We start from the raw sequence: 57671 nt of genomic DNA on the forward strand, positions 1-57671 counted from the left end.
CCCCCTCCCCCACGACACCGCACATCCCGCCGACCACGGCCGGCACCCGACACGCTGTGAAAGGAATCCTGATGAGCACCACCTCGACCGTCCGGCCCGTGCTCGACGTCGTCATCCCCGTGTACAACGAGCAGGCGGGGGTGGGCGCCTGCGTGCGGCGCCTCACCGAGCACCTGCAGACGACCTTCCCCTACCCCTGGCGCGTGACGATCGCCGACAACGCGAGCACCGACGCCACCCTCGAGGTCGCGCGCCGCATCGCCGCCACCGACGAGCGGGTGCGGGTCGTGCACCTGGCCGCCAAGGGCCGCGGGCGGGCGCTCAAGCAGGTGTGGACCGCCTCCGACGCGCACATCCTCGCGTACATGGACGTCGACCTGTCGACGGACCTCGACGCGCTGTGGCCGCTGGTCGCACCCCTGATGTCGGGCCACTCCGACCTGGCGATCGGCAGCCGGCTGGCCCCCGGAGCCCGGGTCGTGCGCGGCGCCAAGCGCGAATTCATCTCCCGCTGCTACAACCTGCTGCTGCGCACCGGGCTCGACGCGGGCTTCACCGACGCGCAATGCGGCTTCAAGGCGATCCGCGCGGACGTCGCCGCGCAGCTGCTGCCGCATGTGCAGGACACAGCGTGGTTCTTCGACACCGAGCTGCTCGTCATCGCCCAGCGCTGCGGCCTGCGCATCGCGGAGGTGCCGGTCGACTGGTACGACGACCCCGACAGCCGGGTCGACGTCACCCGGACCGCCCTCGACGACCTCGCCGGCATGCGCCTCCTGCGCCGCCGGCTGGCCACCGGCGACATCCCGGTCGAGCGCATCGCCGCGGCGATGGGGCGCGGCCGGTTGCGCGGCGGGCTGGGTCGCGAGATCGGCCGGTTCGCCGGAGTCGGGGTGGCCAGCACCGTGCTGCACCTCGGGCTCTTCGCGCTGCTCGGCGCCGGCGGCATGGCGCTGCAGCTGGCGAACACCCTCGCGCTGCTCATCGCGACGATCTTCAACACCGGCGCCAACCGCCGCTTCACGTTCGGCGCCCGCGGCCGTGCGGGCGCGCTCGGGCTACAGGCCCAGGGCCTGGCGATCTTCGCACTGACGTGGGCGTTCAGCTCCGCGGCCATCTGGGCCCTCGGCGCGCTCGCCCCGCAGGCGCCGACCGCGATCGCCACGGCCGTCGTCGGCCTCGCCAACGTCGCCGCGACCGTCGTGAAGTTCGTCGTCTTCCGTTCTCGGCTGCGCCCGGCCGGCGACGGCAACTTCGAGCCGGAGCCGGCGCAGCTGGCCACAGAGCCGGGCAATGAGCCGGCCGCGGGGCGGCCCACGGAGCCGGGCCGCCCGCTGGACACCGAGCCCCACGCAGGATCCCGGGCGCCGGTCCAGCGCGGACTGGCACAGGCGTGGCGGCAGCTCGGTGAACGACCCACCGCGGGATCGTCAGACTCGATCCAGCCGGTGGCCGCAGGATAGGAGCGTGTGGAGCGCGAACCCCCTCGACGGAATCGACCTGAGCGTCCTGGAGTTTCTCGCCTCCCACCGCAATCCGGTTGTCGACCTGGTGCCCGTGACGCTCGGCGTCGCGGGCACCGACGTCGTCACGATGGCGGTGCTCCAGACGCTCGCACTGGTCATCGCGCTGTTCGCGCGCGCCTGGCGACAGCTGGCCGCGGTGGTGCTCGCGGTCGGGATCGCCGGGGTGGGCGTCAGCGCCCTCAAGGACGTCATCGCGCGCCCGCGCCCGCCCGCCGACCTGACGATGCTGGCCGGCGAGGGGTTCGCTTTCCCGTCCACGCACGCCGCGTTCACGTCGGCCGCCGCGACCGCGTTCGTCGCCGTCACCGCCTGGCGTTCGCGCCGCGCCCGGGCGGTGGTCACCGCGCTGCTCGGCGCGGGCGTCGCGCTCGTCGGGTTCTCGATGGTCTACCTCGGGTCGCACTGGGCCAGCGACGTGCTCGTCGGCTGGCTCATCGGGGTACCGCTCGGAGCCGGTCTCGGCCGCCTGCTGCGCCGCCGCACCCGCGCCGACGGCGAGGCGAGGGGGTCGACAGACGAAGACGCTCCCGTGAGCAATCACGGGAGCGTCTGACGGCGGAGGCGGAGGGATTTGAACCCTCGATGGGGTTTAACCCCCAAACCCGCTTAGCAGGCGGGCGCCATAGACCGGACTAGGCGACGCCTCCACGCTGTCGAATCGCCAGAACCCCAGGGGCGACGACAGCAGACGCCAGGCTACCGGAGCGCCCAGCGCGACCCCAAATCAACTCCGGCGCAGTTGACGCAGGCCGTCTCACCACCCCTAACAGCGGCCGTTCAGGCCCGACGCCGATACTGGAGGGAGGTTTCACCGAAGACATCCGCCGGTCGATCAGCCTGCCGGCCCACGTTCCCGACGGCGCTCGTGACGCGCCACGCCGAAAGTTCTCCACACATCTGCCCGAGTCACGCCGTATGGGCATCATGGAGAAGGCCTGACCTGCATTGAAGCTGCACGGGGGTGGTCGAGGCCGGCGAGACGAGGATTGATGAGTCACCTTCCGCACGATCGCTACGTGACGCCGACGACGATTCCCACGGTCGACGCCGGCGTTCGTCGCGCGCCCGCGCACGCGGCGCCCACACCGGCTCCGGCGCACGGATACCGTCGTTTCCTCGGTCTGACCGCGCTGGGCACGCTGCTGCCGGGGTCGGGTCTGCTCCTGACGGGTCGCCGCAAGAGCGGTGGCGCACTGCTCGCAGCCGTCGTCGTCATCGTCGTGGGCGCGGCGATCTACCTGACGGTCCGCGGCCCCGAGGGGGCACTCGCGCTCGCGCTCGACCCGACGTTCCTGACCACGCTGGCGATCGGCGCCGTCGTGGCGCTCGTCGTGGTCGTCGCCTCCGTCGTGTGGACCGGCGTCATCACCTGGCCGCGGCCGGCCGGGCGGTGGATGCACGCGCTGGCCACGCTCACCGTCGGCCTGCTGTGCGCGGTGCTCGTGGCGCCCGCCGCCGTCGGGGTCCGCGACGTCGCCGCCCACCGCGACCTGCTGACCTCGCTGTTCAACCAGTCCGGATCGCAGCTCGCCGGCGGGCCCAACCCGTGGGCCAACACGCCGCGCGTCAACGTCATGCTCGTCGGCGCCGACTCCGAGGACGACCGTCAGGGCGTGCGGACCGACTCCATGATGCTGGCGAGCATCGACACCGCCACCGGCGACACGATCCTGTTCGGCCTGCCGCGCAACCTCGAGCGGGTGCCGTTTCCCGACACGAGCCCGCTGAAGACGGTCTGGCCCAACGGCTTTCGGTGCGCTCAGGACTGCCTGCTCAACGACGTGTGGATGGAGGGCGAGAAGAACAGCCACCTCTACCCCGGCAACCCGAAGCCGGGCCTGACCGCCCTCAACGAGGCAGTGACGGGGGTGACGGGCCTGACCCCCGACTACGACATCGTCGTCAACATGTCGAGCTTCACCGCGCTCGTCGACGCGATGGGCGGAGTCGACATCACCGTGCGTGAACGCGTGCCGATCGGCGGCAAGGTGGAGAACGGGCGGATCGTGCCGGGCAGCATCCGGGGCTGGATCGAACCCGGCCCGCGGCACCTCGACGGCTACCACGCGATGTGGTTCGCGCGGGGCCGCGCCACGACCGACGACTTCGACCGCATGCGCCGGCAGCGCTGCATGGTGGGCGCGCTCGTGCGCCAGGTCAACCCGACGATGATGCTGGAGCGCTACCCGGCGATCGCGCAGGTGGCCAAGAACAACATCTACACCAACATCCCGCAGCAGCACCTCGGGGCGTTCGCGCAGCTGGCGGTGCGCATGCAGCAGGGCACGATCCGCAGCCTGCCGTTCAGCAACCAGGTGGTGCGCGTCGGCAATCCCGACTACGACCTCATCCACCAGATGGTCCAGCAGGCCATCAGCGGCGGCCCGATGCCCGGCGAGTCGCCGACGACCGGGGCGACGGGCGACGCGACCGGCACCTCGACGCGCACCTCGAGCCCGACCCGCACCGCCACCGCGACGCGCACCCCCCCCGGCGCCACGCCCACGAGCACGACGACCACCGACGGACTCGTCGACGTCGCCCAAGCCTGCTGACCTACTGACCTGTTGATCTGGTGCCCTACCCGGAGCCGGTCTCGGCCCCTTCGTCGTGGCGGCGGGCGGCGGCGCTGCCGCGCCACCCGCGCCACCACGTGACGATCATGGCGGCGAGCACGCCGAGCGAGATCAGCCCGGCCCACACCGCGTACTGGCGCAGCAGCGGCACGGCGCGCTCGCCGATGGCGAGTCCCACGGCGACGCAGGCGAGCTGGCTCACGATGGCGATGGCGAGGTCGACGAGCAGAAAGGTCCGCAACCGCACCCCGGCGGAGCCGATGCCGGCGAGCACGACCTCGCGGGCCACCGGTACGGGCACGTACGTCGCAGCGATGGCGAGCACCTGGTAGCGGCGCACGAGGGCTTCGGCGCGGGCGATCCGGCGACGGGCGCGTTTCGTCGTGCCGCCGAATCGTTCGAGCACCTGGCGGCCCCACAGCCGCCCGGCCCACCAGTAGACCCAGTGGAACTTCATGATCGAGACGATCGCCACCGGAACCGGCCACCACAGGGTGGCCTCGCCCGTGCGGGCCAGCACGCCGAGGGCGATGAGCGCCAGCCGGGAGCCAGTGATGGCCGCCAGCGCCTCCGGAGACAGCGCCAGCAGCAGGGGCCGCAGCGGCAGGAAGATCAGGCCGTAGGCGATCGTCACGCTGATCGCCAGGGAGCACCACACCCGCGGGTCGCGCGCGCGGCGGGGGTCGCCGGTGGCGGGGCCCGGCTCCGGTTCGTTCATCGGCTCCGCCCGCGGTCGGCTCGTGCGGTACTGCGGTCGATGCTCCAGTCGTCGCCAAGACCGCGGAGTTGAGCGGGGGCGGGTGCCCGCACGCAGCCAGCGGCCCCCGGCGTGGTGCCGGGGGCCGCTGGGAAGCGTTGGTCTGAACGCCTGGTCAGAGCGTCAGAGAGGACGAACAGCGTCGGCCTGCGGGCCCTTGGGGCCCTGCGTCACCTCGAACTCGACGCGCTGCGCCTCGTCCAGGGAACGGTACCCGCTGGTCTGGATCGCGGAGTAGTGGACGAAAACGTCGGGGCCGCCGCCGTCCTGAGCAATGAAACCGAAGCCCTTTTCGGCGTTGAACCACTTGACGGTGCCCTGTGCCATGGGGAAAACAACTCTCTATCTTTGTTCGGCCAATGGACCCCACACTTCGTGGTGTCCAGGCTGCCGCATTACCCCACACGAGCGGGCCGGCGTCGGGGGTCTGTCCGCCGTCGACCGGGTTTTTCGCGAACTGCGAGGAACTGCACATGCAACCGTCGCCCACGCTAGCACGCGTCGGCGCGCGCGCCGCGGCGCCGGGGGCCAGGTGGACCCGCCTCACAGCGGATGTCGTCGCGGCAGGTCAGCGCCTCACGGGGCGATGAGCGGCGAGGAGCGGCGCCGGATCCGGAAGCGTCATCGATCTGCAACACACCTCACGGCCGGGTGGGCTGCGTACCGACCGGGTCGGGCGTGCTCGTGCGCCGCGAGGTGGAGACGACGACGCGGTCGTCGAAGGAGTCGACCCGGGGGCCGCGGCCCTGGCAGCCGCAGGATTCGCGGTGAGCGACGTCGCCGGCCAGCCGTAGCGTCTGGGCTGGGGCCTGCGGGTCGCTGAGGCGGCGGACGAGCAGCTGCACGGCGCGGGCCCCGATGGCGAAGCTCGGTTGGGCGATGGTGGTCAGGCGGGGATGGAAGACGTCGGCCCACGGGAAGTCGTCGAAGCAGACGAGCGCCATCTGCCCGGGCACGTCGACGCCGGCCTCACGCAGGGCACGCAGGGCGCCGATCGTCATCGAGTCGTTGCCGATGAACACGCCGGTCGGGGCCGGCCGTTGCGCCAGGAGCTGCGCCATCGCGCGGCGGCCGCCCTGCTCGGTGGAGTTGCCGTCGACGATGTACCGCTCGTCGATGCGCACCCCGCGGCGGCGGTGGGCGAGCCGGTAGCCCTCGAGCCGCTCCCGCGTGGTGCCCAACCCGGGGCGCCCGGCGATGATCCCGACTCTCCGGTGTCCGACCTGCAGCAGGTGCTCGACGACCGCGGCCGACCCGCTCTCGTTCTCCACGCCGACCTGGTCGACGCGCATGTCCTGGAGGCGGTCGATGACGACGAACGGCACCGAGTGCTCGTGCAGGAGGCGCAGCGCGGAACCCTGCCAGTTCGCGGTGGGGGCGATGATCATGCCGCCGACGTGATGGGCGAGCAGGTTGGCGACGACGCGCTCCTCGCGGTCCTCGTCGTCGCGGGTGTCGGACAACAACAGTTGCATGCCTTGCCGACGGGATTCCTCCTCGATGCCGGCGACGAGCTCCTGGCCGTACATGCTGGAGACCCACGACATCGACAGACCGATGGTGACGGTCGAACCGGCCGCGAGCGAGCGGGCGACGGGCTTGTGCGTGAATCCGAGTTCGGCCATGACGTCGAGCACGCGTTGTCGCGTGGCCGAGGCGACCGGGCGTGTGCCGTTGATGACGTGGGACACGGTGCTCACTGAGACACCGGATGCCTTGGCCACCATGGTCATTGTCACACCCGCCATGCGCCCCATCGTTGCGCAAGCACGGGGCCCTAAATCGATCGTTTCACTGTGGCCGAAATCACATATTTGCGCAAAGAGCCGGTGACCTGGGGTTTCGCGGAGCGGCTCTTGCGGCTTTTCGTGCCTCGCACCCCCGGCAGTCTCGCCGGCCGGACTCCGCAAGTCTCCGCGATGCCAAACGCATTCGCCGCGCCCGGCCGCCCCACCTCCTATCGCACGTGAGCCCGCGCCATCCGACTGGACCCCCGGGGTGTCGCGAAACCGTCTCCGCGGAGCCGGTCTCGCGGCAGCCGGGCGGTCCCGTCTCGGCACCTGAGACGCCATCCCGCAGGCCGATACGAGGGCCGCAGCGACCCGAGGGTCTCAGGCGTCATGGGCCTCAGTCGCAGGCAGGCCCGGCGGGCGTCTTCAATGTTGGTCGATACCCCAGGGGGTATTATCTCGCCACCGCTTCCGAACGGCGGAGGCGAGAGAAGGAGGCGTTCACATGTGCCAGCGGGTCACGTGCTCACGGTGCGGCAAAACGAGCTGGCGAGGCTGCGGGCAGCACGTGGAACAGGTCTTGCGTGGAGTACCGCCCGAGTCGCGGTGCACGTGCACCCGCTCCGCCCCGGGCAGCGCTGGCAGTACTGCTGTCTCGGGCCTGATCGCGCGCCTGCTCGGGCGCTGACCAGCGGGCCGACATCCGGCCGACACCCCTGAGCGCGCGAGGCGCGCGGCGCGTGCTCCGGCGGCACGTGGCGGAGGGCGTGGGATTCGAACCCACGATGCCGTCACCGACATAGCGGTTTTCAAGACCGCCGCACTAGGCCACTATGCGAGCCCTCCATGATGCTTCTCACTACGTTAACGCCGGATCCGAAGGGGTCTCGGCTCGCGTCGAACGGACGCTGCACATAGAGTCCGGTGCAAGCGACTTCTACGAAAGGAAGCACTGATGAAGAGGCTGATGCTCATCGCCGGTATCGCCATCGGCTACGTCCTGGGCGCTCGCGACGGTCGCGGCCGCTACGAGCAGATCAAGTCCCAGGCCGACTCGCTGTGGCACGACCCGCGGGTGCAGGAGAAGGTCAACACCGCGAGCGCCACCGTCAAGGAGAAGGCGCCCGAGGTGCAGGCCAAGCTCACCGGCGCGGCCAACCAGGCCAAGGACAACGCCAAGGCCAAGGTCGACGAGAAGCGGGCCGAGAAGAAGGCCGACGACGTCACCGTCGTCGAGACCACGACCTACCCGCCGGCTCCGCCGCCCACCATCTGAGACAGCTGATCTTGAACTCCGCCGGCCCGACGGTCGGCGGAGTTCAAGTCATGGATGCCAGGAGGGCGCCCCATCCGTGGGGCGCCCTCCTGGCCGTGTGTCGGGGCTGCGTAAGCGCGCAGCGGCGTGACGCCCGCAGCGCCGTGCCGAGGCCCGTCGTCCAGCCTCTCAGCGGTCCCCGCGAGTCACCCGGGCGCGGCGGCGAACGCCAGCGGCTAGCCGGTCGGCACGGGCGTCAAAGCGCGAGCGCTCACGCGCCGTCGCCGGTGGCCGCGCCCGGAGGCGTCGACCGCCCGACGCGGTCGTGGTGGCCCAGGCTCTTGTCGGGGGCGATGACGTCGCGCACCCGCCGCTTCAGCTCGCCGATCTCGGGAAAACCGCCGTCGCGCTTGCGGTTCCACACCGGCTCCAGGCTGTCGTCGGCGCCGGCGTCGATGCGGAAGATCCCGCCGCGCCCGGGGGCCAGGGTCACCTCTTCGAGGTCGTCGGCGAAGGTGGTCAGCAGCTCTTGTGCCATCCAGGTGGCACGCAGCATCCAGCGGCACTGCGTGCAGTAGGAGATGACGACGCGCCGCCGCCCCCGGTGCGGGGACGGCGGCGCAGCCGTGTGTTCGGAGTCGGTGTGCGGGCTCAGATCCACAGCTCGGGCTCGGCGAACATCGCCTCGTAGGGGTCTTCGCGGCGGCCCAGCGGGCGGTGCTTGGCGGGGATGCCAGTGGCCACGGAGTGAGCCGGGACCGGCTTGACGACGACGGAGTTGGCCCCGATCTGCGCGTGCTCACCGATCTCGATGTTGCCCAGCACCTTGGCGCCGGCACCGATGGTGACCCCGTTACCGATCGTCGGGTGGCGCTTGCCCTTCTCCAGGGTGCGCCCGCCGAGGTTGATGCCGTTGTAGAGCATCACGTCGTCACCGATCTCGCTCGTTTCGCCGATGACCACACCCATGCCGTGGTCGATGAAGAAGCGACGACCGATCGTGGCACCGGGGTGGATCTCCACACCGGTGGTGGCGCGCATGACGTTCGACAGCACGCGAGCCGGCAGCCTCAGCCGCTCGTGCTCCCACATCTTGTGCGCCACGCGGTGCCCCCAGATCGCGTGCAGGCCGGGGCTGACGATCGCCATCTGCGTCCGCGACGTCGAGGCGGGATCGCGAGCCACGGCCGCGTCGAGGTCCTCGACGACGGTGTCTCGCACGCGCCGCCACAGCCGTCGCGGTCCGGACACCTCTTCGCTGGCACAGCGGTGCGACAGTTCGGCGCCGTCGACGCCGACGGTGCGCTCTTCGAGCGAGCCGTTCGCGGAGTCCCGGCCACTCGTACTGGTCGGGATCACGCTGCGGGCCTGGCGAACCAGCCGCAGCGCGGGGCCCGTGCGGGGGGCACTTGTATCGGTGGTCTGCAACTGCTGAGCCTGGGACACGTGGTCATCTCCTTAGACGAGAACGGCTCGCGGGGTGCGCAATTCGAGACATGTGGGAGGGGTTCGAGCGCCGCGGCTCCCGGCGGACGAAGGGTCCGCCGGGAGCGCGGGGTACTCGACGTACGTCAGTCGACGATGCCCTCGAACAGGATCGTGGACAGGTAACGCTCGCCGAACGACGGGATGATGACGACGATGAGCTTGCCCGCGTTCTCGGGGCGGGCGGCCACCTGCGCGGCGGCGGCGAGGGCGGCCCCGGAGGAGATGCCGACGAGCAGGCCCTCCTGCGTGGCGGCGTTGCGGGCCCACTCCACGGAGGTGCCGGCGTCGATGTCGATGACCTCGTCGACGACGTTCGCGTCGTAGTTCTCGGGCACGAAGTTCGCGCCGATGCCCTGGATCTTGTGCGGTCCGGGCTGGCCGCCGTTGAGGATCGGGCTCTCCGCAGGCTCGACCGCCACGATCTTGACCTCGGGCTTGCGCTCCTTGAGCACCTGGCCGACGCCGGCGATCGTGCCGCCGGTGCCGATGCCACCGACGACGATGTCGACCTTGCCGTCGGTGTCGCTCCAGATCTCCTCCGCGGTGGTCTCACGGTGGATCTTGGGGTTGGCCGCGTTGCTGAACTGGCGCGCGAGCACCGCGTTGTCCGAAGCGCCGATCTCCTCGGCCTTGTTCACCGCGCCCTTCATGCCCTCGGAGCCGGGGGTGAGGACGAGCTCGGCGCCGTAGGCCTTGAGCAGCGCCCGACGCTCCTTGCTCATCGTGTCGGGCATGGTCAGCACGACCTTGTAGCCACGGGCCGCGCCGACCATGGCGAGCGCGATACCGGTGTTACCGCTCGTGGCCTCCACGACCGTGCCACCCGGCTTGAGCTTGCCGCCGGCCTCGGCGGCGTCGATGATCGCGACGCCGATGCGGTCCTTGACCGAGTTCGCGGGGTTGTAGAACTCGAGCTTCGCCGCGACCGTGGCGTCGGACTCGATGATCCGGTTGATCCGCACGAGCGGGGTGCGTCCGATGAGAGCGGTCACATCGTCGTAGATGGGCACTGCCAGAACCTTTCGATGTAGTGGACGGTCCGCCGGGTGTCCGGCTCGCCGGTCGTGACCCTCTGTAGCCCCGCCGCCGATCGACCGTGTCGATGCGTTGTCCTCACGGACAACCCACCAGCGCGTTATGAATATTCCAAGATCAACTTATGCCACCTCGGTGCGGAACGGTGCCGCGGTCTCAGGTGTCGAACGTCGCTGTCGCAGGTGAGCGGGGCCACGCGGGATTCGGACAGGCTCCCTTCGGCCTCAGTTCGGGCGAATTCGGCAGCGCGTCAATGGAATCGACTCCGGAGCCGGTTTCCGGGCCGGGGCTCGCTGCGAGGTTCGGCCGGAGCCCGATCGACGCGGGCCGTCGAGGGCGTGCGAGGGGGCCGCGAGGGTGGCGCGGGCGGGGGCGTGTCTCGGATGACTGCAGGGACCGCCTCCGCTCGTCGAAACGTCGCCTCACCAGCGAATCACCGATCCGCGAGCGTCTTGTCCTACCCCATCCGTATGCTTCACCCATGTCGGCCTTGCAGCTGGTTGCGATCCTCCTGAGCTTCACCATCGGAACCGTCGGATGGGTGCTCTTCTTCCGCGCGATCTTCCGGTACGTGCGGGTGTTCCGTCTGGGCGCAGTCGATGCGTCGCGCACGGATCAACCCACTACCCGCACGGTCACGTTGTTGCGGGAGTTCCTCGGTCACACCCGCATGGCTCGACTACCCGCGGTCGCGGTGGCGCACTGGATCACGGCCATCGCCTTCATCGTGCTGTTCGCCACGCTGGTCAACGCCTTCCTCCAGCTGTTCCAGGCCGAGGCGGTGCTGCCGATCATCGGGCACTTCCCGCCCTTCGAGTGGATCGTCGAGTTGCTCGCGTGGACCACGGTCTTCGCCATCGGCTACCTCGTCGTCGTGCGCCAGCAGCGGCACCCGCGCAACACCATGCCGCCTCGGCGCAGCCGCTTCTTCGGGTCGACCTGGTGGCAGGCCTACTACGTCGAGTTCACGATCGCCGCGGTCGGTTTCTGCATCCTCGTGCTGCGCAGTCTCGAAGCGGCGCTCATGCGGATCGTCGAGCCGCAGCTGAACATCGCGCTGCACTTCCCGCTCACCGGTTGGCTGTCGGGGCTGTGGATGGGCCTGGGCGAGCAGGGCATCCGCGAGGCGATCTACCTGTTCGCCATGTTGAAGATCATCGTGTCCTTCGCGTGGATGATCACGGTGGCCCTGACCCCGACGATGGGTGTCGCCTGGCACCGTTTCCTCGCATTCTTCAACATCTGGTTCAAGCGGCACGCCGACGGGCGCACCTCGCTCGGCGAGCTGCAGCCGATGGTCGTCGATGGCCAGAAGGTCACCGCCGAGAACCTCGAAGAGGTCATGGACAAGATGGCCGAAGACGAGGACGCCGACGTCGCCATGGGCGTGGGCCGGGTCGAGCAGTTCACCTGGAAGGGCCTGCTCGACTTCACGACCTGCACCGAATGCGGCCGCTGCCAGAGCCAGTGCCCGGCCTGGAACACCGACAAGCCGCTCTCCCCCAAGCTCCTCGTCATGACGCTGCGCGACCACGCGCACGCCAAGGCGCCGTACCTGCAGGCGACCGAGGAGGAGCGGGCCGCCCTCCCGGAGCACACCCGCGCCCTGGCGGGCGCCCAGCTGGTCGGCTCCACCGGTTACAGCGGCGACCACCCGCTCACGGCCTACGACGCGTACGGGCCGGACGCGATCATCGACGACGACGTGCTGTGGTCGTGCACCTCGTGCGGCGCGTGTGTCGAGCAGTGCCCCGTCGACATCGAGCACGTCGACGCGATCGTCGACATGCGTCGCCACAAGGTGCTCATCGACTCGGCGTTCCCGGCCGAACTCGGCGGCCTGTTCAAGAACATGGAGTCGCGTCAGAACCCGTGGGGCATGGCGAGCAAGCTGCGCTTGGACTGGGCCAAGGGCCTCGACTTCGACGTGCCGATCGTCGGCTCCGACGTCGAGTCGCTGTCCGAGGTCGACTACCTCTTCTGGGTGGGGTGTGCCGGCGCGTACGAAGACCGGGCGAAGAAGACGACGCGGGCGGTGGCGGAGTTGCTGCACACCGCCGGCGTCTCGTTCGCGGTGCTCGGTGAGGGTGAGGCCTGCACCGGCGACTCGGCCCGGCGAGCCGGCAACGAGATCCTCTTCCAGATGCTCGCCGCCCAGAACGTCGAGACCCTCAAGGAGGCGGGTGCGACGAAGATCGTCGTCACCTGCGCCCACTGCTTCAACACGATCCGCAACGAGTACCCGCAGGTGGGCGGCAACTTCGAGGTCGTGCACCACACCCAGCTGCTGAACCGGCTCGTGCGCGACAAGAAGCTCGTGCCGGTGTCGCGGCCGTGGAACGCCTCCGCCAAAGACGTCGCGTCCACCGCGGAGACGGTCACCTACCACGACCCGTGCTACCTCGGTCGGCACAACAACGTCTACGCTCCGCCGCGCGAGCTGCTCGGCGCGCTCCCGGGCGTCGAGCTGCGTGAGATGCCGCGTTCGGGCATGAAGTCGTTCTGCTGCGGCGCCGGCGGCGCGCGCATGTGGATGGAGGAGAAGCTCGGCACCCGCATCAACAACAACCGCACCGCGGAGGCGGTGGCCACGGGCGCCGAGCGCATCGCGATCGGCTGCCCGTTCTGCCGGGTGATGCTCTCCGACGGGCTGACCGCGGCCCAGGCCGACGGGTCCGCACCCGGCAACGTCGAGGTCGTCGACGTCGCGCAGATGCTGCTCGCCGCGGTGCGGGCACCGGAGAAGACCGAAGAGCCCGCACCGGCCGCGGGCGGATCGTCGGGCGCGACCGCGCTGACCGATGGCGCCGGCGAAACGGCAGAGGTGCCCGGTGCCCGTCTCGACGAGAACGCCGAGGTCGAGCGCGAGGCGCAGCCCGCCGCGCCGGCCGGAGGGGAGCGGCTGTCGGCGGCCACACGCACCGAGGAGCGTTCGGCGGCTGCCGCGGCGGCCGGCACGTCCGCGGCCGCTGGAGACGTCGACGACCGTACTCCCACCGAGGCCGACGAGGCGCTCGGCGCCGACGGCGCCGGTGTCGCCGAGGCGAACACCGACGCACAGCCCGAGCCTCAGGTGGAGCAGCCGGCGCCGAAGGCCCCGTCGCAAGCCGCGGAGTCGACGCAGGCCCCCAAGGCCGCGGCTGCCGGCGGTGGTGGCAAGGCCATGTCCGCTTCCGACGCGCTCGCCATGATGCGAGCGAAGTCTGCCGATGCGCAGCCAGAGGCGGAGCAAGCCCCAGCGGCTGAGCCCGAGCCGGAAGCGCAGGCGGCACCCGCGGCCGACACGAAGGCTGAGCCCGAGCCGGACGCGCAGGCGGCACCCGCGGCCGAGAAGACCGCTGAGCCCGCGGCTCCGGCGGCACCTGTTGCGCCGCGAGGCGACGGCAAGCCCATGTCGGCTACCGATGCGTTGGCGATGCTGCGCGCCCAGTCGGGCGCTCCGGCGGGGCAGGCGCCTGCGGAGGCCGAGAAGCCCGCGCAGGCCGAAGAGCCGGTCACGGCTGAGACGCAGGCAGAGACTGAGGAGTCTGCGCAGGCCGCCGAGGCGGAGAAGGCTGCGGAGCCGACGCCGGACGAGGCCGGGGAGCCGGAAGCCTCCGTTGCCGAACCGGTCGCTAGTGAGTCTGCGCCTGCTGAGGCCGCGGCTGAGGCGCCGACCGACGCCCCGGCTACCTCGGATGCCCCGTCGGCACCCGCGGCACCGTCGGCACCCGCGGCGAGCGCACCCGCTGCGTCGGCGACGTCGACCAGACGGGCTCCGTTCCCCAGCGGCGACGGTCGGATCATCCCCGCGTCGGAGGCCCTCGTGATGCTGCGGGAGTACGCCGCCGGCGGCGGCGCGGCAGCGCCCGAAGAGCCCCAGCAGCCGGAAGCCGTGCAGCCCGCCGAGACGGCGGAGGCTGTCGAGACGCCCGAGGAGCCGCAGGCACGCGACGCCGAAGCGCTCGAGGCGCCCCAGGCGGAAGAGACGACCGAGTCGACGGAGGCTGAGCCGTCGGAGCCGGAGGCAGTTGCGACAAAGCAACCCGATCCGCAGGAAGCGTCCGCAGCCGAAGCGCCCGAGCCGGAGGCTGCGCAGGAGCGCCGTCCGCAGGCGCCCGCACCGGAGCCTCCGGCCGACGCCCTGCCGAAGCCCGAGGGTGTGCCCACCGCCCGAGAGGCCCTCGCAGGCTTCCTCGGCACGACGGGTGATCAGCCCTCGGACGCCCCCGACGCCGCCCAGTCGTCCGACGGAGCCCAGGTCCCCGACGCCGCTGAGGCCGCTGAGGCCGCTGAGGCCGCTGAGGCCGCGGAGCCCGCAGAGGCCCGTACGGACACCGCCGAGGCCGAGGAATCTGCGCCGGCCGAACCGGCTCCGGAGCCGGCGTCCGAATCGCCCTCTGAGCCGGCGGCCGCAGTGGAGCCGGAGGCTGCAGCACAAGCGTCGGATCCCGAAGCCGAGTCCGAGTCCGACGCCCAGGCTGAGCCTGAGGCGCCTGCGGTTGCCGAACCTGCGCGCGACGGGGTCGAGGCGGCTCCGGCGGCGCAGGAGGCGCAGCAGGCCGGATCGCCAGGCAAGGCAGGCAACGCAGGCAACGCGGCGTGGCAGCGCCTCCTCGAGGCGGCGGACGGAAAGACGATCGCCGCGTCGGAGGCGTTGAAGATCCTCAAGGGCGACTGAGCGCGCGAACGCGGACGGGGCCGGGCACATCGAGCATGTGTCCGGCCCCTGCTGCGTGAGACCACCAATTCGCAAGAGACTCGTGTGCGACCGCCGCGAACCGGCTCCGCACCGCGTGGTATACCTCTCGCTTGCCAGTGGGATCACGTGGGGCGTCACACGTTTCGCCGCCACCCGCCGGCGCTGTGAACCCACGCGACGAAGCACGAGGCAGCAATGACGCACGACGCCCACGCCCCCGCGGCGCGACAGGAACCGATGGGCCGCGTCGCGGTCGCCAGCCTCATCGGCACGACGATCGAGTTCTTCGACTTCTACGCCTACGGCATCGCCGCCGCCCTCGTGCTCAACACCGTGTTCTTCCCGGAGCTGTCCGAGACGGCCGGCACCCTCGCGGCGTTCTCGACGTTCGCCGTCGCCTTCCTCGCCCGCCCCATCGGCTCCATGCTGTTCGGGCACTTCGGCGACCGCATCGGCCGCAAGTCGGTGCTCATCGTCTCGCTGCTGCTCATGGGCCTGTCGACGGTCGCGATCGGCCTGGTGCCCGACTACGGCAGCATCGGGCTGGCGGCCGCCGTCATCCTCGTCGTGCTCCGTGTGCTGCAGGGCATCGGCCTCGGCGGCGAATGGGGCGGCGCCGCGCTCCTGGCCACCGAGCACGCCCCGGAGGGCAAGCGCGGCTTCTACGGCATGTTCCCCCAGCTCGGCCCGGCGGTCGGATTCATCGCCGCCAACGCGGTCTTCCTCGTCGTGCGCCTCAACCAGGACGCGGCGACGTTCGCCGCCTGGGGCTGGCGCGTGCCGTTCGTCAGCAGCATCGTGCTCGTGCTCATCGGCCTGTGGATCCGCGTGAAGATCTCCGAGACCCCCGTCTTCCAGCGGGTCATGGACGCCCAGGACCAGGCCCGCATCCCCGTTCTCGACGTCTTCCGGCACGAATGGCGCCACCTGCTCCTCGGAGCCGGTGTCATGACGATCCAGTACACGCTCTTCTACACGGCCACGACCTACTGCCTGGCCTACGGCACCCGCACCCTGCGCATCCCGCAGACGACGATGCTCACCCTCACCATGCTCGCCGTGCTCGCGCTCGCCGCCGGCACCATCGTCAGTTCACCGCTGAGCGACCGCGTCGGACGCAAGAAGGTCATCGTCACCGCGTGCGCGGCCTCGATCGTCTGGGGCCCGGCGATGTTCCCGCTGATGAACACCGGCAACCTCGCCCTCATCTGGCTCGCGCTGGCCGGGGCGCTCGGCATCATGGGCCTGTGCTTCGGCCCCATGGCCGCGTTCCTGCCCGAGCTGTTCCCCACCCGATTCCGGTACAGCGGAGCCGGCATGGCGTACTCCATCGGCGGCATCCTCGGTGGCTCGTTGCCGCCGCTGGTCGCCACCGCCCTGCAGGCCGCCTACGGTTCCACCGCCGTCGGGCTGTACGTCGCGGCCGTCGGCGTCATCTCGCTGGCCTGCGCGCTCGCCGTCCGGGAGACCGTGCACCGCGGCCTCGACCACTGAGCCCCGCGAACCAGCGGCCGGGATCCGTCCGCAGCACCAGCCATGGTGAGGTCATCGAACCCGCCAGGCAAGGAGTTCCCGATGGCTCTCATGGTCACCCCCACCGTCCGCACCGAGATCGACGAGCTCGTCGCCTACGTCGCCCACGAGATACAGGCGATCCGCAACAGCGCGCACGGACTCACCGAACAGCAGGCCCGCGCGACCCCGTGCGCGAGCGCCCTGTCGATCGGCGGAATCCTCAAACACTGCGCTTACGTGGCCGGCGGCTGGAGTCGGCGGTCTCGGGCCGCGACCCAGGGCCCGCCGAGCCCGGAGGCCTTCGCCGAGCACGCGAAGGCCTTCAACGCCAGCTTCGCGCTCACCGACGATGAAACCCTCGCAGGCGCGCTCGCCGACTTCGACGCGGCCACCTCCCGGCTCCTGGAGGAGCTGGGCCGCCTCGACCCCAACGACACCCTGTACGAGCCGGCCGCCCCCTGGGACGACCGCCCCCAGCCCACGCCCACCCGGGTGCGGTACGCCCTGCTCCACCAGGTCGAGGAGTTCGCCCGGCACGCCGGCCACGCCGACATCATCCGCGAGCAGCTCGACGGGGCGAGCGCCGGAGGCCTCGACCTCGCCGTCACCGGCCGGCCCGGCAACCCCTTCATCCAGCCCTGGCAGCCCGCCTGATCGATCGACCGAGCCGGGCGAGGAGGCCGGGCTCCGGGCGAGGAGACCGGCCTCCGGCGAGGCGAGACCAGCCCCGGCGAGGTGACCGGCCTCCGGCGAGGAGACCGGCACCCGCCGAGCTGACCGGCTCCGGCCGAGGTCGCTCGGTCAGCTCGCGGACCCCTCCTCGTCGACCATCGCCCCGGCGAACTGCGCGTTGTACAGCCGGGCGTAGGCACCGTCGCGGGCGAGCAGCTCCTCGTGGCTGCCCTGCTCGACGATGTGGCCGGCCTGCATGACGAGGATGAGGTCGGCGTCGCGGATCGTCGAGAGCCGGTGGGCGATGACGAAACTCGTCCGGTCGCTGCGCAGGGCCGCCATCGCCTGCTGCAGCAGCAGTTCGGTGCGGGTGTCGACCGAGCTCGTCGCCTCGTCGAGGATGAGCAGCGAGGGCTGCGACAGGAACGCCCGCGCGATCGTGATGAGCTGCCGCTCGCCGGCCGAGACGTTCGTGCCGTCGTCGTCGATGACCGTGTCGTAGCCGTCGGGCAGGTGCGCGACGAACCGGTCCACGTAGGTGGCGCGGGCCGCCTCCAGGATCTCCTCCTGGGTGGCGCCCGGCCGCCCGTAGGCGATGTTGTCGCGGATCGTGCCCTTGAACAGCCACGCGTCCTGCAGCACCATGCCGATCTCGTCGCGCAGCTCGTGCCGGGACAGGTCGGTGATGTCGACCCCGTCGAGGGTGATCCGCCCGGCGTCGAGCTCGTAGAACCGCATGATGAGGTTGACCAGCGTCGTCTTACCGGCTCCGGTCGGGCCGACGATCGCGACGGTCTGGCCCGGCTCCGCCACCAGCGACAGGTCTTCGATGAGCGGCTTGGCCGGGTCGTAGGCGAAGCTCACGTGCTCGAACGCGATGCGCCCGCGCGAGCCCTCGACCGCGGGCCCGGCGACGTCGGGCACCTGCTCGTCGGCGTCGAGCAGCTCGAACACCCGCTCCGCCGACGCCACGCCCGACTGCAGCAGGTTGGCCATCGAGGCCACCTGCGTCAGCGGCTGCGTGAACTGGCGGGAGTACTGGATGAAGGCCTGCACGTCGCCGAGCGTCAGAGCACCGGCCGTGATGCGCAGCCCGCCGACGACCGCGACGAGCACGTACGAGAGGTTGCCGACGAAGAACATGATCGGCATGATCATGCCGCTGACCGCCTGCGCCCCGAAGGCCGCCTTCTGCAGCTCCCGGTTGGTGCTCTCGACCTGCGCGATGACCTCCTCGCGCCGCCCGAAGACCGTGACGAGCTCGTGCCCGGTGAACGCCTCCTCGACCTGGCCGCCGAGTTCGCCGGTGCGGTCCCACTGCCGGATGAACAGCTTCTGGCTGCGGCGCGCGACGAGCGCGGTGACCCCGACCGACAGCGGGATCGAGATCAGCGCGATGAGCGTGAGCAGCGGCGAGATCCACAGCATGAGCACGAGGATCGCGACGACCTGCACGAGCGAGTTCAGCAGCTGCCCGAAGGTCTGCTGCAGGCTCTGCCCGAGATTGTCGATGTCGTTGGTGACCCGGCTCAGCAGCTCGCCGCGCGGCCGCGTGTCGAAGTAGCTCAGCGGGAGCCGGTGCAGCTTGTCCTCGACGTCGGCGCGCAGCCGGCGCATCGCGCTCATCGCCACGTAGTTGAAGGCGCGCCCCGCGGCCCACATGAGCAGCGACGCGACGACGTACAGGGCGATGACGATGAGCAGGATGCGCCCCAGGGCCGCGAAGTCGATGCCCTGCCCGGGCACGACGTTCATGCCCGAGATCATGTCGGCCATCGTCGTCTCGCCGGAGGCCCGCAGCTGCGTGACGACCTGCTCCTTGCTCACGCCCGCGGGCAGCCGGGAGCCGATGAACCCGGCGAAGATGAGGTCGGTGCCCCACCCGAGCACCCGCGGTCCGAGCGTCGAGAGGATCACCGAGACGATCGTCAGCGCGAGGCCGCCGATGAGCGAGGTGCGCAGCGGCGCGAGCCGGCGCAGCAGCCGGGCGCTGGAACCCCAGAAGTTCAGCGACTTCTCCACGGGCATCGCCATGCCCGGGCCGCCGCCGGGGCCGCGACGCTGACCGGGCGCGGGCCGGCGCGAACGGGTGTCGGTGCTCATGCGGTCACCGCCAGCTGCGACTTGACGATCTCGACGTACGTCGGGCACGACTCCAGCAGCTCCTCGTGCCTGCCGAGGCCGACGATGCGGCCGGCGTCGAGCACGACGATCTGGTCGGCATCGACGATCGTCGACACCCGCTGGGCGACGATGACGACCGTCGACTCCCGCGTGTACGGGCGCATCGCGGCCCGCAGCCGGGAGTCGGTGGCGAGGTCGAGCGCGGAGAACGAGTCGTCGAAGAGGTACAGCTCGGGCCGGGCCACGAGCGCCCGGGCGATGCACAGCCGCTGCCGCTGCCCGCCGGAGACGTTCGTGCCGCCCTGCGCGATGTGGGCCTCCAGACCGCCCTCCATGGCCCGCACGAACGGCGCGGCCTGGGCGACCTCGAGGGCCTCCCACAGCTGCTCGTCGGTGGCGTCGGGGTTGCCGTAGCGCAGGTTGCTGCCCACCGTGCCGCTGAACAGGTACGGGCGCTGCGGCACGAGACCGACCCGGCTCCACAGCTGTTCGGGCTCGATGTCACGCACGTCCACGCCGTCCAGGCGCACCGCGCCGCCGGTGGCGTCGAACAGCCTCGGCAGCAGGTTGATCAGGGTCGTCTTGCCGGAACCGGTGGAGCCGATGATCGCGGTGACCGTGCCGGGCCGGGCCGTGAACGAGATGTCGCACAGCACCGGCGACTGCGCGCCGGGGTAGGTGAACGACACGTCGTCGAGCTCGAGCAGCCCCCGGGCGGCGCCGATCGGCGTCGGATGTTCCGGCGGCACGACGGTGGTGCGGGTGTCGAGCACCTCCATGATGCGTTCCGCGGAGACCGAGGCGCGCGGGATCATCGTGGCGACCATCGTCGCCATCATCACGCTCATGAGGATCTGGATGAGGTAGCTGATGTAGGCGAACAGCGCCCCGACCTGCATCTGCGCGGCGTCGACGCGCTGCGCGCCGAACCACAGCACGGCGACCGTCGAGGCGTTCATGACGAACATGACGATCGGGAACATCAGCACCATGAGCCGCCCGACCCCCAGCTGGGTGTCGGTCAGTTCGTCGTTGGCCACCGCGAACCGCTCGCGCTCGTGCTGCTCGCGCACGAAAGCCCGCACCACGCGGATGCCCGTGATCTGTTCGCGCAGCACGCGGTTGACGGCGTCGAGGCGGCGCTGGGCGAGCCGGAACAGCGGCACCATGCGCCGGATGATGAGCAGCACCGCGACGAGCAGCACCGGCACGGAGACGGCGACGAGCCACGACAGCCCGACGTCCTCGCGCAGCGCCATGACGACGCCGCCGACCATGGTGATCGGTGCGGCGACGAGCATGATGCAGCCCATGACGACCAGCTGCTGGAGCTGCTGCACGTCGTTGGTGTTGCGGGTGATCAGCGACGGCGCCCCGAAGTAGGCAACCTCGCGCGCGGAGAAGCTCATGACCCGCCGGAACAGCGCCGAGCGCACGTCGGCGCCCAGGCCCATCGCGGCGTGGGCCCCGGCGCGCACCGCGCCGATCTGGGTGATCACCTGCAGCAGGCTGAAGCCGAGCATCCACACGGAGACCGACCAGATGTGCGCGGTGTCGCCGACGGCCACGCCGTTGTCGATGATGTCGGCGTTCAGGCTCGGCAGGAACAGGCCGGCGATGCCGGCGATGAGTTGCAGGACGAGCACCGCCATGAGCGCCCCCCGATAGCGCGCCAGGTAGGTGCGCAACAGTCGGCTCAGCACGGGTTCTCCTTCGGGTGGGACGGGGATGTCGTCGGCGCCGGGCCGGCGCAGCAGGTGGGGGCGATCGCGGCGCCCAGCGGGGGTGCGCCCTCGCGCAGCAGCGCCCCGTCGAGCAGCAGATCGCGGACCGACTCCGGGGTCAGCGCCGCCTCGGCGACGTGCCGGGAGCCGCCCGCGAACGCGAGCAGCCTCAGCGCGTGCGCGAACTCGCTCGGCGGCAGCCGGAGCCGGTCGGCGTCGGCGGCGAACAGCCGCGCCAGAGCGGTCTCGCTCGGCGCCGCGGCCGGGATGCGCGCCTCGGGTTCGGGGCAGTCGGGATGCGGGTGGTGCGGCGGCGGCCCCATGACGCCGAGCGGGCCGAGCAGGTCGAACAGCTCGGCGAACCGGCGCATGAGCAGCCGCGCCGCGAGCTCGGTGCGCTCGCGCAGCGGCAGCTGCGGATCGACGCCCTCGAGCGCGCGACGCAACGGCACCGGGCAGGCGACGGCGCCGACGACCGCCGCGAGCAGCGCGTCCTTGGTGTCGAACGCGCGGAAGATCGTGCCCTCGGCGATGCCGGCGGCCGCGGCGATGTCTCGGGTGCTCGGCACCTCGTGCCGCTCACGCACGAGCTGAACGGTGACGTCGACGAGCTCGCGGCGGCGGTCGTGCGGGCTCAGCGGCGCCGAACGTCGGGATTTCACGCCGACCAGAATAGGTTGAGTGAGCGCTCACTCAAAAATCGTTGTCGGTCGCTCCCGGGGTCTGATCGAGGAGCGTGCGCACGAGGTGCTCGGCGGCCAGCTCGTGCCACAGGCGGGCGTGCCGCACCATGAGGTGCCCGACCCCGGCGAGGCGCTCGAGCCGCACGTCGATGCCCGCCGCGGTCGCGGCGGCGACGAACTGTTCGGTCTCGGCGGGGTCGCAGACCAGGTCGCGGGTGCCGTGCACGAGCAGCGTCTCCCGGCCGCGCAACGGGGTGGGGTCCTCGCCCGGCGGCAGCCACGGCGCGAGGCCGACGACGCTACGCACGCACGGGTGCCCGGCGACGCGCACCGCAGTGCGACCGCCCAGGGAGTGCCCCAGGAGACCGACCGGCACGCCCGGGGCCTGCGCGGCGATGCGGTCGAGCACGTGCGTCGCCTCGACGGCGGTGGTCTCCCGCCGACCGTTCCAGCCGTTGTGCCGGTGCCGCACCCGCACCACGGCGATCCGGTCACCGGAGCGTTCCCGCACGACGCGGCCGAACGGCAGCATCCGCAGGTAAGGGGCGCCCCAGCGGGGCGCCTGCCGGAAACCGCGCTCGGGCCCGCCGTGGAGCAGCACGACCACGGCGTCCGAAGGCGTGTCGGAGGGTTCGAGCCACACGTGCGGCCGGTCGGTCGCGGGTGGCGGATCGCCGGTGGGCCGCACGGGCTCAGCGTAGACCCGACGGGCCGGCCCCCGGCTCCGGAGCAGGCCACGGCGCCGCGGCGATGCTCGGGGGCGTGAGTCAGACGCGGCTGCGGTGGAAGCCGGCGTGCGAGCGGCTGGCCGTCGGGCCCCGCTGCCCCTGGTAGTGCGACCCGCGCGCCGCGCTGCCGTACGGATGCTCGGCGGCGCTGCTGAGCCGGAAGAAGCACAGCTGGCCGATCTTCATACCCGGCCACAGCTTGATCGGCAACGTGGCGACGTTGCTCAGCTCCAGCGTCACGTGACCGGAAAAGCCCGGGTCGACGAACCCGGCGGTCGCGTGCGTGAGGAGGCCGAGGCGCCCGAGGGAGGACTTGCCCTCGACCCGGGCCGCGACGTCGTCGGGCAGGGTGACCGCCTCGTAGGTGGAGCCGAGCACGAACTCACCGGGGTGGAGCACGAAGCACTCCTGCGGGTCGACCTCGACGAGCCGGGTCAGCTCGGGTTGTTCCTGGGCCGGGTCGATGACCGCGTATTTGTGGTTGTCGAACAGCCGGAAGTAGCGGTCGAGCCGCACGTCGATGCTGGACGGCTGGATCATCGCCGGGTCGAAGGGGTCGAGGCGCACGCGCCCGGCGCTCACCTCGGCCTGGATGTCGCGGTCTGACAGGAGCACGGCGCTCAGGCTACCCGCGCCGCGCCGCGCAGCCGGCCCACCGCCCCGGCGACGCATCTTTTCTGTCGAGCCGCCCACCGCCCCGGCGCCGCCCCTTCTATCACGAACTGCAGCCCTCGCCTGACGCCGACGGCGACGCCCACCGGCGTCCGACATGGAATCCGTTGGCCGCGAGGCGGTTCTCGCTATACCCAGTTTTTGCTCAAAGTCGACTCAGCCCGCGTCGAGGCAGGCCGAAGAGGGGGTCACGAGCGCAACGGAACGTGGAGCGGCCATGGCGGCCGGCGTCGGAGGGGCGTCGGCCGCCTTGGGCGCTCCACCGACCGGTCCGGGGGAGCTCTCGTCCTGCAGATCCGCCTCGACGACAGGACCGCCGCCATGAGTCATCGCCGCGTGCTCTCGGCCGCCTGCGCAGTCGGGCTCGTGCTGCCCGGCGCCGCCGTGGTGGTGCACGAGACGGACCTGCTGCCCGGCGCGGCGGTCGAACAGGTCGCGACCACGACGCTGAGCAACGCGGCGACGATGGCCGCCCCCGCGGTCGCACCCCAGGCGGCACCGGCCGCCACGGCGATGGAGCTCAAGGTCTCCCGATCGCTGACGGCCGCGTCCCGAAGCCAGTTCCTGCGTAAGGGATTCAGCGGCTATGTGGTCGACGGCGGCACCGGCTCCGTGGTCTGGGCGAGCAAGGCCGCGACCACCCGCATGCCGGCCTCGACGCAGAAGATCGTCACGGCCTTCGTGGCCCTCCGGTCGATGGACCCGAACTACCAGATCGTCACGCGCACAGCGCAGTCCAAGGACAACCCGGCCAACGTCTACGTGGTGGGCGCGGGCGATCCGACGCTGACCCCGGGCCGGCTGACGGCCATGGCGCAGCGGACGGCGAAAACGCTGCAGGCCCAGAAGCGCACGAAGGTCAACCTGTATCTCGACGACTCGCTCTTCGGGCCGGCCACGCTCGCCAGCGGGTGGCGCAACGACTACCTCGTCAAGAACGCGCAACTCGTGCGGAGCCTGACCCTGACGGGCTACCGCGGCCCGGACGGCACGATCGCCGCCGGCAACGTCGTGCGTGCCCAACTGGCCCGGCAGGGCATCACCGTGGTGCGCTACGGCCGCGGCAAGGCCCCGGCGGCCCGCGCGACGCTGGCGACGAGCCCGTCGGTGCCGGTCAAGGCCATGCTCGGGCACATGCTCAGCCACAGCGACAACGACTACGCCGAGGCGATCCTGCGCATGTCGGCGGTGATGGCCGGCAAGCCCGGCACGTGGAACGGTGCGCTCGCCCACTCCAAGAGCGTGCTGGACACCCACGGGGTGCCGACGGCCGGTTACGTCGCGCGCGATGGCTCGGGCCTGTCGCGCACCAACCGGATGCCGGTGCGCACGCTCGTGCGGGTGCTCGCCAAGCTCAACGCCAGCGCCGCGGACCGCGCGGTCGTGTTCGTGCCCACCGCGATGCCCGTGGCGGGCCAGACCGGCACCCTCGGCGGACGCTTCAAGTCCCCCGCGCACCGGTGCGCGGCCGGACGGGTCTCCGCCAAGACCGGCACGCTCAGCGACGCGATCACGCTCGCCGGCATTGCCCGCGGCGTCGACGGCCGCACCCGGATCTTCGCGTTCCTGGAGAACGGTGACACGCGGGCCGATTCGGTGCGCGGCGCCCTCGACACGCTCGCCACGAGCACCGTCGGCTGCAAGCTGTAGGCCCGCGAGTCCCGCGGCGCTCCCGGAGGCGGGTCGGAGCGGGATCGAGCCAGGTTGCAGCCGGGGCGGACGCCGGGTCGACGCCCGGTTGCGGCCGGGTCGGGCGCGGGGTGCGGTGACGGTCGGGTAGACTCACCGGCGATCAGCGTGACCACGGATCAAGGCCCGCGGAAGCGTCGATCTCGCTGGCCTCCCGGAGTCGCGCACGAGTTCGAAAAGCGCCTCTGGTCTGCGGCGATGCGAGCGTAGTTCAATGGTAGAACATCAGCTTCCCAAGCTGAATACGCGGGTTCGATTCCCGTCGCTCGCTCCAGGCACGACGAACGGCCCCGATCTACGCGGATCGGGGCCGTTCGCATCTCGTCGGGGCGAGGCGCTTCTCCTCGCCGCGCTACGCCGCGCCGCCGCCCGCGGACTCCCGGGCGCCGAGCGCGCGGCGCAGGGCCTTGTCCACGCGGGCCTGGCTGTCCAGGAGGCGCTGGGTCTCCCGGCCCACGAGCACGCCGTAGGTGTAGGTGTCCTGCCCGTCGGACTGAGCCGCCTTGGCGTACCGGCGCAACACCTCCCGAGCGACGACCGCGTCCTGGTAGTCGCCGAGCAGCTCCTGCAGGTCGACCCAGGCCGCGAGTTCCGAGGCAGGGTCATCGGCGGGCTGCGGCTCGGCCGCCCCGGCATTCGCCTCGCCGGCCTGGCCGCTCTCCCCGGCCTGTTCCGGCCCGGCGTTCGCCTCGCTGTCCTCGACGTTCTCGTTCTCCTCTGGCTCCCCGGGATCGGCCTCCTCGGGCGCCCACTTCGTCGCGGCCTCGACGGCGTACCGCGCGGCCTTGCCCTTCTTGCGCACCTCGTGCAGCTCGAACTCCCGCTCGACCGGGGTCTCCGCGGCGTCGGCGAGCAGCGCGCGCGCTTCCACGCGCTGGGTCGCCCGCATGAGCAGGTCGTGCAGCGAACGCTTCGACCGGCGTCGCCACGGCAGGTCCAGCAGAAAGTCGGCGACGGTCGCGAGCAGCCGCGCGTACCGGGCGCTTTCGAGCGCGTCGACCGCCTCCGCGTGCGCGGCGGCGTGGGTCGCGTCCAGCTCCCGCCGCAGCCGCCGGCGCACCCCGGCGCGCACGTCGCGGCGCGGCAGCTCATCGAGCTCGGACAGAATGCGTTCGCGCACCACCTCGCCGTCGCGCGCGCCCGCCAGCACCCGCGTCAGCCACCGCACCTGACGTCGCACGCGCTGCGTGGCGTCGCGGTCGAGCCACGGCCGGATCGTGCGCAGCGTCGCGCGCAGGCGGCGGGTGGCCACGCGCATCTTGTGCACGGCGTCCGGGGCGTCCTGCAGCACCGGCTCCGTGAGCGCCTGCACGACGCCGAGTTGCGCTGCGGCGTAACGCCACACGGCGAGCCGGGCGCCGCTGGGGTCGGCCTCGAGCGACACCTGCGGCGGCACCGCCACCGAGGGCCCGGGTCGCAGCCCGAGTTCGTCGAGGGCACGGGCCAGCTTCGACGGCGCCGGCGAGGGCTGCAGTCCGGCGCGGGCGAAGGCCGAGCGCACCGCCTCCAGGGTGCCGGGCGCGGCAGGATCGGCGAGTTCGACCTCGACCTCGCGCCAGGAGACGGTGCCGCCCTCCCCCGCCGATCCGCGCAGGTCCGTCGGCCGCCAGGCCTCGACGGTGTCGTCCTCGACGAGCGCCAGCAGCGTGCCGTCGGCGTCGAGCAGGCGGCGCCGCACGCGCACGGTGCGCAGCACGCACACCGGCAGCAGCACCTCGCGGTCGATGATCGGGGCGACCGCAGCCCGCAGGGTGCTCGGGATCGGGCTGCGCGCCGAGCCGGCGGGCTCGTGGAACTCGCGCCGCAGCAGCACGCCGCCCTCCCCGGTGCCGCCGGGCGTCTTGAGGTGCCAGCCGGAGTCGGTGCCGCCGGTGCGCCGACGCAGCGTGTGCTTCGCGTCGAGCAGCGCGAGGTCGGGGGTGTCGTAGTACACGGCGGTCTGGGTCATGCGCCGCGCCGACGACACCTCGGCGATCGGCCCGGATCCCTTGAACCGCGGCAACCTGGCACCCGCGGGCAGGTCGAACTTCAGCTCGGTCTCCAGCGCGGATTCACCCATCCGCCCATTCTACGAACGGGCCTCGCGCCCGTCCCGGTCGTTGGTCCGCCCCGATGAACGCGGTCCGGTCCGTGATCCACACCACCCGGCTTGCCCGGAGCCCGCTCGGTGTGCACAATCAAGTTACTGACGAGTAACACAGGCGCCGGGCGGCGCCGTGCCGTGACGAAGGGGTGCCCGTGAGCCACTACAAGAGCAACGTCCGCGACCTGACCTTCAACCTGTTCGAGGTGCTGGGCCGCGACGAGTTTCTCGGGCACGGGCCCTTCAGCGAGGTCGACGGCGACGTGGCCCGCGAGATCCTCGGCGAGGTGGCCCGGCTCGCGGAGAACGAGCTGGGCGACAGCCTGCTCGACTCCGACCGCAACCCCCCGGTCTTCGACCGCGAGACCGGCACGGTCACGCTTCCGGAGTCGTTCAAGCGCTCCTACAAGGCGTACGTCGACGCGGGCTGGGGCATGCTCAACGTGCACGGCGACCTCGGCGGCACGGTCGCCCCGCCGTCGCTGCGCTGGGCCGTGGCCGAACTCGTTCTCGGCGCCAACCCCGCCCTGTACATGTACACGGCCGGCTTCGGATTCGCTTCGATCCTCTACGAACTCGGCAACGAGGAGCAGAAGAAGATCGCCGCCCACATGGTCGAGAAGCAGTGGGGCTCGACGATGGTGCTCACCGAGCCGGAGGCGGGCTCCGATGTCGGCGCCGGCCGCACCAAGGCGGTGCAGCAGCCCGACGGCACGTGGCACATCACCGGCGTCAAGCGCTTCATCACGAGCGCCGAACACGACATGAGTGACAACATCATCCACCTCGTGCTGGCCCGCCCGGAGGGCGCGAGCGGCGGCACGAAGGGCCTGTCGCTGTTCTACGTGCCGAAGTTCCACGTCGACCCCGAGACCGGCGAGCTCGGTGAGCGCAACGGCGTGTATGTGACAAACGTCGAGCACAAGATGGGCCTGAAGGTCTCCACGACGTGCGAACTGCACTTCGGCGAGAAGGAGCCGGCGATCGGCACCCTCGTCGGCGACGTGCACGACGGCATCGCCCAGATGTTCCGGGTCATCGAGTACGCCCGGATGATGGTGGGCACCAAGGCGATCGCCACCCTGTCGACCGGTTACCTCAACGCGCTGGAGTACGCCAAGGAGCGGGTGCAAGGCGCCGACCTCGTGCAGATGGCCGACAAGTCCGCGCCGCGCGTGACGATCACCCACCACCCCGACGTGCGTCGCTCGCTCATGCTGCAGAAGGCCTACGCCGAGGGAATGCGCGCGCTCGTGCTGTACACCGCCTCCCTGCAGGACCTCATCGCCCGGCACGAGATGTCGAGCGAGGGTGTGCACACCGAGCCCGGTATGGACGCCGAGCCCGGCTCCGAGGTCGACATGGCGATGCGGGTCAACGACCTGCTGCTGCCGATCGTCAAGGGAGTCGGGTCGGAGCGGGCGTGGGTGCTGCTCGGCACCGAGTCGCTGCAGACCCTCGGCGGCTCGGGCTTCCTGCAGGACCACCCGATCGAGCAGTACGTGCGCGACGCCAAGATCGACACCCTCTACGAGGGCACGACCGCGATCCAGGGCATGGACTTCTTCTTCCGCAAGATCGTGCGCGACAAGGGCGGGGCTCTCGGGCACGTCGCCGAGCAGATCCAGGCGTTCGTCACCGATGGTCCCGCCGAACTGGCTACCGAGCGTAAGCTGCTCGGCCGCGCCGGCGAAGACGTGCAGGCCATCCTCGGGTTCATGGTCGGCGAGCTCATGAAGTCCGACCCGCGCACCGGCGAGGACAACGACCCGCGCAACCTCTACAAGGTCGGGCAGAACACCACCCGCCTGCTGATGACCGCGGGCGACGTGATGATCGGCTGGCTGCTGCTGCGCCAGGCGCAGGTGGCGCTGGCGGCCCTGGGCCGCGACCAGATCTCGGAGGCCGACCGCAACTTCTACACCGGCAAGGTCGCCGCGGCCCGCTTCTTCGCCCGCACCGTCCTGCCGCTCATCGCCGGCGAGCGCGACATCGCCACCCACACCGACAACGCGCTCATGGACCTGCCCGAGGCGGCCTTCTGATCCGACGGGCGCTCGTGGGGGCGTCGGTCGCGACCGGCCGGTGCAGCAACCGCCTGATACAAGGGAGCCGGCGCCCCCCGAGGACGCCGGCTACCCAATGATCCTGTCGCACAGGAACCCTGAACGACGGATAAGTCCAATCGGCGGACAGATTCAGCTCGTCAGACGACCCCGGAGCCGGGTTGCCACGGCCTGCGGGTCGTCGGCCTCGGTGAGCACGCGGACGACGACCGCGCGGGTGGCTCCGGCGTCGACGACCTGGCCCAGGTTCGTCTCGTCGATACCCCCGATGGCGAACCACGGCTTCACGGCGACGCCGGGTCCGGCACCGGCTCCCGAGCCGGCGCCCGGGCGGGCCGCCGCGCGCACGAGCTCGAGTCCGACCCCGGGACGCCCCGGCTTGGTGGGGGTGGCCCACACCGGGCCGGCGCAGAAGTAGTCGACGTCGGCGTCGTCGCGGGCGGCGGCCAGCTGCGTCTCGTCGTGGGTGGAGCGGCCGACGAGAGCACCGGGCGCCAGGCGGCGGCACTGGGCGGGGGTGAGGTCGCCCTGCCCGACGTGCAGCACGTCGGCGCCGGCGAGCACGGCGAGGTCGGCGCGGTCGTTGACGCTGAACAGCGCGCCCGCCTCCCGCGCGCGGCGGGCGAGCACCTCGAGCAGTTCCAGCTCGCGGGCGGCCTCCAGCGACTTGTCGCGCAGCTGGATGATGTCGACGCCGCCGGCGAAGCAGGCCGCGACGAAGGCGTCGAAGTCGCCGCGGGCCTCGCGCGCGTCGGTGCACAGGTACAGGTGCGCCTGCGCCAGCCGGTCGCGGAGGGCGTTCGTGGCCGGGCCCGCCTCCTCGAATGCCGTCATCAGGGCTGCCTCCTTTCGTCGCGTCCTTCGCCAACCCTGGCACTGTACGACGGCGGGCTCCGTCGGGATTCGCCGTTTCGACTACCGCGCTCCGAGGCGGCCGCGCAGGCCGATGCTGTGACCTGCGCTTTCGCTGTGGAAGGCAGCTCGGGCCGATGTCGCGATAGTCGATCTGGCGAATCCTCGGCGGGGCACCTCGGCCTGCAGGTGTGTCGGACACGCCCCGACGACGACGGCGAGCCCCAAAACACCCGGGAGGTTCCACGCAAGCAACCTGAGGGCGGCCCGGCTCCGGGTCGGTGCTGCCGCGAGCCGCGGGCGGCGATACGGTGGAACATCCGCGGGAGCCACGACGCGCGGTCGATGTGACCGGCCCGGTGGCTGAGAGGGCGCCCGGCGGGCGCCGACCGCTCGAACCTGCCCGGATCATGCCGGCGAAGGGAGGGTGGATGCGCACCATCGTCATCGGGGCCGGTCTCGTCGGGCTCGCGACGGCCTGGCGGCTGCGCGCCGCGGGCGCCGAGGTCACGGTGGTCGACCCGGCTCCGGCCAGCGGGGCCACCCACGCCGCCGCGGGGATGCTCGCGCCGGTCGCCGAGACGTATTACCGCGAGGAGGCCCTCGGGCGCCTCGGGCTCGCGTCGGCCACCCGGTATCCGGCGTTCGTCGACGAGGTCGCCGCGGCCCTGGGCCGCGATCGCGGCGAGGTCGGTTATCGCGACACCCGCACGCTCGTCGTCGGTGCCGACGCCGCCGACCGCGGCAGCCTGGGCGACCTGTTCGACCTGACGATCGGCCTCGGGCTGAGCATGGAGCGGTTGACGACCCGGCAGGCGCGCCGGCTCGAACCGCTCCTGTCCCCCACACTGTCCTGTGCGTTTCTCGTCGAGGGCGACCACCAGGTCGACCCGCGCGTGCTCGCGCAGGCCCTGCTGCAGGCCCTGCGGGGAGCCGGCGTCGAGTTCGTCGAGCGGCGGGCGGCCGCGGTCACCGCCTCCACGGGCGCCGTCAGCGGGGTGCAGCTGGACGACGGCACACACCTGAACGCCGACCGGGTCGTGCTCACCGCCGGCGTCGGCGCCCGCGACGTCGCCGACACCGGCGTCGACCTGCGGGGGGCGCTGCGCCCGATCTACGGTGACGTGCTGCGGCTCGACGCCCCGGCCAGCCTGCGCGGCCAGGTCACCGGCACGATCCGAGCGCTGGTCGCCGGCAAGCCCGCCTACCTCGTGCCGCGCGCCGACGGCTCGCTCGTGCTCGGCGCGACGAGCCGAGAAGACGGCAACCCCCGGGTCAGCGCGGGCGGCGTGCACGAGTTGCTGCGCGACGCGATCCGGCTGCTGCCCGCGCTCGCCGAGTTCGCCCTCGTGGAGACCGTGGCCCGGGCCCGCCCCGGAACCCCCGACAACGCGCCCCTGCTCGGGCCCCTGCCGGTGCCCGGCCTCGTCGCCGCCACCGGCACGTACCGCAACGGCATCCTGCTCGCTCCGGCCGTCGCCGACGCCGTCGCCCACCTGCTCCGGCTCGACGTCGAGTCGCCGCTGCCCGACCTGAGCCCGTTCGACCCCACCCGCTTCACCCGACCGCGCGAGAGACAGACGAAGGAGTCCGCGTGAACACTGCCACCGACGTCAGGATCACCGTCAACGAGGAGTCCCGCACGCTGCCGGCCGGCGCCACCTGCCGCGACCTCGTGCAGCAGCTCACCGGCCGTGAGGTCGGCGCCGACGGACGGCCCACGCAGGGCGCGGGCCTGGGCATCGCGCTCGCCGTTGACGGAGCGCTCGTCCCCCGCGCCTCCTGGAGCTCCACTCCGCTCGAGGCGGGCCAGGCCGTCGAGGTCGTCACCGCCGTGCAGGGAGGCTGACGTGAGCCTGACCGCCCCCGCCGACGTCGACGTCGAGCCGCTCGTCGTCGACGACATCACCCTGACCTCCCGGCTCATCCTCGGAACCGGCGGCATTCCCAGTCTCGACGCGCTGGCCGCCGCGCTCGACTCATCGGGCACCGAGCTGACGACCGTCGCGATGCGCCGCTACACCCCGAGCCAGGCGGGCTCGCTCTTCGAGCTGCTGACCGACCGCGGCATCCGCATCCTGCCGAACACCGCCGGCTGCTTCACGGCCCGCGAGGCGGTGCTGACCGCCGAGCTGGCGCGCGAGGCGCTGGAGACCGACTGGGTCAAGCTCGAGGTCATCGCCGACGAGACGACGCTGCTGCCCGACGCGCCGGAGCTGCTCGAGGCCGCCGAGCAACTCGTCGCCAAGGACTTCAAGGTCTTCGCCTACACCAACGACGACCCGGTCACCGCGCTGCGCCTCGAGGAGCTGGGGTGCGTGGCGGTCATGCCGCTCGGCGCGCCGATCGGCACCGGGCTCGGCATCCTCAACCCGCACAACATCGAACTCATCGTGTCGCGGGCGCAGGTGCCGATCGTGCTCGACGCGGGCATCGGCACCGCCTCCGACGCGGCCCTGGCGATGGAACTCGGGTGCGACGCGGTGCTGTTGGCGACCGCGGTGACCCGGGCGCACGACCCGGGCCGGATGGGTGCGGCGTTCCGGCACGCGGTCGCGGCGGGCTGGCTGGCGCGGCACGCGGGGCGCATCCCCAAGCGGGAACACGCGCTGGCGTCGTCGCCGATGGACGGGCGGCCCGACCTGTGAGCGCGAGGACCCCCGCCCCGGCCTCCGCGCGCTGGACGCCGCCGACGCTGCCCGCGCTCGTGGAGCCGGGCCCGCAGCTGACTCCCGAGCAGGCCCGCCGCTATTCGCGGCACGCGATCCTGCCGGGCATCGGCATCGAGGGGCAGCGCCGACTGCTCGCCGCGAAGGTGCTGATCATCGGCGCGGGAGGGCTGGGATCGCCCGCGCTGCTGTACCTGTCGGCGGCCGGGGTCGGCACGATCGGGGTCATCGACGACGACGTGGTCGAGGAGTCGAACCTGCAACGCCAGGTGGTGCACGGCGTCGGCGACGTCGGCCGCCCCAAGGTGGAGTCGGCCCGCGACGCGATCGGACGGCTGGACCCGGCGATCGAGGTCATCACCCACCAGGAGCGGTTGACGGTGCAGAACGCGCTGGACATCGTCTCCGGCTACGACCTCGTGCTCGACGGCGCGGACAACTTCGCGACCCGCTACCTCGTCGCCGACGCCTGCGAGATCACCGGCACGCCGTGCGTGTGGGGGTCGATCCTGCGCTTCGACGGTCAGGTCAGCGTGTTCTGGCCGGGCCGCGGGCCGGTGTACCGCGACGTCTTTCCCGACCCGCCCGATCCGGCGCTCGTGCCGTCGTGCGCGGAGGCGGGGGTGTTCGGGGTGCTGTGCGCGGCGATCGGCGCGGCGATGGGCACGGAGGCGGTCAAGCTCATCACCGGCGTCGGGCGCACCCTCGTCGGGCGGCTGCTCATCTACGACGCCCTCGACGCGACCTGGCACGACCTGGCGATCCGCCCCGACCCGGCGCGGGAGCCGGTGCGCGAACTCGTCGCGGTCGGCGACTACTGCGCGGTGCCGGGCTCGGCGCCCACCGATAGCGGGCCGGAGCGCCCCTTGGGCTCGGAACTCGACGTCGCCGCGTTCGACGAGCTGCTCGCGGCCCGCGCGCGCGGCGAGAACTCCGTCGACCTCGTCGACGTGCGCGAACAGGTCGAGTGGGACCTCGGCCACATCGACGGCGCCCGGCTCGTGCCCAAGGACGAGATCCTTTCCGGCGCCGTCGAACTCCCCCGCGACCGGCCGCTCCTGCTGCACTGCGCCGCTGGCGCCCGCTCCGGCCAGGTGCTCGACCACCTCCTGGCGCACGGGTACATCGACGTGCGGCACCTGCTCGGCGGCTACAACGCCTGGACCGCCGAGCACGCCAGCGATCCGACCGGAGGCTGAGTTCGCCACCCCGCCTGCGAACTCACGCTGGCGAAGATCGAGCGTGGCGTCACGGGCTCGCCCCCACCGAAACGGTGAACGCACTGGCGGTCGCGGCGGTCAGGGGCGGCAGACGCCGTCTTGGCGGGCTGCCTGCGCGACGGCGGCGGACACGGCGGGCGCGACGCGCTCGTCGAACGCCGAGGGCACGATGTAGTCGGGCGCCAGGTCGTCGCCGACGACGCCGGCGATCGCAGCGGCCGCGGCCGACTTCATGTTCTCGGTGATGCGCCGCGCCCTCGCGTCGAAGGCGCCGCGGAACACGCCGGGGAACGCGAGCACGTTGTTGATCTGGTTCGGGAAGTCGCTGCGACCCGTCGCGATGACGGCGGCGATGTCGGCAATGAGCTCCGGACGGATCTCCGGGTTGGGGTTGGCCATCGCGAAGACGATCGGGTCGTCGGTCATCGAGCGCACGTCCTCGACCGTCAGCAGGTTCGGGCCGGCGAGCCCGACGAACGCGTCGGCGCCGGCGATGACGTCGGTGATCGTGCCCGCGAGCCGGTTCGGATTCGTGTTGCCGGCGAACCACTGCTTGCTGGCGTTGAGGTCCTCCCGGCCGGTGTGCACCGCGCCCTGCCGGTCGACACCGATGATGTTGCGGACCCCGGCCGCCATGAGCATCTTGCTCACCGCGACCCCGGCCGCACCGACTCCGGCGACGACGACCTTGAGATCCTCGTGCCGCTTGCCGACGAGCCGCAGCGCGTTGTGCAGCGCCGCGACCGCGACGATCGCCGTACCGTGCTGGTCGTCGTGGAAGACCGGGATGTCGAGCGCCTCGATGAGCCGCTCCTCGATCTCGAACGCGCCCGGTGCCGCGATGTCCTCGAGGTTGATGCCGCCGAACGTCGGCGCCACCTTGGTGACGAGATCGACGATCTCGTCGGGGCTCTTGGTGTCGACGCACAGCGGGAACGCGTCGACGCCGCCGAAGTGCTTGAAGAGCATCGCCTTGCCCTCCATCACCGGCATCGCGGCGTGCGGACCGATGTCGCCGAGCCCGAGCACCGCCGTGCCGTCGGAGACGATCGCGACCGTGTTGCGCCGGATCGTGAAGTCGTGCGACGACTCCTCGTTCTCTGCGATCTCCATGCACACGCGGGCCACGCCGGGCGTGTAGGCCATCGCGAGGTCGTCCATGTCGACCAGCGGCGAGGTGCCCGAGACCTCGATCTTGCCGCCCTCGTGCATCCGGAAGGTGCGGTCGTTCCACTCCAGGATCTCCACGCCGTCGAGCGCCTCGATCGCCGCGCGCACCTGCCGCTGGTGGGCCTCGCTGCCGCAGTAGACGACGAGGTCGTCGGTGAGGTGCGAGGTCTTGACGACGAATCCCTCCAGCCCCGTGATGTTCGCGCCGACCTCGCCGATCGCCACGGCGAGGCGCCCGAGCGTGCCGGGCCGGTTGACCATGCGCACCCGCATGTGAATGGAGTAGGCGGGGGTCGGGGTTGGCGTCATCGACATAGCCCGAAGGCTACTGTCGGCCGCCCCGACGGCGCCGTCAGGGTCCGGCCGCCGACAGGACACCGGCTCCACGACGGGACACCGGCTCGTCGACCGGACACCGGCTCGTCGACGGGACACCGGCTCCCCGACCGGACACCGGCTCGTCGACGGGACACCGGCGATCGCAGGTGTTCGGTCGAGTCAGGCGTGTCCAGAGAGCCCGCCGGTGTCCCGTCTCAGCCCGCGAACCGGGCCTGGCTCGGACCGCGAACGACCCGGCGCGGCCCGGGAGCGACCGGCGCGGCCCGGGGAGGAACCCTCGAAGCCCGGGAGCGACCGGCGCGGGACGGCTCAGGCGGCGGCGGAGAGCGCGTCGCGCCGGAACAGCCAGATGCCCAGCGGGGTCGCGATCGCGAGCCCGTCGAGCCGGAGACCGGCCGCGGCCACCTGTTCGCGCAGCACCGCCGCGAACTGCAGGTCGTTGCCGGTCGGCTCGGGGCGGCCGCGGTGGGCGATGACCGCCACCAACCGCGGCGCGACGCGAGCCTGCGCGACGCCCTCCAGTAGCGGAGCCAGCGTCGCGCGTTGCGTCGGTGACGGCTCGTCGAAATCCCACCGGTCGATCGCGATGGGCTGGTGCATCCGCCCGTCGGGCCCGCACAGCAGCAGGTACAGGGCGCCGCTGAACCGGCTTTCCATGCTCGCGCACAGGTCGACGACGTCGGCGAGGATGTCGGGGTCACTGATCGGGCGCTCGGCCCATCCGGGAGGAAGATCCTGAAAACTCATGCCCCCACGATGCCGCGCCCACGACACACTCAGCCCCCGTTATCCACAGGCCTGTGGATAACGGGGGCTGGAGACAGAGTGCCGAGCGTCAGGCCGCCAGAGTCACGCCGCCAGAGTCAGGGAGACGGCGGCACGCGACAACACGACGTCGACGAGGCGGTCGTCGTCGGCCAGCGGTGGCGCCAGGGCGTCCACCCCCGCCGCACTCGCGCGCCGGGCGCCGGCATCGAGCAGCCGGCCCGGCGCGAGGAACCACGGCACGACCGCGAGGCGGCTCGCGCCGCGCGAGCGCACCGACTCCACGACGGTCTCCAGGCTGGCGCCCCGGGTGACGAAGGCGGCCCGCACCGGCACGCCCAGTGCGCGCTGGATCCGCTCGGCCACGGCGTGCACCTCGCGGTTCGCCGACTCGTGCGAGGAGCCGGTGCCGAGCAGCACGACGCCCTCGTGCCCCTGCGCCACGAGGTCGCGGGCGCGGGCGGCGACGGCGGCGTCGAGCAGCGGATGCGGGCCGAGCGCGTTCCCGATCCCCACGCTGACGTCGCGGCGGCCGGCGAGCGCCTCCTGCACGCGCCCCGGCAGGTCGTCGGTGGCGTGGAACGCGGTGCCCAGCAGCAGCGGCACGATGCGCACCTCGCCGCGCAACCCGGCGAGCACGTCTTCCAGCAGCGGTTCGGACAGCTCCAGGAAGGCGAGCTCGACACGGCCCCCTGCCCGCGCGGCCACCCGTTCGCGCAGGTCACGCAGGGCCTGCGCCGAACGCGGGTCGCGACTGCCGTGCCCGACGAGCAGCAGCGTCGGGCGCGTCGAGCGGGCGGGGCGGCTCGACGTCACGGGCTGAGCCACTCGTCGTCCTCCTGGTCCTTGGGCAGGATGCCGAACCCGGGCGGGCCAGCCATGCCGGCGGCCAGGGTGGCCCCGGTGTTCGGGTCGATGAGGATGAACGCGCCGGTCTCGCGCAGCCGCACGTAGTCGTCGACCGCGACCGGCTCGGCCAGCTGCACCTCGACGCGGGCGATGTCGTTGAGCCCGATCGGGCGCCCGTGGGAGACCCACGCCGAGGCGTCCAGATCCCAGTGCGCCCCGACCTCGCGGACGATGGCCCGCACGGTCGCGGTCCCGACCTTGGCGAGCACACGCGCGCCCGCAACGCCCTGCCGCTCGGCGAGCCACGCGACGGTGCCGGAAATCTCCCGCACCTCCTGCGGCACGCCCTTGACGTGGCTGAGCACCTGACCGCGGCCCACGTCGAGCTCGTCGGCGAGCAGCACGGTCACCGAATCGCCCGAACTGGCCCGCTCCACCGGGCCCCACGGCGTGTCGATGCCGGTGACCCGCGAACGCAGCCCGCCGGGGGTGACCAGCACGTCCTCCCCGACCGCCACCGCGCCGGAGGCGATCCGGCCGGCCAGCCCTCGGTAATCGGGGTGCTCCGCGGTGCGCGGCCGGACGACCAGCTGCACCGGCAGCCGCAGCGGCAGCTCCTCGGTGCGCACGTCGAGATCCTCGAGGATCTGCAGCAGCGGCGGCTCGTCGCTCCACGACGGGCCCGGCTCGACGACGCCCTCACCGGTCAGCGCCGAGACGGCCAGCACCTGCAGGTTGCTCAGGCCGAGCGACTCGGCCACCTCGACGACGTCGCGGGCGACCTCGTCGAAACGCTCCTGGCTCCAGTCGACCGCGTCCATCTTGTTGACGGCGACGATGACGTTCGGCACCCGCAGCAGCGCCATGACCGCCAGGTGGCGACGGGTCTGCACGAGCACGCCGTTGCGGGCGTCGACGAGCACGAGCGCTGCCTGCGCCGTCGACGCGCCGGTCACCGTGTTGCGGGTGTACTGCGTGTGGCCGGGGGTGTCGGCGAGCACGAAGCTGCGCTTGGGCGTCGAGAAGTAGCGGTACGCGACATCGATGGTGATGCCCTGCTCGCGCTCGGCGCGCAGACCGTCGGTCAGCAGCGCGAGGTCGACGTCCTCGCTGCCGCGGCGGCGGCTCGCGCTCTCGATCGCCTCGTACTGGTCGGCCAGGATCGACTTGGTGTCGAACAACAGCCGCCCGACCAGCGTCGACTTTCCGTCGTCGACCGAGCCCGCGACGACCAGGCGCAGTTCGCGCCGGGCCTGCGCGGGCGCCGTCGCACCCGCCTCGGCGGTGATGGTGCTCATCAGAAGTAGCCCTCTCGCTTGCGGTCCTCCATGGCGGCCTCGGAGAGGCGGTCGTCGGCGCGCGTGGCGCCACGCTCGGTGAGCCGGCTCACCGAGATCTCGGCGATGACGTCGTCGAGGGTCGTGGCGGTGGAGTCGACGGCGCCGGTGCACGACCCGTCTCCGACGGTGCGGTAACGCACCGTGCGCGTCTCCAGCCGCTCGTCGTCGCGGGGCCCGAACCACGGGCCCGGGGTCAGCCACATGCCGTCGCGCAGGAAGACCTCGCGCTGGTGCGCGTAGTAGATGCTCGGCAGCTCCACGTTGTCCTGGGCGATGTAGCGCCACACGTCGAGCTCGGTCCAGTTGCTCATCGGGAACACGCGGGTGTGTTCGCCGGGGGCGTGCCGGCCGTTGTACAGCGTCCACAGCTCGGGGCGCTGATTGCGCGGGTCCCAGCTGCCGAACGCGTCGCGGATCGAGAACACCCGTTCCTTGGCGCGAGCCCGGTCCTCGTCGCGGCGCGCGCCGCCGAGCACGGCGTCGAACTTGTGCTGCACGATCGTGTCAAGCAGCGGCACGGTCTGCAGCGGGTTGCGGGTGCCGTCGGGGCGCTCGACGAGGCGGCCGTCGGCGATCCAGTCCTCGACGTGGGCGACGACGAGGTTGTGTCCACCCTCTGCGACAACGCGGTCGCGGTACTCGATGACCTCGGGCAGGTTGTGCCCGGTGTCGACGTGCACGAGCGTGATCGGCAGCGGAGCCGGCGCCAGGGCCTTGCGGGCCAGGTGCAGCAGGACCGCCGAATCCTTGCCGCCGGAGAACAGCAGCGCGGGCCGGTCGAACTCCGCGACGACGTCGCGCACGATCTGGATGCCCTCGGCCTCCAGCATGCGCAGTGAATAGTCCAGCGTGGGCGCGGCGGTCGCGTCGTCGCCGCTGGTCTGCGGGTCGGCTGTCAGCGTCACAGCAGGTGCCTTTCTGCCAGGAGGGTCAGCAGCGTCTCGACGTCGGCGGCCAGATCGGTGCCGGTCGTGTCGAGTCGCAGGTCGGGGTCGGTCGGGGCTTCGTAGGGGTCGTCGACCCCGGTCAGCGAGGAGACCTCACCGGCGGCGTGCTTGGCGTACAGCGCCTTGACGTCGCGCCGGGCACATTCGTCGACGGGGGTGGCCACGTGCACCTCGAGGTAGGCGGTGCCATCAGATTCGTGGCCGGCCCGCACCGCGGCGCGGGTCTCCTCATAGGGCGCGATGACCGGCACGAGGGCGATGACGCCGTGCTTGGCGAGCATGCGGGCGAGGTAACCGACGCGCCCCACGTGGGCGTCGCGGTCGGCGCGGCTGAAGCCGAGCCCGGGCGAGAGGGCCTCGCGCAGCTCGTCCCCGTCGAGCACCTCGACGCGCCGGCCGCGCCCGCGCAGCTCGTCGGCCAGCGCGTACGCGATCGTCGACTTGCCGGCACCGGACAGCCCGGTGAGCCAGATCGTCACGCCCGGGACGCTCGGCGCGGTGGTCCGCTCGGTGGTCCGCTCGGTGGTCCGCTCGGTGGTCCGCTCGGCAGCCGAGGTGGCGGGCGCGCTCACAGGTTGATCCCGCACTCGATCTTGCCCGTGCCGGCCCAGCGGCCCGAGCGCGGGTCTTCACCGGGGGCCACCTTGCGGGTGCAGGTCGCGCACCCGATCGACGGGTAGCCCTGGGAGAGCAGCGGGTTCATGATCACGTCGTGCTCCTTGACGTAGGCCTCGACGTCGGCGTCCGACCACGCCGCGAGCGGCGCGACCTTCACCCGGCGCCGCCGCAGGTCGAACGAGATCTGCGGGGCGCCCGTGCGGGTCACGGCCTCCGCGCGGCGCATGCCGCTGCCCCACGCCTCGTAGCGCTCCATCGCCTCGTCCAGCGGCGCCTCCTTGCGCAGGAGGCAGCACAAGTCGGGGTTGGTACCGAACAGGTCCTTGCCGTACGTCTCGTCCTGCTGCGCGGGCGTCTGCTCGGGCACGAGGTCGACGACGTTGACGTCGTAGCGCTCCCGCACGGCGTCGCGCGTGGCCAGCGTCTCCGGGAAGTGGTACCCCGTCTCCAGGAAGAGCACGTCGGTGCCGGGCGCGACCTGCGAGACGAGGTGCGCGAGCACGGTGTCCTGCATGGAGGCGGTCAGCGCCCACTTGCTGCCGAAGGTGCGCGCCGCCCATGCGATGACGTCGCGGGCGTCGGCGTCGTGCCCCTCGCTGATGCCGAGTTCGGCGATCCCCTCGTCGACGATCCGCTGCAGTTCGTCGGCCGAACGCAGCACAGGTCGCCCACTGATCTGTGCAGTCATGCTTGTCTCCTTGGCGTCGCGCGATGCGAGCCGGTCCTTACGAAGGCTGGTCGAGGACGCCTCAGACGAGCTGGTCCTCGGGGGCGCGCTGTGCCCACTGGGCGAATCGCTCGCCCGGGGTGTGGCCCTGTGCGTAATGACGCACGACGCGCTCGACATATTCCGGCAGCTCGGCCGCGGTCACCTTGTGCCCGCGCAGCTTTCGCCCATATCCGGCGTCGAGGCCGAGGCCGCCGCCGAGGTGCACCTGGAAGCCCTCGACCTGGTTGCCGTCGTCGTCGGTGACGATCTGGCCCTTGAGGCCGATGTCGCTGGTCTGGATGCGGGCGCAGCTGTTCGGACAGCCGTTGAGGCCGACGTTGACCGGGTTCTCCAGGTCGACGTCGCGCAGCCGCGACTCCAGCTCACCGACGAGGGTGGCCGCGCGGCCCTTGGTCTCGACGATCGCGAGCTTGCAGTACTCCAGGCCCGTGCAGGCCAGCGTGCCGCGGCGCCACGTCGAGGCGCGTGCCAGCAGGCCCAGCGGCTCGACGGCGGCGATGAGCTCGTCGACCTTCTCCGGGGCGACATCGAGCACGAGAAGCTTCTGCAGCGGGGTCAGGCGGATGCGCTCCGACCCCGCGGCGCGGGCGGCGTCGGCCACCTGCTGCAGGATCGAGCCGCTGACACGCCCGGCGATCGGGGAGAACCCGACGATGCGGTTGCCGTCGTTCTGCTCGTGCACGCCGACGTAGTCGAGCGGCTCGGCCGGCGCCTGCGCGGCGGGGCCGTTCTTGAATTCACGCTCGAGGTACTCGGTTTCGAGGATCTCGCGGACCTTCTCGGCGCCGATGTCTTGTACCAGGTACTTCAGACGCGCCTTGTTGCGCAGGCGACGGTAGCCGTAGTCGCGGAAGAACGCCGTGACCGCGTGCCAGACCTCGGGGATCTCCTCCAGCGACACCCAGGCGCCCAGGCGCACGGCCAGGTGCGCGCTGGTGCTCAGGCCGCCGCCGACGAGCACGTCGAAGCCGGGGCCGTACTCGGGGTGCTCGACCCCGACGAAGCTGATGTCGTTGATCTCGGGCACCGCGTCCCAGGACCAGCTCACGCTCGTCTTGTACTTGCGCGGCAGGTTCGACAGCGTCGGGTCGCCGATGAACCGCTCCTTGATCTGGGCGATCGCCGGGGCGGCGTCGATGACCTCGTTCGCGGCCACGCCGGCGACCGGTGAGCCGAGGATGACGCGGGGGCAGTCACCGCACGCCTCGGTGGTGTCGAGGCCGACCGCAGCCAGACGCTCCCAGATGACCGGGACGTCCTCGATGCGCACCCAGTGCAGCTGGATGTTCTGCCGGTCGGTGATGTCGGCGCTGTCGCGCGCGAACTCCGTGGAGATGCCGGCGATCGTCTCCAGCTGCGCCAGGCTCAGCGCGCCGCCGTCGACGCGCACGCGCATCATGAAGTGCACGTCGTCGAGCTCCTCGGGCTCCAGCTGAGCGGTGCGGCCACCGTCGATGCCGGGCTTACGCTGCGTGTACAGGCCCATCCAGCGAAAGCGCCCCCGCAGGTCGTCGCTGGGGATCGAGTCGAACCCCTGCACGGCGTACTGCTCGAGGATGCGGGCGCGCACGTTGAGCGGGTTGTCGTCGCGCTTGAATTCCTCGTTGTGGTTCAACGGGTCGCGCTGCCCCAGCGCCCACTGTCCTTCGGGTCGGGGCTGGCGGCCGGATCCGCGGCGGGGACGAGCGCCGCGATCGGCGGGCGCACCCTCGCGCTTCGCATAATCCTCGGTTGTGATGGCCATACCGCGAGCTTATATACGCGCGGAGACGGTTCGCCCAGGTGTCCACGGATCGGTCGCCCCGTGCTCAGCCGACTCGGGCGCCACCGGGCACACCGGGCCCACCGGGCCCACCGGGCCCACCAGGCCGGCCGGTGCTGTGCTCGATGCGGCGACCGACGGATCGGTCGAGCGGCCGGCCCGTGCGGCGGCCGCCGGATCGACCTCCGCGACCGCCGGATCGACCGACGCGGCGGCCGGAGCGCCCGACGCGGCGGTACCGCAGGGCGGCTTCGACGCCGCCGCGATCGCCCAGATCCTCGCCGCGAGCGAAGGCCGCCCACATCGCGCGCAGCCCGCGCCCGGCCCGGTCCACCTCGGCCCAGTCGACCCCGGTCAGGAGCGCCGCTGTGCGCCAGGCCGGTTCGCCGCCGAAGAGCAGCGGCAGGTCGATGGTGTGCGCGGCGCCCCACTCGTTGTCGGCGTGGCCGGCGTGGCCGGCATCGTCGGCGTTGTCGGCGTTGTCGGCGCCGAAATCGATGACATACCGCCACGCCTGGCCCCCCGCGGCCGCGTGCCGGCGGGCGAAGCGTCGGGCGGCCCGCCCGTACACCGCCTCCGTGGCGGCACCCACGAGCCCACGGCGCAAGGCGGGGCCTAGGCGCGGCCGGCTCAGAGCGCTTTGCAGGGCCTCGATGCGCGGCACGAAGAGCCGGGCCTCCTCGCTGGTGTACCCGATGAGCACCGGAACCCGGGGCGCGACCTCGTCCCAGGCCGCGTCGATTCCGCGCTCCGCGGGCAGCGGCGGGTGGCCGTACTGCGGTCCGAACGGCATCGCCGAGCGCAGCCCGTGCCGGGCGGCGGCGCGTGACACCGCCTCCTGGCGGGCGACGAGTTCGTCGGTCGAGGCCTGCGGGTCGAGCGGCCCCGGCGCCGACTGCATCGCCTGCGTCATCGCCGCGCGGCCGCGGGAGATGCCGAGCGGAGCACTCTGGATGATCGCGCGGGCGAAGAGCCCGGTCGCGCCCGGCACAGCCATGAGGTGGGCGACGGCGTCCCCTCCGGCCGACTGCCCGACGAGCGTGACGCGCGCCGGGTCGCCGCCGAACGCGGCGATGTTGCGATGCACCCAGCGCACCGCCTCGAGCTGGTCGAACAGGCCGAGGTTGGCCGGCCGTCCGTACGCGCCGCCGAGATAGCCGAACAGCCCGAGCCGGTAAGTGACCGTCACGACGATGACGCGCTGCTCGGCCACGAGGGCGCGGGGGTCGCAGTTGCGCAGGTCGCCGGCGCCGGAGACGTAGGCGCCGCCGTGGATCCACACGAGAACCGGCAGCTGTTCGCCCGCGCCGCGATCGGCGGGCATGGTGATCGACAACCGCTGGCAGTGCTCATCGGTGCGCGTCGACTCCGCGACGGCCCAGCCGCCGAGCACCTCGTCGAGAAACGGCACCGGAGCTTGCGGGCACGGCGGTGACCACTGCGTCGCCTGCAGGGGCTCGGTGTTGCGCCGATCCGGCAGCGGCACAGGCAGCTCGAAGCGGTCGGCGGCCGCGTACGGGATGCCGGTGGCCCGGTGCACGTCGCCGTCGGCCCACCCGGCGACGGGTCCGCACGGCGGCCGGAAGGTCGGCTGCCCCGTCACGTTCGACTCGGCCCCGTTCGACTCGGTCGCAAGCCGCCCGGTCGCGTGCGGCTCGGTCGGCTCTTGCGTCTCGATCGGCTCGTCGTTCACTCGGTCGATTCTCGCGCGCGACCCGGGCGTACCGCTGCCTGGGGCTACCGACGAGTCACCGGCTCAGCGGGCTTCTTCCGGCGGGAGCCGGTCGACGAGTTCGTCCCGCAGCCGCCGCGAGAGCCGGAAGTCGCCTCCGGTCACGACCGCGATCTGCACGTCGCCGCGCCGGCCGGTGGCGGGGGTGACGGCCTGCCCGAGGTCGCCGTCGTCGGCGCGCACGCAGAAGGTCCGGTGCGTCTCGGCCTCCGCGACGACCGCCGCGTTGACCGCCGGGGAGTCGGTGGCCGCCATCGCGTACCACGCGTCAGCGAGGTCGCCGCCTCGGTATTCGCGCGGCTCCCAGGTGATTTCTCCCGCGCGGGCGGCGGCCTCGACGGCGGGTTCGAGCCGCGGCGAGACGACGTGCACGCGGGCCCCGGAAGCGAGCAGCGTGCGCAGCCGCCGGGCGACGACATGCCCGCCGCCGATGACCACCACGCGACGGCCGATCAGGTGCAACCCCACGAGATAGGCGGGTTCACGCGAACTCACCCCCGCATGCTGCCACGCCCCCCCTTTTTCCTGGCCGAAGGCTGCCCTTTCGGTCGAGGGCTGCTGTTGTAACCCGAGCCCTCGACCGAAAGGGCAGCCTTCGGCCGGGAGAAGGAAGGGGGTGGGGCGGGTCAGGGGCGGGTGTAGGGGTCGTCGGGGCGGCTGAGGCGACGGCGGCTCTGGGCGGCGAGGACGAACGACAGCACGATCGTCAGCACCCCGGCGGCCATGAGGATGTAGCCGATGGTGACCAGGTCGATGCCGGGCACGCCGTCGCGCACGGCGAACGACAGGATGGCACCGGCGGCGAGGAGGAAGACTCCCACTCCGATGGACATGACACCTCCAAGGGGGCGATCGACGGCGCGGCACAGACGCCCTCCTATCGACCGAGGCCCCGCGCACATCAGTCGAATTCGTCCGCAATTCGAGGCGGTGCGCCGCCTCCGACTGGCCCGGAACGCCAGCGGGACCCGCGCCGGGGGACAATCACCGACGGCATATCCGAGGGGCTCGCCCGGTTGCAGTCGACATGAGTTCGCAGCCCCCCGCCTCCCCCACGTCCCGCAGCGGCACCCGTCGGGTTCCCCTGTCGATCCTCGATCTCGCGCCGGTGTCGCAGGGCAGCGACGCGGCCCAGGCGTTGCGTGACTCCACCGAGCTGGCCCGCCTCGCCGACGACCTCGGGTACGCGCGGTTCTGGATGGCCGAGCACCACGGCAGCCGCACGTTCGCGAGCTCGGCGACGGCCGTGCTGTTGGCCCACGTCGCGAACGCCACCTCGCGCATCCGGGTGGGATCGGGCGGAGTCATGCTCCCGAACCACGCGCCGCTCATGGTCGCCGAGTACTACGGCACGCTGGCCACCCTCTACGGACCGCGCATCGACCTCGGCCTGGGCCGCGCGCCCGGCACCGACCCGATGACCGCGGCGGCCCTGCGCCGCAGCACCGGCCAGCTCGACTCGTTCGCCAAGGACGTCACCGACCTCTACGACTGGTTCCAGCCCGCCGAGCAGACCCCCGACCTGCGGGTGCGGGCGCTGCCGGGCGAGGGCACCCGCGTGCCGCTGTGGATGCTCGGCTCCTCCCTCGGCGGGGCGAGCGTCGCCGCGGCCCTCGGCCTGCCGTTCTCGTTCGCGAGCCACTTCGCGCCGGAGCAGCTCGGGCAGGCGCTGGCGTACTACCGCGAGCACTTCGACGCCGACGCCCCGACCGCGCAGGTCGACCGGCCGTACGTCATGGCCGGCATCAACGTCATCGCCGCCCCCACCACGCGGGAGGCGGAGCTCCTGCGCACCTCCTCGATCGCCATGACCGCTCAGATCCGCAGCGGCAACCCGGGCCCGCTGCTGCCTCCGGACGAGCGCGTGCTCGACAGCCTCGACCCGCGGGTCCTCCAGTTCGCCGACACCTTCCAGGCGGTGCGGGCCGTGGGCACCCCCGGCGAGGTGGTCGCCGGCATCGAGGCGTTCGTCGCCGAACACGACCTCGACGAGGTGATCACCACCACCTACACGTGGGACCCGCAGTTGCGGCGGCGCTCCTACGAGCTGTTGGCGCAGGAGTGGGGGGCGATGCCGGCTCCGCAGCTGGCTCCGCGCTCGGCGCAGTAGCGTCGCTCCCGCCGCCGCGCAGGGCCCGCGCCGGCAAAGGGCTCGCCCCGGCAAGGGGCTCGCCACCGCGAAAGACCCGCCGCTGCGAAGGGCCCGCCGATGCGAACGATCGGCGGGCCCTACGTGTGTGCGGGCGGTGCGGCTGCGGGGCGCTCAGACCGCGAGCAGCGACGGCGCGTGGCGCCAGAACTCCTCGCGGGCTCGCTGCCAGACCTGGCCGTCGGGCAGGGTGGCGAGCAGCGGGCGCAGTTCGGCGGAGTAGTCGGTGGAGGCCTCGCGGGGCAGCAGCGTGACGAGGTTGTCGACGGCGATGAGCCGCACCGGGCGACTTCCCCCGCGCAGCTCGCGCACCGGGGAGTCGCAGGTCGTCAGCTCGTGATACAGCGGCACGAGGCCGTAGCGCCGGCTCACCGTGGGGAGCGCCTCGCTGATCACCGACAGGCGCCGATCCGGCCGGTCGAGGTCGTCGCCGACGAGGAAGGGCTGGCAGGGACCGGTGGGCCGAGCGGCGTTGACGAGGATGTCGTGGTCGAGCAGGGCCGCCGTGTCGATGTCGCGGGTTTCGTCCACATCCCAGCGGGTCGTGGCGACGCCGGCGACCGCGAGCGCGTCGCAGGCACCCCGGCCCGAGCGGCCCTTGGCGCCGGTGACGACGGCACGCAGCCCGTCTCCCGCCCCGGTCGCCAGGGCGTGGTCGAGGCTGGCCCGGTCGGTCGGGCGGAGCGCGCGGGGAAGTTCGCGGCGTGCCTCGAAGACGGCGAGCGCGGCGCTGAGGTAGCCGCCCCAGTAGCTGAACGAGGCGAGGCGGCGACCGTCGGCGTCGACGAGGGTCTCGAGGTCGTAGAGCGTGCCGCCACCGGTGCTGAACCGACGTAGGAGGCGGTCCGAGCCCTTCTCGCTGTCGAAGGCCTCACCGAAGAAGATGTGGTCGCGCAGGGGCGTCTCGCCGGGCGGCAACTCCTTCAGCCCGAGCACGATGGCGCCCTCCGGGGCGTCGGGCCAGCTCTCGGCCGGCGCGATGAGACAGCCGGCGGCCTCGTACTCCTCGTCGGTGAAGACTCTGGCCGGTGACTCCTCGACGACGACACGCATGCCGTCGGCGACGAGGGCCGCGGCATCGGCTGGGGTCAGCGGCGCGCGCCTCTCGCGGAAGCGGCTTTCGTGGCGCATCCAGAGCGTCGGCTGTGCGGTCACAGGGCATCTCCTCATCGAGCTGCACGGGCGCGGGCGTGGTGCGCGTCGTGTCGGTCGCGGCCGGGCGTAGTGACCCATGCTGCGCACATGATGACATGACTCGACGCGGGCCGGAACCCCCAAATTAGCCACAGGGTTCTTTGCGAACGAGTGAACGCACAGCGAGACGGGCGTATCGCCCATCGAGACGAGCCAGTTCGGGGCGGCCCGGTCGACCCCGCGACGGCGCCGGCGGGCGACCGGACGGGCGGACTCCCTAGCGCTCCTGACGATCTCGCTGCGCGAGACGGGCGAGCTCGGCGTTGTAGGCCTCCAGCTCGGCGTCGTGGTCCCGCGCGGCCTGCCGGTCGCGCCGGCGGGCCTCGTGTTCGTCGCTGCGCATCCACACGTAGGCCACCGAGATGGCCAGCAGCAACATCGGCCCCTCGCCGAAGCCCCACGTCAGCGCGCCCCCGGCGACCTGGTCGGCGTGCAGGTCGACCGGCCACGGCAGGGTGAGTTGGCCGAAGTAGTCGCCCGCGAGCACGTCGGCGGTGCTCAGCAGGGCGACCCCGAAGAACGCGTGGAAACTCATCGTGACGAACAGCAGCAGCAGCCGCAGCGACGGCGGCCACCGCTTCGGGCCCGGGTCGGCACCGACGAGGGCCCAGCCGAAGACGTACCCGGCCAGCATGAAGTGGGTGACCATGAGCACGTGCCCGGTGTGGGTGCGCAGCGCCAGCTCGAACAGCGGCGTGAAGTAGAAGAGGTAGAGCGAACCGGCGAAGTTGACGCCCGCGATGACCGGGTTGGCCCAGAAGTTCATCCACCGCGAGTGCGCGGTCGCGAGCATCAGTTCGCGGGGGCCGAGCGTCTTGTCGCGCCGGGCCGGCAGGGCGCGGGCGGCCAGCGTCAGCGGGGCGCCGAGGCACAACACGAGGGGCACCGCCATCGCGAGCAGCATGTGCATGAGCATGTGCGCCGAGAACATGAGCCGCCCGTACACGCCGGGGGCGCCGTTGGTGGCCCACAGGAAGCCGAGCCAGCCGATGATCCACCAGGCGGTGCGCATCCACGGCCACGCGTCGCCGCGCCGGTGCAGTCGCACGACGGCGGCGAGGTACAGGCCCATGGCGAGCAGCGCGACGAGCAGCCAGAGCCAGTCGACGCGCAGCGTCGTGAACCAGTTCCAGCCCTCCGGTGGCACCGCCGGCGCCGGGTAACCGGTGACGGCCACGACGATGTCGTCGGCGACCTCCTGCGGCAGCGGGGGCGCCGAGCGCGACATCGCGACGCCGATGCCCACGGCCGCGCCCATGAGACCGAGTTCGACGAGGGCCAGGCCGACGAAGGCCCCGCGGGTGTCACCGCCTCCGCGGATCTCGGCGCTCGCACGGGCGGTCTCGAGCCGCGAGATGATGCGGGCCCGCATGCCCCAGCCGGCGATGCCGAGGGCGACGAGCAGCACGGCCTTGATGACGACGAGGGCGCCGTAGGGGGTGGTCAACCCGTCCGGTGAACCGAGCCGGATCGTCGCGTTGAGCACGCCGGAGCCGGCGACCGCGGTGAAGCACCAGGCGAACAGCACCGAGCAACGACGCACGGTGACCGGCAGGGCCTCGCCGAGGGCCGGCCACAGCAGCAGGATCGCGGCGAGGGCGCCGAGCCAGGTCGTCGCGCCGAGCAGGTGCAGCGCCAGGGAGTTGACCGCGGCGTCGTGCGCGGCCGCCCCGGCGGCGTGCCCGATGAGGGCGAGCACCGCCTGCGCGAGGAGGCTGATCGCCGCGAACCAGGTCATGGCCACGGTGCTGCGGGAGAGGGCGGCGCCGACGGTGACGACGGCGGCCAGGCAGGCGTCGATGAGCAGCACCCGGAAGAGTTCGATGCTCCACACCTGGGACAGCTGAGGCAGGTAGTCGGGGCTGCCGATCGAGATGCCGCTGACGTTGGAGACGACGAGGAGCAGCACGAGCACGGCGGCGACGGTCCAGGTGGCGCCGGTGATCACCGCGATCCGACAGGCCCGTCCGCGCCGGTCGGTCGACGCCCGCTCCGGCACGATCGTGCCGGCCAGGAGCAGGAGGCCGAGCGTGGTCGCGGCCGCCAGATCGTGGACCGTGCGGAACAGCGGGATGCCCCAGCGGGCCACGGCACCCCCGTCGTCGAACCCCGTCAGCGCGGTGAACGCCCCGGTCGACAGGCCCGCCAGGGCCATGGCAACCACACCGGAACACAGCAGCACTCCCAAGGCCGTGGCCGAAGGGTTCACGCGACTCCGGGTGGTCATGTCGGCCAGCCTAGATAGGGTGACCGCATGCCCATGCACCCGGCCGCCCCAGACGACCTACCCGGCCTCGTCGCGGCGTTCGCGCAGACCTCCCAGGCGCTTGTCGACCTGGCGATCACCTGTAGCGACGACGACTTCGCCAAACCCACGGACTGCCCCGGCTGGAGCGTGAAAGACCAGATCTCCCACGTGGTCTCCCTCGAGTCGGCGCTCCTCGGTCGCCCCGACCCGGCCGTCGAGGTTCCCGACTACGAGCACGTGCGGCACGAGCGTGGCCGCGCCATCGAGGCCGGGGTCGAGCTGCGCCGCGACCGCCCCGGCAAGGAGGTCGCGCAGGAACTGCACCGGGTCGTCTCCGCGCGCCTGGGCCGGCTGCGCGACACCGACCTCGACGAGTCGACCGAGGTGGAGTCGCCGATGGGCACGATGACGTTGGGTGACCTGATGCGGCGTCGCGTGGCCGACGTGTGGGTGCACGAGCAGGACGTGCGCACGGCGCTCAACCGGCCCGGCAGCCTCGACTCGGCCGCCGCGGCCACCTTCTGCCAGCGGGCGATGGACTCGCTGCCGTCGATCGTCGTCGACAAGGTGGGCGTGGAGCCGGGCAAGGTCGTCATGATCGAGCTGACCGGCCCCGTCGTCGCGCGCACCGGCGTGCGCGTCGAGACCTCGCCGGAGGGCGAGACGGTCGGCAAGCTCATGTTCGCCGGTGGCGCCGACGAGACCGGCCCGATCCCCGCGATCGGGCGCACCACGAGCATCCAGCTGTCGACGGAGGCCTTCGCCCGCCGCGCCGCCGGCCGCCGCAGCGTCGACGAGCTGCACTACACGGTGCTCGGCGACGACCAGGTCGCCCACGACGTCCTCGAGAACCTCGTCATCACCCCGTAACCGCCTCGCCCCCCACATCGCTGAGAACTGCGTGTCGTGGTGAGAACTGCAGTCCGTGCCGCAGTTCTCACCGCGACACGCAGTTCTCAGGGGCGGGGGCGGGTGACCTCGGCGAGGAAGTCGAGGGAGGCGGTGAGCACCTGTTCGGGGTCGACGCCGGCCCACATGTGGTCGGCGCCGTCGACGAGTTCGAGCCGCGCGTCGACACCGGCCGCCCGCAACGCCGCGTGCAGTTGCTCGCTCTGCTGGACGGGCACGAGCCGGTCGGCCGTGCCGTGCACGAGCAGGAACGGCGGGGCGTCCGCGTGCGCGTGCGCCACCGGGCTCGCCTGCGTGGCGAGCGCCTCGTCCGCGGCCACCGGCCCGCCGAGCAGCTGCGCCTCCCGGGAGTCGGGGTTGTCGGCGCTGGCGAGAGCATCCGGCCGCGCCTGCTGCCCCATCGTGCGCAGGTCGGCCGGGCCGTACCAGTCGATGACGCCGACGACGCGCAGCGCGCTCGCCGCCGGGGTCAGCGCGGTCAATGCGGCGAGTGCGGCGAGGTGCCCGCCCGCGGACTCGCCCCACAGCACCGCGCGGCCGTCGGCGCCGTACTCGCCGCCGTGCCGCGCGAGATGGTCCAGGCCGGCGTGCACGTCGTCGAGCTGGGCCGGGAACACCGCCTCCCCGGTGAGCCGGTAGTCGAGGCTGGCGACGACGTAGCCCAGCTGCGCGACCCGCCCGAACAGGCGGTCGCCGAACGCGGGACCGAACGAGCGCCGACTCCCCCGGCGCCACCCGCCGCCGTGGAGGAAGACGACGAGGGGCCACGGGCCGTCGCCGTCGGGCCGGTACAGGTCGAGTTCGAGGGGGCGGTACCCCTCCGGCTCCGCGAACGGGATCGCCTGGCTCCGCCGGACCCGGCTCACCGCTGGTCGAGGCGCAGGTGCGGCATGAACTGGTTGCGGAACTCCTTGCCCGCGGCCATGAGCTGCTCCGTCGACGGCACGTACGGCGGGTCCGGCAGCACCGGCTCTTCGGCCTGCCGGCCGGCGGCGGCGAAGAAGCGCTCGAACCCGCCGGAGCAGACGCCGAAGATCTTCGTCTCGTCGGCCTCGACCCGGAAGGTGTGCGGCAGCCCGGCGGGCACGTAGCCGAAGTCGCCCGGGCGCAGCACGCGGTCGTGCACGACGCCCTCGCCGTCCTGGATCCACACGTGCGCGGCCCCGTTGAGCACGTAGAAGATCTCGTGCACGTCGGCGTGGGCGTGCGCCGGGATCGTGTCGCCCTTCGGTGCCTCGAGCGTGAACACCCCGAACTGGCCGTCGGTTTCGTCGCCGGTGAGCTTGACGGTGACGAGGGAGTCGAACAGGTGCGCGAACTCGCCCTCGTCGTTGCCGAGGAAGAAGTGCTGCGGCGAACCCGGCAGCGGCGAGCCCGGCGGGCGGCGGTGCGCGAATTCCATGGTCATGAGCTCATCCCTTCGACGGTGAACGGGGCCTCGCCCGACGTCTCGGCGCGGCCCGTCCATCGTGCCCGCTTCCGGTCCGGAATCACAGGTCGGGGGGATGCGTATTCGCTCCGCAGAGCACGACGGCGACCCGCTCGTCCGGTGCCGGTCGGTAGGCGCCGGCGGTGATCGCGGCGAGCGCGCGGTCGCGGCGCCGTGTTCGATGACGACGCGCCAGCGGGCCCACGCCAACGCCCGGGCCGCGACGATCGCCTCGTCGTCGACGAGCACGCTGCGCACCCCCGTGCGGCGGGCCACGGCGAACGCGATGTCGCCGACGCGGCGGGCGCCGAGCGAGTCGGCCGCCACCCCGGAGACGGTGACGTCGACCGGCTCCCCCGCGGCCAGCGCGGCGTGCAGCGCGCACGAGGTGACCGGCTCGGCGCCGACGACACCGATCGGCAGGCCCTCGACGGCGGCGGCGACCCCGGCGAGCAGACCGCCTCCGCCGACGGCGACGACGATGGTGTCGACGCGCGCCTGCTCGATGAGTTCGAGCGCGAGCGTGCCTGCGCCGGCGGCGATCTGCGGCTGGTCGTAGGCGTGGCAGTAGACGGCGCCGGTGCGGGCGACGTGCTCCTGGGCGGCCTCGAACGCGGCGGCGTATTCGAGCCCGGCCCGCACGACCGTCGCGCCGTACGACTCCAGCAGCGCGACCTTGACCGGCGGCGCGGTCGTCGGCACGAACACGATCGCGGGCACCCCGAGCCGGGCTGCGACCCACGCGTTGGCCAGGCCCGCGTTGCCGCCGGAGGCGACGACGATGCCGACGCGCGGGTCGAGGCTGCCGTCGGCCTGCGCGGCGAGCACCCGGTTCGCGGCGCCGCGAGCCTTGAACGTGCCCGTGTGCTGGAGGAATTCGAGCTTGAGGGTGAGCGCGCCGAGGCCCTCGCTCACGCCGGGCTCGGGCCCCAGCACGGGGGTGCGCCGCACGACCGGCCGCACCCGTTCCCAGGCCGCCTCGACGTCGCCGCGCCCGATGCCCTGTTCGCTCACCCCGCCAGGCTAGGCGCCGCGGCTCGCGCCGGGTGCGGCGCCAGGGACTGGTGTGGCGGCCCGGCTCGGAAAAGGGTTGGGCCGACGCCGAAGCGAGCGGCACCCTGGAGGGCATGGTCGAGGTCGAGGATTTCCGGGCGCTGGCCCGCTCGTCGCGGGTGCTGTGGCGCAGCGTGCGATTCACCATGCGCGACGAGCCCGGCTCCGCGTGGCGGCGGGTCTGGGTGCGGCGCCCGGGCGCCTACCGGGTCGAGGACCTCGACGGGCGGCTGGTCTCCTGCGGGCAGGACGGCCCGCCGGTGACCGCGGTCGGCAATTGGGTCGTCATCGAGGAGTCGGATGGTCGGCGCGTGGTGCCCAGCGCCAGCTATCGGGACCCGGTGCCGCGCACCGTCTTCGGCTGGTCGCAGGACGGCGCGTGCATGGAGCCGCGCACCGCGCAGGAGGCGCTGGCGGCGGTCGCGGCGCCGGGTGTCGTGCTGCGCGCCGACGGGCTGGTCGCGCGGCTGGCCGACCGTTGGACCGACTCCGTGCCGATGGTCGAGAACTACCGCTTCGTCGCGATGCTCGACCCGGTCGAGCTGGCCGACGGCGACCCGTACGCGGCCGAGGAGGCCGAGGCGGCCGACGAGGCCGGGGAGGCCGGGGAGGCCGGGGAGGCCGGGGAGGCCGGGGAGGCCGGGGTGGCTGACGAGCTCGCCGGCCCGCCTCCGCCCGCCCTCGACGTCGGGGAGCTGAGTGCGGTGCAGCATCATGGCCGCCCGGCGCTGGAGGCGGTCGTGCGCACCCTGCCGGAGTACGAGCCGCGGTGCAGCTGTTGCCCGCTGCTCAACGGCGCGGTCGCCTACGCGCTGGAGTCCGGGGCGTACGGCGGTCCGCTGCCGGGCTTCTCGGAGCCGGGCGCCGCGCCGGACGCGCGCACGTTCCGGGTGCGCCTCGACCGCGGCACCGGCATCTGCGTGTTCGCCGAGCCGCTGGACGCCTCGCGGGCCCGGATGGGCGACACGCTGCTCGTGCGGATCGAGGCCGTCGACGAGGACCTGCCGGACACGCTGTTCGCGCGTTAGAGCGAGGCGGCGGCCGCGCGCATCGCCGCCGACGGGTAGACGGGGAAGACGCGCTGACCGTCGAGCCAGTCGGTCAGGTCGCGGGCCGCGGCGTCGAGGGCGCGGCGGGCGGCCGACGTCACCTGTTCCCGCAGGGCGACGTGCACGCGACCGGCGTTGTCCTGCACCCAGACTCCGACGACGCAGCCGTCGGCCCAGGCGGTGGTGCCGGCGTTGCCGACGGAGTCGAACAGCGGGCCGGGGTCGGGGCCGAGGATGAACGCGCGGTCGCGCCAGCCCATGACGCTCGGGTCGAGCAGGGGCAGCAGCGCGACCCAGGGCCCGGGGCGGCGACCGGGTCGACGTCGTCGGGCAGCAGCCAGCCGGTGGCACCCCCGTCGAGGCTGACGGGCACGGCGTCGACGTCGGTGAGCCCGCGGCGCACGTCGGCCTTCGTCGCGCCGAGCCACCAGGCGAGGTCCTCGACCGTGCCGGGCCCGTTGGCCGCCAGCCAGCTCCGGGTCAGCCGCTCGTAGCCGGCGCGGGGGTCGACCGGCTCCGGGGATTCGCCGAGCAGGCGCGTCATCGGGCTCCAGCGCGGCAGGCTGGCGCGCCAGTCGGCGTCGTTGGCCTCCCGGCCGATGAGCCCGCGAAGCTGCATGAGCGCCAGCACCTTCGGCGTCAGCCGGACCGTCGATTCCCACGAGGTGCCGGCGCCCTGCGCGTACTGACCGGCGGCCTCCGGGACCCGTTCGCGCACCTGCCGCGTCGTCAGCGCCTCGCCGCGCTCGAGTTCGGCGAGCACCGCCTCCTGCGCCCGCTCGATCCAGGCGGCGGCGTCGAGATCGGCGTCCCAGGTGCACACCGCGCGCAGCAGCTCGGTGTGCGCCCGGTCGGCCATCCTGGCTCCGATCGAGCCGAGCACCGCCGGCAGCAGGCCGCGTTCGAGCACGAACAGCGTGCGGCGCATGCACAGCTGGGTGACGAGCGTGCGGTCACGGTAGAGCGCGCGGTCGACGTCGGCGACGCGCACGTGAGGCATCCGGGCGCGGCAGGACAGGTGCACGCTGGCGGGTTCGGTGGCGTGCAGCGCGACGACGGCGCGCGCCGCGGACTCGACGGAATCGACGTAGTGCTCGGAGGCGAGCCCGTGCCGCCGGGCGAGCCGGGCGCGGCGTTCGGCGTCGTCGACGTGCCGCACCGGGGTCACGCTCTTGGCAGGCATCCGGATTCCCTTCGGGCCGTAACTCGGTCGTCGCCCGAGCGTACGAGTCGGTGCGGACGACATGCGGCCGCAAGACCGCCCCCGAGCGCCCGCCCAGGAGCGGTTTAGTCGGGAGCAACCGTCGTGGACGCCTTCTCGGCAGCCCCGGTCCGTGCCGCGCGCCGGGCGTACCGCTCGGCGACGAACCCGGAGCCGAGGCCGTGCAGCAGGAAACTGCCGATGACAGCGACGGTCATCGTCGACAGCGCGAGCATCTGCTCCGCCTCGCCGCTGACGTCGTAGAACGCCAGCAGCGCGAACACGATCGTCGCGATGCCGCGCGGGCCGAGCAGCGCGACGAGCCACCGATCGGGCCAGGTCAGCGTCGAGCCGAGCAGAGCGCCGAGCACGGGCACGATCCGCAGCACGGTGAGCGCGGCGAGCCCGAACACCCACGCCTGCCACGTGGTGAGCCCGATGACGAGCACCGCGCAGACGCCGAGCACGAACCACATGACGTAGGAGGCGAGCGCGGCGACGTCTTCGCTGAGCGCGACCTCGCGGTGCGCGACCTCGCCGCGGGCGGCGCGGAAGGCGATGCCGGCGACGAAGGCCGCGACGAAGCCGTTGCCGTGCGCCAGCGCCGCGAGGGCGTAGGTGAGCAGCGGGATGCACACGACACCGAAGCGCAGGGCGTGGGTCGTCGTCAGGTCGCGGGCGGCGCACGCCCGCATGAGCAGACCCGCGATGCCGCCGACCGCCGCGCCGACGCCGATCGCGATGAGGGAGGCGGGCACCGCCTCCGAGAGGGCCGCCTCCGGCGAATTGGCATGCGAGGTGCTGCCGGCGAGGGTGATCGCGAAGACGAAGACGGGGGCGACGAACCCGTCGTTGTAGCCGCTCTCGACGTTGAGCACGTTGCGCACGCGTTCGGGCAGGCGCTCGTCGCGCAGCACGCCGGCGGCGGGCGCCAGGTCGATCGGCATGACCGCGCAGACGAGCACGAGCACGACGGCCGGGGCGACGTTCGGAAGAGCAACAGGCCCAGGGCGAACCCGAGGAACAGACTGACGGGCAGGGCGAGCGCGAGCAGCCGCGCCGCGAGCACCGGCTCGTGGCCGAGCACGCCGCGGCGGATCTCGAAGGAGTCGACGAACAGGACGAGCGCGAGGATGAGTTCGGCGATGCGTTCGGTGACCGGATTGTTGAGCACGGTGGTGACGATCGCGAGGTCGACCGTCTCCGGGAGTTGATCACCGCCGCTGGCGACCGCCCCGACCGCGCCCGCCTGCACGGCCAGCCCGGCCAGGCCGATGATCATGCCGCCGAGCACCATGACCATCGGCGCCGTGATGCGCCAGCGCCCCAGCCGGCCCGCCACCAGCGCCCACGCCAGCAGCACGCCGACGCAGCACACGATCGCCCACTTCACGCGTTCTCCCCCTCATTCCGGCGCGTACGCGCACTCCGCCGCCCATCATCCGATCCGCCTCTTTCTATAGGGACGGGGGGCCCGGTGGCGACGCAGGCTCAGAGGGATGTCAGGTGCCGCTCCCGCGCGCCGCGCACCAGCCGCAACGGGATCGACCGGTCGAGCGTGACGAGCGTGCCGTCGCGTGCCACCGCGAGCGCAAGCAAGTAGGCGTCCGTGATCTGGCGAGGCCCAACGAGATGGGTGACGTCCACGACGTCGCCCAGTTGCGCGTCACACGGCCAGAACTCGTGTTCGCGCGCGGAGGTCGCCGTCGCCAGCAGTTCAACTGCCTGTCGCGGGCTCACGGCGTTCGGGTACCCGGACGAGCTGATGATCCGAGCGAAGCCGTTCTGGGTGATCGCGCACGACGCCCATCCGTCGGGGTCGGGTCGCGCCAGCCACTGCTCAAGCCACGCATGAACCCGCTGGTGCGCCTCGTGGTCGGGGTCGACGAGCGCCAGCCACACGTTGACGTCGAGCAGCGCCCGGGTCACACACCCTCCTGCTCGCGGAGTTCCTCGACGGTCGAGTCACTGACCGGGCATCCGGAGCCGAGCAGAACCGGAAAGCCGTTTCGGGTCGGGGCCGCTTCGGCGCGGGGGCCCGCCAGCGCCTGCCTCGCGAGGTCCGAGAGCACCTGGCCCGCCGTGCGACGCTCTCGACGGGCCCGCTCCTGAACGACGCGCAGGACGTCGTCGTCGATGGTCAGCGTCGTGCGCATGCATCAGATGCTACGGCATGTGATGCAGTTCAGGTCGGTCAGTCACCGGCCCTCTACGTCCGTGAGGACTGCGGGTCACGGTCGGAGCTGCGGCACGAACAGCAGTTCTGGCCGCGCAGTTCTCACGGACGTTGGGGCGTGGGTCAGGCCCAGAGGAGGGCGCGGGCGGGATCCTGCAGGATGGCGGCGATGTCGGACAGGAAGCGGGAGCCGAGGTCACCGTCGATGAGGCGGTGGTCGAAGCTCAGCGCGAGTTGGGTGACCCAGCGCGGCTCGATCCGCTCCT

50 protein-coding genes, 3 tRNA genes, 2 pseudogenes and 1 riboswitch (1 of these 56 running past the window's edge) are annotated in these 57671 nt (G+C 72.3%); of the genes and pseudogenes, 18 read left to right on the forward strand and 37 right to left on the reverse strand.

The window, feature by feature from the left end; genetic code table 11:
- Positions 1-71 precede the first annotated feature (71 nt).
- Together PINTE_RS02585 and PINTE_RS02590 are read left to right on the forward strand one after the other, a co-directional pair.
- The gene (locus PINTE_RS02585; protein WP_245642761.1) at positions 72-1463 is read left to right on the forward strand and encodes a bifunctional glycosyltransferase family 2/GtrA family protein; all 1392 of its coding nucleotides are present in this window, start codon (positions 72-74) and stop codon (positions 1461-1463) included.
- 4 nt (positions 1464-1467) lie between these two features.
- Positions 1468-2079 (forward strand): phosphatase PAP2 family protein, encoded by a 612-nt coding sequence (locus PINTE_RS02590; protein WP_068425819.1) that lies wholly within the window; start codon positions 1468-1470, stop codon positions 2077-2079.
- A gap of 3 nt (positions 2080-2082) precedes the next feature.
- On the opposite strand, the gene PINTE_RS02595 is transcribed toward PINTE_RS02590, so the two are convergent.
- Positions 2083-2173, reverse strand: a tRNA-Ser gene (locus tag PINTE_RS02595).
- A 342-nt stretch (positions 2174-2515) separates the two neighbouring features.
- On the opposite strand from PINTE_RS02595, the gene PINTE_RS02600 reads away from it, so the two are divergent.
- A complete protein-coding gene (locus tag PINTE_RS02600) occupies positions 2516-4081 on the forward strand; it encodes an LCP family protein (protein ID WP_068425822.1) in 1566 nt (521 codons plus the stop codon).
- 25 nt (positions 4082-4106) lie between these two features.
- On the opposite strand, the gene PINTE_RS02605 is transcribed toward PINTE_RS02600, so the two are convergent.
- From PINTE_RS02605 to PINTE_RS02615, 3 genes are all read right to left on the reverse strand, one after another.
- A complete protein-coding gene (locus PINTE_RS02605) occupies positions 4107-4820 on the reverse strand; it encodes a DedA family protein (protein WP_245642762.1) in 714 nt (237 codons plus the stop codon).
- A 162-nt stretch (positions 4821-4982) separates the two neighbouring features.
- Complete coding sequence (locus tag PINTE_RS02610; protein WP_068425825.1) at positions 4983-5186, reverse strand: cold-shock protein; 204 nt, start codon at positions 5184-5186, stop codon at positions 4983-4985.
- Positions 5187-5500: 314 nt separating this feature from the next.
- Entirely contained in the window at positions 5501-6616 is a 1116-nt protein-coding gene (locus PINTE_RS02615; protein WP_306304840.1) for a LacI family DNA-binding transcriptional regulator, read from the reverse strand.
- A gap of 478 nt (positions 6617-7094) precedes the next feature.
- Here PINTE_RS02615 and PINTE_RS25220 point away from each other — a divergent pair, with 478 nt between their 5' ends.
- Entirely contained in the window at positions 7095-7277 is a 183-nt protein-coding gene (locus PINTE_RS25220; RefSeq protein WP_084343146.1) for a DUF8730 family Cys-rich protein, read from the forward strand.
- 68 nt (positions 7278-7345) lie between these two features.
- On the opposite strand, the gene PINTE_RS02620 is transcribed toward PINTE_RS25220, so the two are convergent.
- Positions 7346-7435 (reverse strand) — tRNA-Ser (locus PINTE_RS02620).
- Positions 7436-7544: 109 nt separating this feature from the next.
- Here PINTE_RS02620 and PINTE_RS02625 point away from each other — a divergent pair.
- Positions 7545-7865 carry a hypothetical protein gene (locus PINTE_RS02625; RefSeq protein ID WP_068425828.1) on the forward strand — a complete coding sequence of 107 codons (321 nt, stop codon included), beginning with the start codon at positions 7545-7547 and terminating at the stop codon, positions 7863-7865.
- Positions 7866-8115: 250 nt separating this feature from the next.
- Here PINTE_RS02625 and PINTE_RS02630 read toward each other — a convergent pair whose 3' ends face one another.
- The 3 genes from PINTE_RS02630 to cysK form a co-directional block, all read right to left on the reverse strand.
- Positions 8116-8505, reverse strand: a complete 390-nt coding sequence (locus tag PINTE_RS02630) for an Rdx family protein (RefSeq protein WP_245642764.1) — start codon at positions 8503-8505, stop codon at positions 8116-8118.
- On the reverse strand, positions 8496-9290 hold the full coding sequence (gene epsC / locus PINTE_RS02635; protein WP_373280133.1) for a serine O-acetyltransferase EpsC: 795 nt from the start codon (positions 9288-9290) through the stop codon (positions 8496-8498). Before epsC ends, PINTE_RS02630 begins: the two co-directional genes overlap by 10 nt.
- A gap of 125 nt (positions 9291-9415) precedes the next feature.
- Positions 9416-10342, reverse strand: a complete 927-nt coding sequence (gene cysK / locus PINTE_RS02640; RefSeq protein ID WP_068425831.1) for a cysteine synthase A — start codon at positions 10340-10342, stop codon at positions 9416-9418.
- A gap of 506 nt (positions 10343-10848) precedes the next feature.
- Here cysK and PINTE_RS02645 point away from each other — a divergent pair.
- The 3 genes from PINTE_RS02645 (at position 10849) to PINTE_RS02655 (ending at position 17217) form a co-directional block, all read left to right on the forward strand.
- Positions 10849-15027: a heterodisulfide reductase-related iron-sulfur binding cluster gene (locus PINTE_RS02645; protein ID WP_068425834.1), complete on the forward strand. Its 4179-nt coding sequence runs from the start codon at positions 10849-10851 to the stop codon at positions 15025-15027.
- A gap of 216 nt (positions 15028-15243) precedes the next feature.
- A complete protein-coding gene (locus PINTE_RS02650; protein WP_068425837.1) occupies positions 15244-16542 on the forward strand; it encodes an MFS transporter in 1299 nt (432 codons plus the stop codon).
- An 81-nt stretch (positions 16543-16623) separates the two neighbouring features.
- The gene (locus PINTE_RS02655; RefSeq protein WP_217996470.1) at positions 16624-17217 is read left to right on the forward strand and encodes a DinB family protein; all 594 of its coding nucleotides are present in this window, start codon (positions 16624-16626) and stop codon (positions 17215-17217) included.
- A 147-nt stretch (positions 17218-17364) separates the two neighbouring features.
- Here PINTE_RS02655 and PINTE_RS02660 read toward each other — a convergent pair whose 3' ends face one another.
- The 5 genes from PINTE_RS02660 to dcd all read right to left on the reverse strand — a co-directional run bounded on the left by PINTE_RS02660 (position 17365) and on the right by dcd (position 23109).
- A complete protein-coding gene (locus tag PINTE_RS02660; protein WP_068425839.1) occupies positions 17365-19338 on the reverse strand; it encodes an ABC transporter ATP-binding protein in 1974 nt (657 codons plus the stop codon).
- Complete coding sequence (locus PINTE_RS02665) at positions 19335-21062, reverse strand: ABC transporter ATP-binding protein (protein WP_068425842.1); 1728 nt, start codon at positions 21060-21062, stop codon at positions 19335-19337. Before PINTE_RS02665 ends, PINTE_RS02660 begins: the two co-directional genes overlap by 4 nt.
- Entirely contained in the window at positions 21056-21745 is a 690-nt protein-coding gene (locus PINTE_RS02670; protein WP_068425845.1) for a TetR family transcriptional regulator, read from the reverse strand. Before PINTE_RS02670 ends, PINTE_RS02665 begins: the two co-directional genes overlap by 7 nt.
- Before the next feature lie 31 nt (positions 21746-21776).
- Positions 21777-22454, reverse strand: a complete 678-nt coding sequence (locus PINTE_RS02675) for an alpha/beta hydrolase (RefSeq protein ID WP_068425848.1) — start codon at positions 22452-22454, stop codon at positions 21777-21779.
- Positions 22455-22533: 79 nt separating this feature from the next.
- Complete coding sequence (gene dcd, locus PINTE_RS02680; RefSeq protein WP_068425851.1) at positions 22534-23109, reverse strand: dCTP deaminase; 576 nt, start codon at positions 23107-23109, stop codon at positions 22534-22536.
- A 378-nt stretch (positions 23110-23487) separates the two neighbouring features.
- Here dcd and dacB point away from each other — a divergent pair, with 378 nt between their 5' ends.
- Both dacB and PINTE_RS02690 read left to right on the forward strand, forming a co-directional pair.
- On the forward strand, positions 23488-24816 hold the full coding sequence (dacB, locus tag PINTE_RS02685) for a D-alanyl-D-alanine carboxypeptidase/D-alanyl-D-alanine endopeptidase (RefSeq protein WP_084343148.1): 1329 nt from the start codon (positions 23488-23490) through the stop codon (positions 24814-24816).
- Between the two features lie 239 nt (positions 24817-25055).
- Positions 25056-25129: transfer RNA gene (locus PINTE_RS02690), tRNA-Gly, on the forward strand.
- A 78-nt stretch (positions 25130-25207) separates the two neighbouring features.
- Here PINTE_RS02690 and PINTE_RS02695 read toward each other — a convergent pair.
- The gene (locus tag PINTE_RS02695; RefSeq protein ID WP_068425857.1) at positions 25208-26914 is read right to left on the reverse strand and encodes a CYTH and CHAD domain-containing protein; all 1707 of its coding nucleotides are present in this window, start codon (positions 26912-26914) and stop codon (positions 25208-25210) included.
- A gap of 179 nt (positions 26915-27093) precedes the next feature.
- On the opposite strand from PINTE_RS02695, the gene PINTE_RS02700 reads away from it, so the two are divergent.
- The gene (locus tag PINTE_RS02700) at positions 27094-28983 is read left to right on the forward strand and encodes an acyl-CoA dehydrogenase (protein ID WP_068425862.1); all 1890 of its coding nucleotides are present in this window, start codon (positions 27094-27096) and stop codon (positions 28981-28983) included.
- A gap of 153 nt (positions 28984-29136) precedes the next feature.
- On the opposite strand, the gene thiE is transcribed toward PINTE_RS02700, so the two are convergent.
- Positions 29137-29838, reverse strand: a complete 702-nt coding sequence (gene thiE, locus PINTE_RS02705; protein WP_068425865.1) for a thiamine phosphate synthase — start codon at positions 29836-29838, stop codon at positions 29137-29139.
- A 330-nt stretch (positions 29839-30168) separates the two neighbouring features.
- Positions 30169-30298, forward strand: a riboswitch (TPP riboswitch).
- Here thiE and thiO point away from each other — a divergent pair.
- From thiO to moeB, 4 genes are all read left to right on the forward strand, one after another.
- Positions 30288-31454, forward strand: coding sequence for a glycine oxidase ThiO (gene thiO, locus PINTE_RS02710; protein WP_068425868.1), 1167 nt, complete (start codon positions 30288-30290; stop codon positions 31452-31454). It overlaps the preceding riboswitch by 11 nt.
- Positions 31451-31705 carry a sulfur carrier protein ThiS gene (gene thiS, locus PINTE_RS02715; protein WP_068425871.1) on the forward strand — a complete coding sequence of 85 codons (255 nt, stop codon included), beginning with the start codon at positions 31451-31453 and terminating at the stop codon, positions 31703-31705. The genes thiO and thiS overlap by 4 nt, the downstream gene beginning before the upstream one ends.
- 1 nt (position 31706) lies before the next feature.
- Positions 31707-32504, forward strand: a complete 798-nt coding sequence (locus PINTE_RS02720; protein WP_068425874.1) for a thiazole synthase — start codon at positions 31707-31709, stop codon at positions 32502-32504.
- Positions 32501-33724 (forward strand): molybdopterin-synthase adenylyltransferase MoeB, encoded by a 1224-nt coding sequence (gene moeB / locus PINTE_RS02725; RefSeq protein WP_068425876.1) that lies wholly within the window; start codon positions 32501-32503, stop codon positions 33722-33724. Before PINTE_RS02720 ends, moeB begins: the two co-directional genes overlap by 4 nt.
- 99 nt (positions 33725-33823) lie before the next feature.
- On the opposite strand, the gene PINTE_RS02730 is transcribed toward moeB, so the two are convergent.
- The 11 genes from PINTE_RS02730 to PINTE_RS02780 all read right to left on the reverse strand — a co-directional run bounded on the left by PINTE_RS02730 (position 33824) and on the right by PINTE_RS02780 (position 44830).
- Positions 33824-35224, reverse strand: a complete 1401-nt coding sequence (locus PINTE_RS02730; RefSeq protein WP_068425975.1) for an NAD-dependent malic enzyme — start codon at positions 35222-35224, stop codon at positions 33824-33826.
- 339 nt (positions 35225-35563) lie between these two features.
- Positions 35564-36001 carry a hypothetical protein gene (locus tag PINTE_RS02735; protein WP_068425879.1) on the reverse strand — a complete coding sequence of 146 codons (438 nt, stop codon included), beginning with the start codon at positions 35999-36001 and terminating at the stop codon, positions 35564-35566.
- A gap of 102 nt (positions 36002-36103) precedes the next feature.
- Positions 36104-36847: a sirohydrochlorin chelatase gene (locus PINTE_RS02740; protein WP_084343149.1), complete on the reverse strand. Its 744-nt coding sequence runs from the start codon at positions 36845-36847 to the stop codon at positions 36104-36106.
- Positions 36832-38166, reverse strand: a complete 1335-nt coding sequence (locus tag PINTE_RS02745) for a sulfate adenylyltransferase subunit 1 (RefSeq protein WP_068425886.1) — start codon at positions 38164-38166, stop codon at positions 36832-36834. The genes PINTE_RS02740 and PINTE_RS02745 overlap by 16 nt, the downstream gene beginning before the upstream one ends.
- A complete protein-coding gene (gene cysD, locus PINTE_RS02750; protein WP_217996471.1) occupies positions 38166-39113 on the reverse strand; it encodes a sulfate adenylyltransferase subunit CysD in 948 nt (315 codons plus the stop codon). Before cysD ends, PINTE_RS02745 begins: the two co-directional genes overlap by 1 nt.
- A complete protein-coding gene (cysC, locus tag PINTE_RS02755) occupies positions 39110-39727 on the reverse strand; it encodes an adenylyl-sulfate kinase (protein WP_157087042.1) in 618 nt (205 codons plus the stop codon). The genes cysD and cysC overlap by 4 nt, the downstream gene beginning before the upstream one ends.
- Positions 39724-40461, reverse strand: coding sequence for a phosphoadenylyl-sulfate reductase (locus PINTE_RS02760; protein WP_084343152.1), 738 nt, complete (start codon positions 40459-40461; stop codon positions 39724-39726). Before PINTE_RS02760 ends, cysC begins: the two co-directional genes overlap by 4 nt.
- A 61-nt stretch (positions 40462-40522) precedes the next feature.
- Positions 40523-42247 carry a nitrite/sulfite reductase gene (locus PINTE_RS02765; RefSeq protein WP_068425889.1) on the reverse strand — a complete coding sequence of 575 codons (1725 nt, stop codon included), beginning with the start codon at positions 42245-42247 and terminating at the stop codon, positions 40523-40525.
- Positions 42248-42311: 64 nt separating this feature from the next.
- Entirely contained in the window at positions 42312-43868 is a 1557-nt protein-coding gene (locus tag PINTE_RS02770) for a carboxylesterase family protein (protein ID WP_084343162.1), read from the reverse strand.
- A gap of 153 nt (positions 43869-44021) precedes the next feature.
- A complete protein-coding gene (locus PINTE_RS02775) occupies positions 44022-44492 on the reverse strand; it encodes a precorrin-2 dehydrogenase/sirohydrochlorin ferrochelatase family protein (protein WP_068425893.1) in 471 nt (156 codons plus the stop codon).
- A gap of 131 nt (positions 44493-44623) precedes the next feature.
- A complete protein-coding gene (locus PINTE_RS02780) occupies positions 44624-44830 on the reverse strand; it encodes a DUF6458 family protein (protein WP_068425896.1) in 207 nt (68 codons plus the stop codon).
- Positions 44831-45024: 194 nt separating this feature from the next.
- On the opposite strand from PINTE_RS02780, the gene PINTE_RS02785 reads away from it, so the two are divergent.
- Positions 45025-46107, forward strand: a complete 1083-nt coding sequence (locus PINTE_RS02785; protein WP_068425898.1) for an LLM class flavin-dependent oxidoreductase — start codon at positions 45025-45027, stop codon at positions 46105-46107.
- Positions 46108-46260: 153 nt separating this feature from the next.
- Here the strand turns inward: PINTE_RS02785 and PINTE_RS02790 are convergent, their stop codons facing one another.
- Together PINTE_RS02790 and PINTE_RS02795 are read right to left on the reverse strand one after the other, a co-directional pair.
- On the reverse strand, positions 46261-47301 hold the full coding sequence (locus tag PINTE_RS02790) for a Rossmann-fold NAD(P)-binding domain-containing protein (RefSeq protein ID WP_084343153.1): 1041 nt from the start codon (positions 47299-47301) through the stop codon (positions 46261-46263).
- Positions 47302-47557: 256 nt separating this feature from the next.
- The gene (locus PINTE_RS02795; protein WP_245642766.1) at positions 47558-49567 is read right to left on the reverse strand and encodes a bifunctional copper resistance protein CopD/cytochrome c oxidase assembly protein; all 2010 of its coding nucleotides are present in this window, start codon (positions 49565-49567) and stop codon (positions 47558-47560) included.
- A gap of 27 nt (positions 49568-49594) precedes the next feature.
- Here PINTE_RS02795 and PINTE_RS02800 point away from each other — a divergent pair, with 27 nt between their 5' ends.
- Complete coding sequence (locus tag PINTE_RS02800) at positions 49595-50458, forward strand: maleylpyruvate isomerase family mycothiol-dependent enzyme (RefSeq protein WP_068425908.1); 864 nt, start codon at positions 49595-49597, stop codon at positions 50456-50458.
- An 86-nt stretch (positions 50459-50544) separates the two neighbouring features.
- On the opposite strand, the gene PINTE_RS02805 is transcribed toward PINTE_RS02800, so the two are convergent.
- From PINTE_RS02805 to PINTE_RS02815, 3 genes and pseudogenes are all read right to left on the reverse strand, one after another.
- On the reverse strand, positions 50545-51363 hold the full coding sequence (locus PINTE_RS02805) for an alpha/beta hydrolase (RefSeq protein ID WP_068425911.1): 819 nt from the start codon (positions 51361-51363) through the stop codon (positions 50545-50547).
- A complete protein-coding gene (locus tag PINTE_RS02810; RefSeq protein WP_084343155.1) occupies positions 51360-51965 on the reverse strand; it encodes a quercetin 2,3-dioxygenase in 606 nt (201 codons plus the stop codon). Before PINTE_RS02810 ends, PINTE_RS02805 begins: the two co-directional genes overlap by 4 nt.
- Positions 51966-51987: 22 nt before the next feature.
- Positions 51988-52925, reverse strand: a pseudogene (locus PINTE_RS02815) (serine/threonine dehydratase).
- 128 nt (positions 52926-53053) lie between these two features.
- On the opposite strand from PINTE_RS02815, the gene PINTE_RS22505 reads away from it, so the two are divergent.
- Entirely contained in the window at positions 53054-54007 is a 954-nt protein-coding gene (locus tag PINTE_RS22505; protein ID WP_157087043.1) for a hypothetical protein, read from the forward strand.
- Here the strand turns inward: PINTE_RS22505 and PINTE_RS23775 are convergent.
- From PINTE_RS23775 to PINTE_RS02850, 6 genes and pseudogenes are all read right to left on the reverse strand, one after another.
- Positions 54004-54153, reverse strand: a complete 150-nt coding sequence (locus PINTE_RS23775) for a hypothetical protein (protein ID WP_217996472.1) — start codon at positions 54151-54153, stop codon at positions 54004-54006. The genes PINTE_RS22505 and PINTE_RS23775 overlap by 4 nt on opposite strands.
- Complete coding sequence (locus tag PINTE_RS02825; RefSeq protein ID WP_217996473.1) at positions 54126-55211, reverse strand: DNA glycosylase AlkZ-like family protein; 1086 nt, start codon at positions 55209-55211, stop codon at positions 54126-54128. Before PINTE_RS02825 ends, PINTE_RS23775 begins: the two co-directional genes overlap by 28 nt.
- A gap of 104 nt (positions 55212-55315) precedes the next feature.
- A pseudogene (locus tag PINTE_RS02830) lies at positions 55316-56206 on the reverse strand (cation:proton antiporter domain-containing protein); the annotation flags it as partial.
- Between the two features lie 514 nt (positions 56207-56720).
- Positions 56721-57158, reverse strand: coding sequence for a TA system VapC family ribonuclease toxin (locus PINTE_RS02840; protein ID WP_068425924.1), 438 nt, complete (start codon positions 57156-57158; stop codon positions 56721-56723).
- A complete protein-coding gene (locus tag PINTE_RS02845; protein ID WP_068425927.1) occupies positions 57155-57385 on the reverse strand; it encodes a hypothetical protein in 231 nt (76 codons plus the stop codon). The genes PINTE_RS02840 and PINTE_RS02845 overlap by 4 nt, the downstream gene beginning before the upstream one ends.
- 143 nt (positions 57386-57528) lie before the next feature.
- On the reverse strand, positions 57529-57671 hold the end of the coding sequence (locus PINTE_RS02850) for a dihydrolipoamide acetyltransferase family protein (RefSeq protein WP_068425930.1). Its footprint extends 1273 nt past the window's final position; 143 of the gene's 1416 nt are visible here — the last part of the coding sequence; the start codon falls outside the window, past its right edge; it ends in the stop codon at positions 57529-57531.

The sequence above is a fragment of the Piscicoccus intestinalis NBRC 104926 genome, assembly GCF_001515525.1.
In the GTDB taxonomy this organism is placed as follows: Bacteria; Actinomycetota; Actinomycetes; order Actinomycetales; family Dermatophilaceae; genus Kineosphaera; species Kineosphaera intestinalis.

Bases quoted from the DNA above. Each gene is read 5' to 3' on its own strand.
- PINTE_RS02765 (WP_068425889.1), bottom strand. From the start codon at position 42,247: ATGGCCATCACAACCGAGGATTATGCGAAGCGCGAGGGTGCGCCCGCC.
- PINTE_RS02810 (WP_084343155.1), bottom strand. From the start codon at position 51,965: ATGGACGGGCCGCGCCGAGACGTCGGGCGAGGCCCCGTTCACCGTCGA.
- thiO (WP_068425868.1), top strand. From the start codon at position 30,288: ATGCGCACCATCGTCATCGGGGCCGGTCTCGTCGGGCTCGCGACGGCC.
- PINTE_RS25220 (WP_084343146.1), top strand. From the start codon at position 7,095: ATGTGCCAGCGGGTCACGTGCTCACGGTGCGGCAAAACGAGCTGGCGA.
- PINTE_RS02645 (WP_068425834.1), top strand. From the start codon at position 10,849: ATGTCGGCCTTGCAGCTGGTTGCGATCCTCCTGAGCTTCACCATCGGA.
- thiE (WP_068425865.1), bottom strand. From the start codon at position 29,838: ATGACGGCATTCGAGGAGGCGGGCCCGGCCACGAACGCCCTCCGCGAC.
- PINTE_RS02615 (WP_306304840.1), bottom strand. From the start codon at position 6,616: ATGGGGCGCATGGCGGGTGTGACAATGACCATGGTGGCCAAGGCATCC.
- PINTE_RS02695 (WP_068425857.1), bottom strand. From the start codon at position 26,914: ATGGGTGAATCCGCGCTGGAGACCGAGCTGAAGTTCGACCTGCCCGCG.
- PINTE_RS02625 (WP_068425828.1), top strand. From the start codon at position 7,545: ATGAAGAGGCTGATGCTCATCGCCGGTATCGCCATCGGCTACGTCCTG.
- PINTE_RS02730 (WP_068425975.1), bottom strand. From the start codon at position 35,224: ATGACGCCAACCCCGACCCCCGCCTACTCCATTCACATGCGGGTGCGC.
- PINTE_RS02795 (WP_245642766.1), bottom strand. From the start codon at position 49,567: ATGACCACCCGGAGTCGCGTGAACCCTTCGGCCACGGCCTTGGGAGTG.
- dacB (WP_084343148.1), top strand. From the start codon at position 23,488: ATGAGTCATCGCCGCGTGCTCTCGGCCGCCTGCGCAGTCGGGCTCGTG.
- PINTE_RS02760 (WP_084343152.1), bottom strand. From the start codon at position 40,461: ATGACTGCACAGATCAGTGGGCGACCTGTGCTGCGTTCGGCCGACGAA.
- PINTE_RS02650 (WP_068425837.1), top strand. From the start codon at position 15,244: ATGACGCACGACGCCCACGCCCCCGCGGCGCGACAGGAACCGATGGGC.
- PINTE_RS22505 (WP_157087043.1), top strand. From the start codon at position 53,054: ATGGTCGAGGTCGAGGATTTCCGGGCGCTGGCCCGCTCGTCGCGGGTG.
- PINTE_RS02600 (WP_068425822.1), top strand. From the start codon at position 2,516: ATGAGTCACCTTCCGCACGATCGCTACGTGACGCCGACGACGATTCCC.
- PINTE_RS02780 (WP_068425896.1), bottom strand. From the start codon at position 44,830: ATGTCCATCGGAGTGGGAGTCTTCCTCCTCGCCGCCGGTGCCATCCTG.
- PINTE_RS02825 (WP_217996473.1), bottom strand. From the start codon at position 55,211: ATGCCTGCCAAGAGCGTGACCCCGGTGCGGCACGTCGACGACGCCGAA.
- PINTE_RS02745 (WP_068425886.1), bottom strand. From the start codon at position 38,166: ATGAGCACCATCACCGCCGAGGCGGGTGCGACGGCGCCCGCGCAGGCC.
- PINTE_RS02585 (WP_245642761.1), top strand. From the start codon at position 72: ATGAGCACCACCTCGACCGTCCGGCCCGTGCTCGACGTCGTCATCCCC.
- PINTE_RS02800 (WP_068425908.1), top strand. From the start codon at position 49,595: ATGCCCATGCACCCGGCCGCCCCAGACGACCTACCCGGCCTCGTCGCG.
- PINTE_RS02610 (WP_068425825.1), bottom strand. From the start codon at position 5,186: ATGGCACAGGGCACCGTCAAGTGGTTCAACGCCGAAAAGGGCTTCGGT.
- PINTE_RS02655 (WP_217996470.1), top strand. From the start codon at position 16,624: ATGGCTCTCATGGTCACCCCCACCGTCCGCACCGAGATCGACGAGCTC.
- PINTE_RS02735 (WP_068425879.1), bottom strand. From the start codon at position 36,001: ATGAGTTTTCAGGATCTTCCTCCCGGATGGGCCGAGCGCCCGATCAGT.
- PINTE_RS02660 (WP_068425839.1), bottom strand. From the start codon at position 19,338: ATGAGCACCGACACCCGTTCGCGCCGGCCCGCGCCCGGTCAGCGTCGC.
- PINTE_RS02785 (WP_068425898.1), top strand. From the start codon at position 45,025: ATGAGTTCGCAGCCCCCCGCCTCCCCCACGTCCCGCAGCGGCACCCGT.
- PINTE_RS02605 (WP_245642762.1), bottom strand. From the start codon at position 4,820: ATGAACGAACCGGAGCCGGGCCCCGCCACCGGCGACCCCCGCCGCGCG.
- PINTE_RS02845 (WP_068425927.1), bottom strand. From the start codon at position 57,385: ATGCGCACGACGCTGACCATCGACGACGACGTCCTGCGCGTCGTTCAG.